The sequence below is a fragment of the Arsenicicoccus sp. UBA7492 genome (assembly GCF_002479615.1).
Lineage (GTDB): Bacteria > Actinomycetota > Actinomycetes > Actinomycetales > Dermatophilaceae > Arsenicicoccus > Arsenicicoccus bolidensis.
This window is the reverse complement of record NZ_DLOE01000062.1, coordinates 1-41,871: the sequence shown is the minus strand read 5'-3', so window position 1 is coordinate 41,871 and position 41,871 is coordinate 1. Positions and strand designations below refer to the sequence as shown.

Annotated in this window: 39 protein-coding genes and 1 pseudogene; 16 read left to right on the top strand and 24 right to left on the bottom strand. The window is 69.3% G+C overall.

Annotation, left to right across the window (positions count from 1 at the left end; translation table 11 throughout):
• Window positions 1-15 precede the first annotated feature (15 nt).
• Window positions 16-1,872, bottom strand: a complete 1,857-nt coding sequence (locus B4E97_RS18445) for a polysaccharide biosynthesis protein (protein WP_286961157.1) — start codon at window positions 1,870-1,872, stop codon at window positions 16-18.
• A gap of 181 nt (window positions 1,873-2,053) precedes the next feature.
• Between B4E97_RS18445 and B4E97_RS18440 the strand changes: the two genes are divergently transcribed.
• On the top strand, window positions 2,054-2,659 hold the full coding sequence (locus B4E97_RS18440; RefSeq protein ID WP_239264004.1) for a hypothetical protein: 606 nt from the start codon (window positions 2,054-2,056) through the stop codon (window positions 2,657-2,659).
• Here the strand turns inward: B4E97_RS18440 and B4E97_RS18435 are convergent.
• The 5 genes from B4E97_RS18435 to B4E97_RS18415 all read right to left on the bottom strand — a co-directional run bounded on the left by B4E97_RS18435 (window position 2,656) and on the right by B4E97_RS18415 (window position 8,158).
• Entirely contained in the window at window positions 2,656-4,077 is a 1,422-nt protein-coding gene (locus B4E97_RS18435) for a polysaccharide biosynthesis tyrosine autokinase (RefSeq protein ID WP_286961154.1), read from the bottom strand. The genes B4E97_RS18440 and B4E97_RS18435 overlap by 4 nt on opposite strands.
• Window positions 4,078-4,173: 96 nt before the next feature.
• Window positions 4,174-5,385, bottom strand: a complete 1,212-nt coding sequence (locus tag B4E97_RS18430; RefSeq protein ID WP_286961151.1) for an LCP family protein — start codon at window positions 5,383-5,385, stop codon at window positions 4,174-4,176.
• A gap of 205 nt (window positions 5,386-5,590) precedes the next feature.
• Window positions 5,591-6,172: a dihydrofolate reductase family protein gene (locus tag B4E97_RS18425; RefSeq protein WP_286961149.1), complete on the bottom strand. Its 582-nt coding sequence runs from the start codon at window positions 6,170-6,172 to the stop codon at window positions 5,591-5,593.
• A 69-nt stretch (window positions 6,173-6,241) separates the two neighbouring features.
• Entirely contained in the window at window positions 6,242-7,081 is an 840-nt protein-coding gene (locus tag B4E97_RS18420) for an AraC family transcriptional regulator (protein ID WP_286961148.1), read from the bottom strand.
• Window positions 7,082-7,219: 138 nt separating this feature from the next.
• Window positions 7,220-8,158, bottom strand: a complete 939-nt coding sequence (locus B4E97_RS18415) for an NAD-dependent epimerase/dehydratase family protein (RefSeq protein ID WP_286961147.1) — start codon at window positions 8,156-8,158, stop codon at window positions 7,220-7,222.
• Window positions 8,159-8,299: 141 nt separating this feature from the next.
• Between B4E97_RS18415 and B4E97_RS18410 the strand changes: the two genes are divergently transcribed.
• Together B4E97_RS18410 and B4E97_RS18405 are read left to right on the top strand one after the other, a co-directional pair.
• Entirely contained in the window at window positions 8,300-8,452 is a 153-nt protein-coding gene (locus B4E97_RS18410) for a hypothetical protein (RefSeq protein ID WP_019286257.1), read from the top strand.
• Between the two features lie 89 nt (window positions 8,453-8,541).
• Window positions 8,542-8,793 (top strand): hypothetical protein, encoded by a 252-nt coding sequence (locus B4E97_RS18405; RefSeq protein WP_029210290.1) that lies wholly within the window; start codon window positions 8,542-8,544, stop codon window positions 8,791-8,793.
• Between the two features lie 97 nt (window positions 8,794-8,890).
• Here B4E97_RS18405 and B4E97_RS18400 read toward each other — a convergent pair whose 3' ends face one another.
• From B4E97_RS18400 to B4E97_RS19215, 8 genes and pseudogenes are all read right to left on the bottom strand, one after another.
• Window positions 8,891-9,382 carry a beta-class carbonic anhydrase gene (locus tag B4E97_RS18400; RefSeq protein ID WP_286961145.1) on the bottom strand — a complete coding sequence of 164 codons (492 nt, stop codon included), beginning with the start codon at window positions 9,380-9,382 and terminating at the stop codon, window positions 8,891-8,893.
• 27 nt (window positions 9,383-9,409) lie between these two features.
• Window positions 9,410-10,093 carry an MBL fold metallo-hydrolase gene (locus B4E97_RS18395; protein WP_286961144.1) on the bottom strand — a complete coding sequence of 228 codons (684 nt, stop codon included), beginning with the start codon at window positions 10,091-10,093 and terminating at the stop codon, window positions 9,410-9,412.
• Between the two features lie 77 nt (window positions 10,094-10,170).
• Window positions 10,171-10,353: a hypothetical protein gene (locus tag B4E97_RS18390; protein WP_019286253.1), complete on the bottom strand. Its 183-nt coding sequence runs from the start codon at window positions 10,351-10,353 to the stop codon at window positions 10,171-10,173.
• Between the two features lie 26 nt (window positions 10,354-10,379).
• Window positions 10,380-10,610 (bottom strand): hypothetical protein, encoded by a 231-nt coding sequence (locus B4E97_RS18385; RefSeq protein ID WP_286957751.1) that lies wholly within the window; start codon window positions 10,608-10,610, stop codon window positions 10,380-10,382.
• An 854-nt stretch (window positions 10,611-11,464) separates the two neighbouring features.
• Complete coding sequence (rocD, locus tag B4E97_RS18380) at window positions 11,465-12,667, bottom strand: ornithine--oxo-acid transaminase (RefSeq protein WP_286961142.1); 1,203 nt, start codon at window positions 12,665-12,667, stop codon at window positions 11,465-11,467.
• Between the two features lie 68 nt (window positions 12,668-12,735).
• Window positions 12,736-14,073: an MFS transporter gene (locus B4E97_RS18375; protein ID WP_286961140.1), complete on the bottom strand. Its 1,338-nt coding sequence runs from the start codon at window positions 14,071-14,073 to the stop codon at window positions 12,736-12,738.
• Window positions 14,074-14,103: 30 nt separating this feature from the next.
• The gene (locus B4E97_RS18370) at window positions 14,104-14,439 is read right to left on the bottom strand and encodes a M20/M25/M40 family metallo-hydrolase (protein ID WP_286961137.1); all 336 of its coding nucleotides are present in this window, start codon (window positions 14,437-14,439) and stop codon (window positions 14,104-14,106) included.
• A gap of 163 nt (window positions 14,440-14,602) precedes the next feature.
• A pseudogene (locus tag B4E97_RS19215) lies at window positions 14,603-14,911 on the bottom strand (amidohydrolase); the annotation flags it as partial.
• 157 nt (window positions 14,912-15,068) lie between these two features.
• On the opposite strand from B4E97_RS19215, the gene B4E97_RS18360 reads away from it, so the two are divergent.
• The 3 genes from B4E97_RS18360 to B4E97_RS18350 all read left to right on the top strand — a co-directional run bounded on the left by B4E97_RS18360 (window position 15,069) and on the right by B4E97_RS18350 (window position 17,840).
• On the top strand, window positions 15,069-16,025 hold the full coding sequence (locus B4E97_RS18360) for a TetR/AcrR family transcriptional regulator (RefSeq protein WP_286961133.1): 957 nt from the start codon (window positions 15,069-15,071) through the stop codon (window positions 16,023-16,025).
• A 234-nt stretch (window positions 16,026-16,259) separates the two neighbouring features.
• On the top strand, window positions 16,260-16,487 hold the full coding sequence (locus tag B4E97_RS18355) for a hypothetical protein (protein WP_286961132.1): 228 nt from the start codon (window positions 16,260-16,262) through the stop codon (window positions 16,485-16,487).
• 3 nt (window positions 16,488-16,490) lie between these two features.
• On the top strand, window positions 16,491-17,840 hold the full coding sequence (locus B4E97_RS18350; protein WP_349681197.1) for an amidohydrolase: 1,350 nt from the start codon (window positions 16,491-16,493) through the stop codon (window positions 17,838-17,840).
• Window positions 17,841-18,075: 235 nt separating this feature from the next.
• On the opposite strand, the gene B4E97_RS18345 is transcribed toward B4E97_RS18350, so the two are convergent.
• Window positions 18,076-18,657 carry an endonuclease gene (locus B4E97_RS18345; protein WP_286961130.1) on the bottom strand — a complete coding sequence of 194 codons (582 nt, stop codon included), beginning with the start codon at window positions 18,655-18,657 and terminating at the stop codon, window positions 18,076-18,078.
• 229 nt (window positions 18,658-18,886) lie between these two features.
• On the opposite strand from B4E97_RS18345, the gene B4E97_RS18340 reads away from it, so the two are divergent.
• The 6 genes from B4E97_RS18340 to B4E97_RS18315 all read left to right on the top strand — a co-directional run bounded on the left by B4E97_RS18340 (window position 18,887) and on the right by B4E97_RS18315 (window position 22,275).
• Window positions 18,887-19,339 carry an SRPBCC domain-containing protein gene (locus B4E97_RS18340; RefSeq protein WP_239265415.1) on the top strand — a complete coding sequence of 151 codons (453 nt, stop codon included), beginning with the start codon at window positions 18,887-18,889 and terminating at the stop codon, window positions 19,337-19,339.
• Complete coding sequence (locus tag B4E97_RS18335; protein WP_019286243.1) at window positions 19,336-19,674, top strand: ArsR/SmtB family transcription factor; 339 nt, start codon at window positions 19,336-19,338, stop codon at window positions 19,672-19,674. Before B4E97_RS18340 ends, B4E97_RS18335 begins: the two co-directional genes overlap by 4 nt.
• Before the next feature lie 120 nt (window positions 19,675-19,794).
• The gene (locus B4E97_RS18330; protein ID WP_286961128.1) at window positions 19,795-20,421 is read left to right on the top strand and encodes an MFS transporter; all 627 of its coding nucleotides are present in this window, start codon (window positions 19,795-19,797) and stop codon (window positions 20,419-20,421) included.
• Complete coding sequence (locus B4E97_RS18325; RefSeq protein WP_286961127.1) at window positions 20,397-21,218, top strand: MFS transporter; 822 nt, start codon at window positions 20,397-20,399, stop codon at window positions 21,216-21,218. Before B4E97_RS18330 ends, B4E97_RS18325 begins: the two co-directional genes overlap by 25 nt.
• Window positions 21,215-21,652, top strand: a complete 438-nt coding sequence (locus tag B4E97_RS18320; RefSeq protein WP_286961125.1) for a hypothetical protein — start codon at window positions 21,215-21,217, stop codon at window positions 21,650-21,652. The genes B4E97_RS18325 and B4E97_RS18320 overlap by 4 nt, the downstream gene beginning before the upstream one ends.
• Window positions 21,653-21,729: 77 nt before the next feature.
• Window positions 21,730-22,275: a hypothetical protein gene (locus B4E97_RS18315; RefSeq protein WP_286957710.1), complete on the top strand. Its 546-nt coding sequence runs from the start codon at window positions 21,730-21,732 to the stop codon at window positions 22,273-22,275.
• Between the two features lie 22 nt (window positions 22,276-22,297).
• On the opposite strand, the gene B4E97_RS18310 is transcribed toward B4E97_RS18315, so the two are convergent.
• The 5 genes from B4E97_RS18310 to B4E97_RS18290 form a co-directional block, all read right to left on the bottom strand.
• Window positions 22,298-23,215: an ABC transporter permease gene (locus B4E97_RS18310; RefSeq protein ID WP_286961123.1), complete on the bottom strand. Its 918-nt coding sequence runs from the start codon at window positions 23,213-23,215 to the stop codon at window positions 22,298-22,300.
• On the bottom strand, window positions 23,212-26,352 hold the full coding sequence (locus B4E97_RS18305; RefSeq protein ID WP_286961120.1) for an alpha/beta fold hydrolase: 3,141 nt from the start codon (window positions 26,350-26,352) through the stop codon (window positions 23,212-23,214). The genes B4E97_RS18310 and B4E97_RS18305 overlap by 4 nt, the downstream gene beginning before the upstream one ends.
• Window positions 26,353-26,478: 126 nt before the next feature.
• Window positions 26,479-26,778 (bottom strand): BrnA antitoxin family protein, encoded by a 300-nt coding sequence (locus B4E97_RS18300; protein WP_239265427.1) that lies wholly within the window; start codon window positions 26,776-26,778, stop codon window positions 26,479-26,481.
• Window positions 26,768-27,076 (bottom strand): hypothetical protein, encoded by a 309-nt coding sequence (locus B4E97_RS18295; protein ID WP_037214578.1) that lies wholly within the window; start codon window positions 27,074-27,076, stop codon window positions 26,768-26,770. The genes B4E97_RS18300 and B4E97_RS18295 overlap by 11 nt, the downstream gene beginning before the upstream one ends.
• 49 nt (window positions 27,077-27,125) lie before the next feature.
• On the bottom strand, window positions 27,126-28,334 hold the full coding sequence (locus tag B4E97_RS18290) for a DNA recombination protein RmuC (protein WP_239265429.1): 1,209 nt from the start codon (window positions 28,332-28,334) through the stop codon (window positions 27,126-27,128).
• A gap of 109 nt (window positions 28,335-28,443) precedes the next feature.
• Here B4E97_RS18290 and ychF point away from each other — a divergent pair, with 109 nt between their 5' ends.
• The 4 genes from ychF to B4E97_RS18270 all read left to right on the top strand — a co-directional run bounded on the left by ychF (window position 28,444) and on the right by B4E97_RS18270 (window position 36,081).
• On the top strand, window positions 28,444-29,547 hold the full coding sequence (gene ychF, locus B4E97_RS18285) for a redox-regulated ATPase YchF (RefSeq protein ID WP_286961115.1): 1,104 nt from the start codon (window positions 28,444-28,446) through the stop codon (window positions 29,545-29,547).
• Between the two features lie 443 nt (window positions 29,548-29,990).
• On the top strand, window positions 29,991-31,541 hold the full coding sequence (locus tag B4E97_RS18280; protein ID WP_286961114.1) for a type I restriction-modification system subunit M: 1,551 nt from the start codon (window positions 29,991-29,993) through the stop codon (window positions 31,539-31,541).
• A complete protein-coding gene (locus B4E97_RS18275; RefSeq protein ID WP_286961113.1) occupies window positions 31,538-32,737 on the top strand; it encodes a restriction endonuclease subunit S in 1,200 nt (399 codons plus the stop codon). Before B4E97_RS18280 ends, B4E97_RS18275 begins: the two co-directional genes overlap by 4 nt.
• Window positions 32,737-36,081 carry a type I restriction endonuclease subunit R gene (locus tag B4E97_RS18270; protein WP_286961112.1) on the top strand — a complete coding sequence of 1,115 codons (3,345 nt, stop codon included), beginning with the start codon at window positions 32,737-32,739 and terminating at the stop codon, window positions 36,079-36,081. Before B4E97_RS18275 ends, B4E97_RS18270 begins: the two co-directional genes overlap by 1 nt.
• Before the next feature lie 45 nt (window positions 36,082-36,126).
• On the opposite strand, the gene B4E97_RS18265 is transcribed toward B4E97_RS18270, so the two are convergent.
• From B4E97_RS18265 to B4E97_RS18250, 4 genes are all read right to left on the bottom strand, one after another.
• Window positions 36,127-37,077 carry a hypothetical protein gene (locus B4E97_RS18265; protein ID WP_286961111.1) on the bottom strand — a complete coding sequence of 317 codons (951 nt, stop codon included), beginning with the start codon at window positions 37,075-37,077 and terminating at the stop codon, window positions 36,127-36,129.
• Between the two features lie 20 nt (window positions 37,078-37,097).
• Window positions 37,098-38,180, bottom strand: coding sequence for a plasmid recombination protein (locus B4E97_RS18260; RefSeq protein WP_286961110.1), 1,083 nt, complete (start codon window positions 38,178-38,180; stop codon window positions 37,098-37,100).
• A gap of 310 nt (window positions 38,181-38,490) precedes the next feature.
• A complete protein-coding gene (locus tag B4E97_RS18255; protein WP_286961109.1) occupies window positions 38,491-40,593 on the bottom strand; it encodes an RNA helicase in 2,103 nt (700 codons plus the stop codon).
• Window positions 40,594-41,095: 502 nt separating this feature from the next.
• On the bottom strand, window positions 41,096-41,871 hold a 776-nt coding region (locus B4E97_RS18250; RefSeq protein ID WP_286961107.1), incomplete at its 5' end, for a zinc ribbon domain-containing protein.

Sequence of the window (41,871 nt, the reverse complement as noted above, 5' to 3'; positions counted from 1 at the left end):
TTTAAGAGACACGCCCTAGGCGCTCGACACGGTGTCGGTCACGTCCTGGGCGGTCACGTCCTGGAGGTGCCGCAGCGGCCCCTGGCCCTCCCGGGCGCAGCCGCGCATCCACCCGGCGGCCCGCTCGTGGGTGAGCGGCATACCGTCCACCGTGGTGCCGTCCAGTCGCGGCACGTCCACGCTGGTGACCAGGGGGTGCGCCGTGACGCGGGACTCGTCCGCCGCGTTGAAGAGGTCCTCGGACATCTTCTCCCCCGGGCGTAGGCCGGTGTAGACGATCTCGACGTCCTGGCGACCCGACATCCCGATCAGGGTCTCGGCGATCTCCTTGATGCGCACCGGGGTCCCCATGTCGAGCACCATCACCTCCCCGTGATCCCCCATGGTGGCAGCCTGCATGACCAGCTGGCAGGCCTCGGGGATGAGCATGAAGTAGCGCTGCACGTCGGGGTGCGTCACGGTGACCGGACCGCCCTGCGTGATCTGTCGCGTGAAGGCCGGGATCACCGAGCCGCGGCTGCCGAGGACGTTCCCGAATCTCACGCTCATGTAGCGGCCCTCGGACTGCTGTGCCACATCAGCGGTCAACCGCTCGGCGATGCGCTTGCTGTAGCCGAGCACGCAGACGGGGTCGGCCGCCTTGTCCGTCGAGATGTTGACGAAGGTCTGGACACCGGAGGCCTGGGCTGCGCGAAGGACGTTCAGCGTGCCGAGGACATTGGACTTCCACGCCTCGAGGGGATAGCGCTCCAAGAGGGGGAGGTGCTTGAGCGCGGCCGCGTGGAAGACGACCTGGGGACGGTGCTGCCCGAAGACCCGCTGCATGGCCTCCTGGTCCCGGATGTCCGCGAGGACGATGCTGTCGTTCTGGAGCAGGCCGTGGCCGTCGAGGTCGAGCTGCACCGACTGCAGGGCGGACTCGTCGCGGTCGAGCATGACCAGCTTGGCCGGGTGGAACTTGGCGATCTGTCGGCACAGCTCGCTGCCGATGCTGCCCCCGGCGCCGGTCACGAGGACCACGCGGTTCTCGAGGGTGGTGGCGATGCTGGACTGGTCCAGCGTGATCGGACGTCGACCCAGGAGGTCCTCCAGGTTGATGTCGCGGATGTCGTGCGACGTGGGGGTGCGGCCCACCATGGCGCTCATGGTGGGGACGACCAAGGCCTTGACCCCTGCCTCCATGGCGGCCTGCCGCAGCTCGCGGATGGTGTCGGTGCCTGCGCTCGGGATGGCGATGACCATCTTGTCCGCGTCGTACCTCTCGGCGACCTTGGCGATGTCCTTGCGCCCGCCGCTCACCCGCACGCCGTCGAAGGACCTCCGTCGCTTGCCGCGGTCGTCGTCGAGCAGGGCGACCGGGATGTAGGGGGAGGTCGGGTCGTGACGCAGGTTGCGGATCAGCAGCCGACCGCCGTTGCCGGCGCCGAAGACGAGGATCCGCTCCTTGCCCTCCAGGGTCGCCCAGTGCCGCTGGCGTGCCGCCCGGATGACGAAGCGGGTCGCCATCATGGCGAGCGAGGCGATGAGCGCGGCCATGATCGGGACGGTGCGCGGGACCACGATGGGCCGGGCCGTCATGGCCCAGGCCATGAGGCCGGAGCACACGATGGCGACGGTGGCCGCCACCTCCAGGACCTCCTCGAAGGACCCCCGCACGTGCCCCTTGCGATAGGGGCCGGTGGCGAAGGACACGACGACGTGGCCCAGTGCCGCGGCTCCCGCGACGATCGCGGTGTTGCGGACGAAGGTCGGCTCCAGCTCGTAGGCATGACGAAGCCAGGTGGCGGCGTAGATCGCGACGACCCAGACCGAGGCGTCGATGAGGCACCAGGTCACTCGGACGAACCGATCTCGTCGCCGGGGGGCGAGCATGGGCCACTCCTGTGGGGGTCCCTGCTGAGTCACGCAGGGTAGCTGGACGTATGCTCAGAGTAACCGACGAATGGCGTCCCTACGGCCTTGTGGGGGATTTGGTCACGAATTGTCTTTGCCGTATCAACCAGATGTCGTCATAGAGCGCGATGTTTCGGACGCTCCGGCATACGGTTGCCTCATGAGCGAGCCTGCCCGGATCCTGACCGTCTGCACCGGCAATGTCTGCCGGTCGCCCTACATCGAGCGGCGGCTGCAGCACGAGCTGGATCGGGCCTGGGGCCCGGGGGCCGTGGAGGTCAGCAGCGCCGGGACGGGGGCCCTGGTGGATGCCGCCATGGAGCCCGACGCGCTGTCCCGGCTCGGGGTGGCAGGCGGCGCGGGCGAGGACTTCCGCGCGCGAGCCATCACCCGCGAGCTGGTGTCGGACGCCCAGCTCGTCATCGTGGCCACCCGCGACCACCGGGGAGCCGTCAGCCGCCTCTACCCGCGGGCGCTGTCGCGCATCCACGCCCTGCGCGACCTCGCTCAGCTCGCGGAGGGTGTGGCCGACGACGAGCTGCCGGGCCGCACGTCGGCCCGTGCGTGGCTGGACGAGGTGGTCTCGCTGATCGCCTCGAAGCGAGGCCTGCGTCCGCCGCTGGAGCCGAGGGAGGCCGACGTCGTCGACCCCTTCCGTCAGGGTCGAGACGTCTTCGACACCATGTCCACACAGGTCGAGGACGCGCTGCCACAGGTGCTGCGCGTCCTCGGTGCGGGAGCCGGTGCCGGCGCGGGGAGCCGCTAGACCGTCGTCGACTCCCGGTGGGCGCCGGACCCCGACGGTGTGCGCTCGACGGGCATGGCCGGCTCGGACGAGCGATAGGCGTAGCGCTCGCCGTAGTAGGAGTAGCCGTCCGCGCCCTTGGTCGGCACGCGGTTCATGACGAGCCCCAGCACGCGCGCCCCCACCGTCTCCAGGGTGTCGAGGGCCCGGCTGAGGTCCTCCTTCTTGATGACCCCGGCACCCACGACCATGACGGCGCCGTCGGCCAGACGGGACACGACCGCCGCGTCCGTGACGGGCAGCACCGGAGGGGCGTCGATGATCACGTAGTCGAACCGCTGGCGCAGCTCGTCGAGCACCGCGCGCATGGGGTCCGAGCCGAGCAGCTCGCTCGGGTTGGGCGGGATCGGTCCGGCCCCGAGGACGTGGACGTTCTGTCCGAAGGGCTGGAGCACGTCGTCCAGCTCGGCGTCGCCGATGAGCACCGTCGTCAGCCCCACGCCGCCCTCGAGGCCCATGTACTGCAGCAGCCGCGGACGACGCAGGTCACCCTCGACGACGCAGACGCGCGCGCCGCTGGCGCCCATCGTCAGCGCGAGGTTGGCCGTGCTGGTGGACTTGCCCTCGCCCGGCAGCGACGAGGTGAACACCAGCACCTTGGGGTGGTTGGCCGCGTCGACGAACTGGAGGTTGGTGCGCAGCGTGCGAAAGGCCTCGGCGCGCGTGCTCTGCGGGTCGCCCTGCACGATGAGCGGGTGGGTCTTGGCGTCGGGGTCGAAGTGGATGCCCCCGATGATCGTCTCGTCGGTGACCTCCTTGACGTCCCGCTCGCCCTTGATGGAGGTGTCCAGCAGGTCGCGGAGCAGCGCGAGACCGAGGCCGAGCAGCAGACCCAGGAGCAGGCCCATGGCCAGGTTGCGGGCAGGACGAGGCGCGACGGGTGCGGAGCCCTCGGTGGCCGGCCGCACGACGGTGGCCTTGACCGGGCTCTCCTGGCCGGCCTTGACCGACTGCAGCTCCTGGATGGTCGAGGTGAACTCCTCGGCCACGGCGTTGGCGACCCGAGCGGCCTTGGCCTTGTCGCGGTCGACGACGGAGACGTTGAGGAGCACGGTGTCGGGAGGCGTGGTGGCCGTGACGGAGCGTGCCAGGCTGGCCGAGCGGTCGACGCCCAGCGCGTCGTGGATGGGGTCGAGCACCTTGGGCGAGGTGATCACGTCGGCATAGGTCTTCATCTGCTTCTGCGTGAAGGTGCTGCCTTGGGCCAGCTCGGCGGTCGTCTCGCTGTTGGCCGTCGAGATGAAGAGCTGGGCCGTGGACTGGTAGGTCCGGGGCGTGAGGATCGTCAGGGCGGCGGCGGCCAGCACTGCGAGGCAGGTGACCGCGACGATGATGCGCCAACGCTTCCGCACGACGCGGAGGTAGTCCTGCAGGTCCACGAGGAGTCTCTCTTCTCCCGGGCGCTGACCTTACAGTCGGCGCACATCTGAATACTGAGCGTGATGCTATCGGGTAAAACGGGGGCGAGGTAGGACCTACCCGCCAAAACCCTGCTTGGGCGACACGTTGTCGACATACGTCGCCATCGAGTCGGTGCGAAGGTGCTCGGCCAGCTTGGACATCTGGCTGCGGCTCATGACGACGATCGACATGTTGTTGGGGCCCGGCTCGGCCGCGACCCACGGCGCGGTCGTCGTGTGGATGTCGCTGCCGCGCACGTTGCGCATGCTCAGCGCGACCTTCTGCATCTCGTCCACCGTGAAGCCGCTGTCCACCGTCATGTTGCGCGTGCCGGCGTCCAGGTAGCTCGAGAACTTCCGGGGGTTCAGCAGGACGTCGCGGGACAGGCCCTTGGTGAGGACCGCGCGGATGAAGGCCATCTGCCGCTTGCCCCGGCTGATGTCTCCCTGGTTGAGGCCGTAGCGCTCGCGGACCCAGGCCAGGCCCTGCGTGCCGTCGAAGTGGCGGACGCCGGACTCGGTCGGGACGTCAACGCCGCCGATGGCGTCGGTCATCGACCTGAAACCGTTGAAGTCGATCGTCGCGACGTGGTCGATCGGCACCCCGACGAGCGGCTGGATCGTCTGCACCAGCAGCGGCGCGCCACCCATCTCGTAGGCCGCGTTGATCTTGTTCTTGCCCCGCCCCGGGATGCTGACGTAGAGGTCCCGCGGGAAGTGGATCAGGTCGACGCGCTTGCGGTCGTCGGACACGTGGGCGACCACGATCACGTCGGAGCGGCCCTGGTCGGAGCCGCGAGAGTCGCTGCCCAGGACGAGGTAGTTGAGCGAGTTCTTCGACGTCGCCACCTTCTTTGGCTGCGCGACCTCCTCCGAGGCGGTGCCGAGGATGGGCTTGCCGCCGGACAGGATGGGCTTGCCCTGCTGGTCGACGATCTGGCCCTTCGCATCGACGTGCGCGGCCCCGGCGTCGACCGGCTTGCCCTGCTGGTCCGTCACGACCTTGCCGCTGCTGTCGACCAGGTTGCCCTTGTCGTCCTGCGGGACGATCCGGTGCTCGGCCGGCGCGTCGGGCAGCAGGGGCGCGCGCTGCACGTTGTCGGACACGGTCCGGCGCAGGTGCCAGGCATAGCCGCCGACCGCGGCGGCGCACAGCACGAGGACGGCGGCGAGCGTCCACGCCAGAGGCTTGAGCCACCGGCGTCGAAGTCGGGGCAGGGCGTGACCGTCAGGGCCCGCGTCGGGCGCCTCGACGTCGCGCTCGGTGGGAGAGGGAGGGACCGGCATACGACCAGAGTAGTTGCCTGGGGGACTGATGTAACACAAAGCAACCGTCAAGCACTTTGTGTGGTCGCTCTGTGTGACCGGTTGGGGCCCCTCCGCTCGTGCGGAGCTGGTGGCGACCGGTGGAGCTCATGATCGGGATGTCCGGCACGCTCGCGCTCGCACGCTGAGGCAACCACCTCTGCACCCCGAGGGCTGGGTCTGCCGGTCAGCGGCGCACCCGATAGCGCAGGTGCAGCACCCGGTTGCCGACGAGCGCCACGTCAGGATCCTCCAGGAGGTGCTGCGCGTCGATGGACCCGAAGTAGCGCCTGCCGGAGCCGAGGACGACCGGCGCCACGTCCATGCGCACCTCGTCGACGAGACCCGCCACCAGGGCCTGGCCACCGACGTCGCCCGCGGCGACCTCGACGATGCGGTCACCCGCGAGCTCCTGCGCCCTGGCCACGGCGGCCTCGACCCCGTCGACGAAGTGGAACGGTGCCGTGGGGTTCCAGCCGTCGGGCGGCGGCCTGTGGGTGACCACCACCACGTGCTCGATCCCGCTCGGAGGTGTCCCATCCCAACCGTCCGTCAGGTCGAAGACTCGGCGGCCGACGACGGTCACCCCGATGCTGTCCCAGTAGGGCCGGGTGTAGTCGTGGGACGCCTGCGACACCGTCAGGGCACCGCTCGCGTCCAGGGGGACGTCCCCGCTGACGAGCCAGTCGAACAACGGCCCGGGCTGGTCGTTCTCGTCCGCGACGAAGCCGTCGACCGAGACCGATGCATACATGACTACCGTGCCCATGGCGTGCTCCTCTGTATGTGTTGGGGGGACTCACGCTAGGGGCGGGGGAGCTGCGGCTCTTGTAAGAAATCAATCGTTCGGGAGCGACCAGCTGTCGAGCACGTGACCGGGATGCTCGCGCAGGAACCGCTGACGGACGCCGACATCCTCCGTGGGTGTGAGTCCCGTGAACTCGCGGAACTCGTGGCCGAAGTGGGCCTGGTCGAAGAAGCCCGCCCCGGCCGCGAGGTCGGCCCAGTCGATCCGTTCGGCGGGGTCGAGCGAGAGCAGGGTAGCGGCGAAGCGGTAGCTGCGGGCGAGCCGCTTGGGCGTGACTCCGATGATCTCCTTGAACCGCTGGGCCAGGTGAGTGCTGCTGACGCCGGCTGCCACGCTCAGGTCCCCGACCACGACCACCCCGCGGGTCGACGCGATCACCCGACTGGTGTGGCGGACCAGCCCGAGACCGGTCGTCGCGCGCATCCGTCCCATCAGCTCGTCCTCGAGCAGGGCGAGCATCTCCGCCGGGCCGGCTGCCGTCGCCAGCCGGTCGCGCAGCTCGTCGCTGGCCGACCGACCCCACGCCTGCTCGATCGTCACCGGCCGGTCGCACAGCTCGCCGGCCGGCATCGGCAGGAACGAGGTCGCCCCCCACGGCTTGAAGTGCACCCCCACGGACCGGGTGCTGACCGGGTAGCCGAACTCGATGGCGCGGGTGGGCGTCGTCACCACGCAGCCGTCGGAGTACTCCTCCGCCTCGGCGCCACTGCCGGAGCGGATACGGAAGGGGTCGCTGAGGTTGACGACGAGGAACGCCGCCGGCGACGGCGGCAGCCGCAACCGGGCGTATGGCGGCGCGCCCTCCAGGTAGTAGAGGTCGTCGATCAGCTCGTCCAGTGGCGGCCGCGGCACTCTGGAGACGTACTCCATGCGCCCAGCATCGCCGATCACCGCGGCGACCGGCTGGCGGCGGCGTCGGCATACGGCCGAAGTCCGGTGAGTGGCAATGGCAATCCGATGCCCGGCAACCAGCTGGTGACGGACGGCCGGGCTGTTGACCGGCCGGCTCTAGCGGCTCTCGCCGAGGACCTGGGCGATGCCGTCGCGATAGGTCGTGACGGCGAAGTCGGGGAAGCGGCGGGTGAACTCCGAGGAGTCGAAGACGTTGTCCCCCCGGTAGCGGGGCAGCAGCTCGCTCATCTCCTTGAGGGGCTGGGAGACGAGGCTGCCGAGCCGGAACGCCGCGACGGGCAGGACGGTGAACGGGATGCGCCGGCCGGTCACCTCCGACGCGACCGCGATGAGCTGGCGGTAGGTCAGGCGGTGCGGGTCGACGGGCAGGTGCCAGGTCCGCCCGTAGGCATCGGGGGTGTTGCCGATGAGCGCCATCGCGCGGCTGGCGTCAGGCGTCCAGATCAGCGACCGCACGGCGTCCGCGTTGACCGGCACGAGTGGCCGCTTGCCCGCCTTGATCCGGTCGAGCACCAGCGTGTTGGTGTAACTTCTGGTCAGGCCCGGGCCGTAGAACTCCGGCGCCCGGCAGATGACGGCGTCGATCCGGCCCGCCCCCATCTCCCGCAGCAGCAGCGAGGTCATCTCGGCGCGCACCCGCCCCTTGCGGCCGTTCGGCGCGAACGGGGTCGACTCGGTCTGCGGGGCCGTGCTGCCCGGATACATGTAGGTGTTGTCGAAGTAGACGAGCGTGGTGACGTGCTCGACGCACGCGTCGATGACGTTGCGCATCATCGTGGGGAACTGCTCCTCCCACAGCTGCGAGTCCAGCGGCAAACCCACGGTCAGATAAGCGATCTCGCTCCCCGCGACGGCGCGCGACGTGGCCTCGGCGTCCGTCAGGTCGGCGGCCACCAGCTCGTCGGTGTCGTGCACCTTCTGCGGGTGACGACTGACCAGCCGTATGTCGTGCGTGTGGCTGCGGTAGAGCTCGCGGGTCAGCTCCACGGCGATCTGGCCGTTCGCGCCGAGGACGGTCTGCATCAGGAACCCCATGTCTGTCGTGATGTCTGTCGTGCGGGTCGGGACGCACCGCTGCTGCGGCGGTCTCGGAGACGTGGGCGACAACGCAGCCCCTGCGCGCCGTCATTCCGTAGCAGACTGAAGTCTCCGATCCCGCAGGCGAAAGGACTGACCATGAGCGTTCCCACCGATGCAGCGTTCGAGATCCCCAAGGAGGGGGACAACGAGGGCGCGCGGCCCCAGGAGGGCGGCGAGCACGAGGCCTACGTGGACGAGAGCAACGTCCCTCACTCCGACCGCGAGGCGACGGACGACCCGTCCATCTGACCCCGCTGCCTGCGAGAGCCCCCGACCCGCCGCGGGCCGGGGGTTCTCGCGCGACACCGGCCCTGGGCGGGGCGGCTTAGCCTGGCCCCATGGACAAGCCCTCCTGGCCCCCGGTGGCAGGCCCCATAGGTGTCGGCACGCTCTTCGTCGTCGTGACCTTGGCGTTCCCACGAGGCGGTGACCTCGAGACGCTCGGGCTGGTGCTGAAGGTCGCCCTGGGGCTGTGGTCCCTCTACCTCTTCGTCCAGCTGTTCCGTCAGATCCTGCGTGACGACCCCGACTTCAACGGGGAGAGCGAGCGTCGGTTCCGCGAGCGGCACAACCGCCCCAAGGACTCCTGAGGGGACGCAGACAGCTGCGACACGCCGCTCGGAGGAGCACTTCTCGTCCTCTCGCGGCGAGGGGCGGGGCGGGCGGCATACGGGCTCTGCCTCTCGATCAGGCGTCGACCTCGCGCAGGCGACCGGTCGCCACGTCGAAGACGAAGCCGCGGATCGAGTCCGTTTGCGGCACATAGGGATCGGCGACGATCCGGGCGATCGAGGAGCGGACGTCGGCGTCGAGGTCGGTGAACGCTGCGGACTCCCAGCCCGGCCGCGTCCCCGTCTCCTGCTCCAGGTCGTCGCGGAAGGCCTGGTCGGTGAACGTCAGCATCCCGCAGTCCGTGTGGTGCACCAGGACGATCTCGCGCGTGCCCAGCAGGCGCTGGCTGATCGCCAGGGATCGCAGGACGTCCTCGGTGACGACGCCTCCGGCGTTGCGTATGACGTGCGCCTCGCCCTCACCGATGCCGAGGACGCGGGACACGTCGAGCCGGGCGTCCATGCACGCCACCACCGCCACGTGCTTGGACGGCGGCAGGGGGAGCGGGCCCTCGAAGCCCTGCGCGTAGGTCTCGTTGTTGGTGAGCAGCTGGTCGGTGACGGTCATGAGGGTTCCGTTCCTCGAGGCGGTGGGTCAGTGCGCGTGGTTGCGGATGCCGTCGAGCCAGCGGTCGACGCCCCGCACCGGGCGGCCGTGCGTGGAGACGATCAGCTCGGGCTCGAGCTCGGCGAGGTGGCGGCGGGACTCCACCGCTCCGGCGGGGTCGTGGTGCCAGCTGGCCGGCAGCTTCATCCACCGGGGCGAGGTGGGGTCGTTGGAGATGTTGGTCGGCCCGTCCCCGACGATGAGGACGCGGTCGGACTCGCGCCAGAAGGCCAGCAGGCCGGGGCTGTGGCCGGGCTGCGGCAGGACCGTGAAGCTGCCGACCTGGTCGCCCTCCGTGAGGCGCTGGTCGACGCGGTGCCGTTGGCGCGTCATACGGGGCACGATCAGTCGCCCGGAGAGCCCGGCGTGGTAGGCGATGCTGCCGCGCTCGAAGTCGTCGGCCTCGAGCTCGCTCATCGCCAGCGGCGCGCCGGTGTGGCTGCACAGCCAGGCGCTCGAGCCGACGTGGTCGCCGTGGGCGTGCGTGACGACGTGGCGGCCGACGTCGCGGCCCCGCAGCAGCCGCGCCAGGCGCTTGCCCGACCACGCGGGGCCGGAGTCGATGACGATGTCACCGTCGGGCCCGTCGAGGACCACGGAGTTGAACATGCTGAGCGGGGCGAGAGAGGCGAGGTGCACCCCGTCCGCCACGGGCTGCAGGGAGGTAGCCATCCATCGAGCCTAGGCGCCATCCGGCCGATCGGCAGTGGGGAGCGCTTGCGCGCCCGGTCAGCGTCCGTCAGCGCCCGTCAGCGGCCGAGCTGGGCGTGCCAGGCGTCGTGCTGGGACTCCTCGGCGGCGCCGACTCGAGCGCCGCAGCGATCGCACACCTGGTAGCGAACCGCCCAGCTGCCGGACCAGCGGTAGCCGGGGCCCGACGGCGGCATCGTGAAGCCGAGATAGGTCATCAGCTTGTGCGGGACGTTCCCCATCTCCGCAGTATGCGTCGACGGGCGCGTCAGCCCTTGCCGAACCGCGTCCCGCCGTACTTCTTGTGCACCGCCTGCCTGCTCACGCCCAGCACGCCGGCGATCTGCGCCCAGGACGCACCCTTGGTCCTCGCTCGGCGCACGACCACCGCCTCGGTGCGGTTGATCTCGCGGTGCAGCTCGGCGACGGCGGCCAGCGCACGCAGCGGGTCGTCGTCGCCGGCCTGGCTCACCAGTGCACTCATCGGCTGCTCACCCATCTCGTGTCCGTTCCTCGCGGCGACCTGGCGTCAATCTACGTTGACGTCCGTATGTCGTCAATCCTGGTTGACGTCTGGCCCGGGCCCGACGCTCGCGGTCGTCCGTCATGAGCCGGTCCTGCAGGGGCGTGGCAGGGGTGGGCCCATGAGCGACGCGTGAGGGTGTTGGTGGTCGTCGCGGGGGCCGTCCAAGCGTGGGATGCCTTGCGCGCCAAGGATTCTCGATGAAGCACTCGGCGTGACGGGCAGGGGAGGCGCCCGCTGACGGGTGGCAAGGGTGCGTGAGCGGGTGCTGGAGTTGCGGCCGGGGGGCGGCCGGGGTGCGGCAGGTCTAGAGGGCGGGACTTGCCACATACGACACGTGCTGTCTCGTGACAGGCCAGTTGTCCTATGGGGCAAGTGCGGCCGAGCAATGAGGTCACCGCCTGGAGCGTGCGGCCGTGACGGCGTCAGGAGGGTTGACGGGCGGCGTCCTGGCTCCTGACGATCAGCGAGCGCGACAGGTTTCCCTGCGGCTCCGGACGGTGAGTTCCCGCAACGCCACGTGAGCGTGGCCTCCGGGGCGAGGGTTGGCAGCGCTGGGCCGCGTCAAAGGTGCGTCGGGCCAGCACGAAGCGCACGCGCGGCCGCCGAGGTGGGCGGCGAGGGGACGCAAACGTCCGCGACACGCCGTGCTACGCGACAGCTGCGTCCCCTCGAGGTGCGCGCGGACACGCCGGGGAGCAGGTGCGCGGGGTGAGAGGGCAAGAGTGGCAGCGAAACGCCGGTCAGGAGAGCGATCTGTGCCCTCTCGACCGGCGTCCGCGTGAGCGACCAGCGACCGGCGACCGGCGGCGCCGGCCGCGCGGCGTGGGTCAGGCGCGGAGGGACTTCTCGATCGCGTCGACCATCACGTCGATGTCGTCCGTCGTCGCGACCAGCGGGGGAGCGAGGCGGATCGTCGAGTCGTGGGCGTCCTTGGCGAGGACGCCGTGACCGGCCATGCGGTGGCAGAGCTCGTAGCCCGTCATCAGGTGGGGGTCGACGTCGAGGCCGGCCCACGCGCCGCGCACCCGCACCTCGAGGACGCCGTGCTCGCGCAGGGCCTTGAGCCGTGGGGTCATGTAGTCGCCGAGGACGCGGGCGCGGTCGTTCCACTCGTCGGTGAGGAGCATCTGCACGACCTCGTGCCCCACGGCCGCGGCCAGCGGGTTGCCGCCGAAGGTCGAGCCGTGCGAGCCGGGCGTGATCACGTCCATCACGTAGTGGTCCGCCGCGATCGCCGACACGGGCAGCAGGCCGCCGCCGAGCGCCTTGCCCATGACGTAGATGTCGGGCACGACGTCCTCGTGGTCGCACGCGAACGTCCGCCCGGTGCGGGCGAGGCCGGACTGCACCTCGTCCGCGATCATCAGCACCTCGTGGCGGGTGCACAGGTCACGCACGCCCGGCAGGAACCCGGCCGGCGGGATCAGCACCCCGCCCTCGCCCTGGATCGGCTCGAGCAGGACCGCGGCCGTGTGCTCGTCGATCGCCTGGTCCAGGGCCTCGAGGTCGCCATACGGCACCACCCGGAAGCCGGGGGTGTAGGGGCCATAGCTCCGCCGCGCGATGTCGTCGGTGGAGAAGGACACCACCGTGGTCGTGCGGCCGTGGAAGTTGCCCTCCATGGTGACGATGTTGGCCTGGTCGGCCGGGATGCCCTTGACGTCGTAGCCCCAGCGCCGGGCCACCTTGACGGCGGTCTCGACGGCCTCGGCTCCGGTGTTCATCGGCAGGATCATGTCCTTGCCGGTGAGCGTGGCGAGGTCGCGGGCGAACGGCCCGAGCTGGTCGCTGTGGAACGCCCGGCTGGTCAGGGTGAGCTGGTCCAGCTGCTGGTGCGCCCGGGCCACGAGCCGCGGGTGGCGGTGGCCGAAGTTGAGCGCGGAGTAGCCCGCCAGCGCGTCCAGGTAGCGCCGGCCGTCCACGTCGGTCACCCACGCGCCCTCGCCCTCGGTGAGGACGATCTCGAGCGGGTGATAGTTGTGCGCGGCATAGGTCTCGACGAGACGGATCTGCTGGTTGGTGGTGCTCATGCTGGGGCTCCTTGCTGTATGCCGGAGGCGCTGGCGCGCCGGCCCGACCTGGGGCGGGGACGGCCGGATCAGGCCGTCTCGTCGGTGAGCACGCGTCCGCGGGTCTCGGGGAGCGTGAGGACGGTGGCTGCGCTCACGAGCAGCAGCGCGATGACGTAGTAGGAGAAGGCCTGGGGACCGTAGGCCCGGGTGAGGTAGGTCTGCAGGTAGAGGCTCGTCCCACCGAAGATAGCAATGGCCACCGACAGCGGGAGCGCGACGCCGATCGTGCGGATGCGGGTGGGGAAGATCTCGCACATGATCGCCGGCGAGATCGCGCACGGCGCGGCGACGAAGACCTGGGCGATCGTCATCGCGAGGAACAGCTTGATCGGGGTGCCGTCGATCATCGCCGACAGGGGGACGCACAGGGCGATCAGGCCGACGATGCCGATGATCATGACGGGCTTGCGGCCGATCCGGTCGGACAGGATGCCCCACAGCGGCAGCCACAGGAGGAACAGCGTGTTGGCGGCCACGCTCGCGATCAGCGTCTGCGTGGGGTCGGCCTTGAGGACCGCGATCGAGTAGCCCGCAGCGGCCACGACCCAGAGGTAGTACGAGACGGTCGGGCCGACCGTCATACCGATCACCTGGAACGCCGAGCGGCGGTGCACCCACATCTCGTGGGCCAGGCTGGGGCGGTCCTGCGCGATGGTGGGCTCGGTGCGCGTGAACTCCTCGGTCTCGCTCATCCGCGAGCGCATGTAGAGCGCGAACAGCCCGCCGAGGGCGCCGATGACGAAGGCGATGCGCCAGCCCCACGCGGTCATGTCGGCGCGGCCGAGCGTGGCGGACAGGACGGCGGCCAGGACCAGCCCGAAGTTCGCGCCGATGGTGCCGGAGAAGTAGATCAGGGTCGACCACAGGCCGCGACGCTCCGGCGGGGCGGCCTCCGCGAGGTAGGCCTGCGCGGCCGGCTGCTCGCCACCGTGCGCCAGGCCCTGCAGGACGCGGGCGACGAACAGCAGCACCGAGGCGAAGACGCCGACCATCGCGTAGGACGGGGCGATCGCGATGATCAGGCTGGCGAACGCGCCGAGGGCCATCGTCATCGCGAGGGCGCGCTTGCGGCCCAGCCGGTCCGAGACCCGGCCGAACAGGAGCCCGCCGAGGGGGCGCGCGACGAAGCCGACGGCGAACACCGCGAGGGTCGACAGGAACGCCGAGATCGGGTCGGTCGACACGAAGAAGCTGGCGGCGAAGAACGGCGCGAAGCTGGAGTAGATGCTCCAGTCGAACCACTCGATCGCATTGCCGATGCCCGTGCCGACGAGGGTGCGGCGGGTCGAGGTCGGCTTGGCGGGCGCTGCGCTCGCGGGGCGGCGCGAGGGGGAGGCGCCGAGGGGCAGGGAGGTGGCGGACATGGGATTCCTCGATGGGTGAGGTGGAGAGGCTCAGGAGGGGAGCGTGGCCAGCCGGCGGATGGCCAGCTCGGTGTGTATGGCGGCGCCCAGCGGCAGGACGTCGTCGTCGTACGCGGCGTGGGCGCTGTGGTTGAACGGCGCGCTCGCGGGGTTCAGGCCGGCAGGGGTGGCGCCGAGTCCCAGGAAGGTGCCCGGGACGGACTGCAGGGCCCGGGAGAAGTCCTCGGAGGCCGAGAACGGTTGTGGGAGAAGGGAGAACGTGTCCTCGCCGAGCACGTCCGCGACGACGGTGCCGGCGAAGTCGGTCTCGTCGGCGGACGTGTGGGTGACCGGGTAGCCGTCGAGGTAGGACACGTGGGCGGTCATGCCGTGGGCCTGCGCGATGCCCCGGGCGAGCTGCCCGGCGAGCTCGCGGAAGCGGGCGCGGGCTCGGTGGACCAGGAGCGGACGCTGGCGACCAGGCGGGCGTCCTCGGGGATGACGTTGGGGCGTCGCCGGCCCGGAGGCTGCCGACGGTCACGACGACGGGGTCGAAGACGTCGAAGCGGCGCGTGGTCATCGTCTGCAGGGCCATGACGATCTCGCAGGCCACGGGCACGGGGTCGAGCGCGTGCTGCGGCGCGGAGCCGTGACCGCCTCGCCCCTCCACGACGACCTCGAAGCCGTCGGCGGCGGCCAGCATGGCGCCGCGCCGGCTCACGACGTGGCCGCCGGGCACGGTCGCCGCGAAGGCGTGGATCGCGTAGGCCGCGTCGGCGCGACGACCGGCGGCGTCCAGGACGCCCTCGGCGATCATGAGGGCGGCGCCGTCGCGCATCTCCTCGCCGGGCTGGAACATGAGGACCACGTCGCCGCGCAGCTCGTGGCGGCGGTCGGCGAGCAGGCGGGCGGCGCCGGCACCTCGACCGCCTCGTCGCGTCGGGAGCCCTGGCCTTCCGCTGCGACCTGGCGCACGACGCCGCCGACTGGCCGGTGACCTCCGCGTGTTCGTGCGCGTGCCGCCGTCCGACCTCGCCCGCACCGTCACGCTGCTGTCGACGCTCACCCAGCTGCGGCTCATGCTCGGCGTGATGGGGGAGGTCAACCTGGTGTTCTCGGTGTTCGGGCGCTCGGTGGCGGGGGTCGCGGCGTTCGAGGAGACGCTGGGGCGGCGGCTGCCGTGGCTCGAGCACGTCGAGTCGCTGCTCCTGCTGCGCTCCGTCAAGCGCATGGGCTGGGTCCTCGACGAGCAGGGCCGCCGCACCGACCGCCTCGTCGTGCCCGCCGTCGGCAGGGCGCGCCGCACGGCCATCGCGCCCGCCGAGGTTATACGATGCCGCACATGGCGGGTCCGGCCCGACGTGCCCGCACGCACAGCTGACCGAGGAGCGTCATACGAGATGGGTGCCCTGCGAACCCCGCGAGAGAAGTGGATCGACGAAGGGCTGCGCGTCCTGGCCGACGGAGGCGTGGACGCGGTGCGCGTGGAGGTCCTGGCCAAGCGGCTCGGGGTCACCAAGGGCGGCTTCTACGGCTACTTCCAGGACCGGCAGGCGCTGCTGACCGAGATGCTGGACACGTGGGAGCGCGAGGCGGTCGACGAGGTGATCGATCGCGTGCAGGCCGAGGGTGGCGACCTGCTCGACCAGGTGCGGACCGCGGGCCGGCTGACCTTCTCCAACGACCGGCTGCTGCCCGTCGACCTGGCCATCCGCACCTGGGCGCGCCGGGACCCGGAGGTCGCCGAGCGCCTGCGTCGGGTCGACAACCGGCGCATCCAGCTGTCGCGCGACGCCATCTCGACGTTCTGCGACGACCCCGACGAGGTCGAGGCGCGCGCGCTGCTGGCCTACTGCGTCGCCATCGGCAGCCACTTCCTCGCCGCGGACCACCCCCGGCGCACGCGACTGGAGGTCATCAACCACGCGGCCGACCTCATCCTCGACCAGGGGGACCGCGGCCACCTGAGGTGACGCAGGTCGCACCCCCGCCAGTCGTGCACCCGCGGCCGCCGGGCGAGCGACTCCCCGTCTGACGGCCGGCACAGAGTGGTCACACGTCCGACGTCAGGGTGACCTTGATGTCGGATGTGCGACCACTCTGGATCGGGCAGGGCCGCTCCCACGACTGGGGCGACCGCTCCACGGAACGTTAGATTGCAGAGGCGGATCGTCCCGCCGCAACGCCGCGCCCTGGAGGTGGACCTCGTGTCGTCCCTGCTCGTCCGCAACGTACGCCTCGTCCCGGTGACCCCGCCCGAGCTGGGCGGGCGTCATACGGCCTCTGCCGCAGGCGAGCTCGACTCAGGCCAGACCGTTGCCGCGCACGCGGGGTCCGAACCCGTCGACGTGCGTGTCGTCGACGGCGTCGTCACGCAGGTCGGGCCGGGGCTCGCGGACGACGGGTCCCCGGTGCTCGAGGGTGAGGGCCGCTAGGCGATCCCCGGGCTGTGGGACCAGCACGTCCACTCGGCGCAGGCCGGGCTGATGGCCCGCCGGCTCGACGTGTCGGGGACGGCCGGGCCCGAGGAGGTCACGGCCCGCGTGGCCGAGCACGTGCGGTCGCTGGACGAGCGGCCCGACGCCGACCGCACCTCCGTGGTGTCGGCGTGGGGGCACCGCAGCGCGACCTGGTCCCGGCCCGCCACCGTCGCCGAGCTCGACGCCGTCAGCGGCGACCACCCCGTCGTCGTCGTCAGCGGTGACGGGCACAACGGCTGGCTGAACTCCCTTGCGCTGCAACGACTCGGCGCCCCCGCGACCCGGCACGCGCTGGACGAGGACGACTGGTTCCCGGTGTTCGGGAGGTTGTCGGAGCTGACCGGGGATGACGACGTCGAGGGGGCGGTCGCCGACCTCGTCGCCGACGCGAACGCCCGCGGCGTCGTGGGGATCGTGGACTTCGAGTTCGGCGCAGGCTATGCGCGCTGGCCGGAGCGGATCGCGGCCGGGCTGGACACGCTGCGGGTGCGGCCCGCCGTCTATCCCGAGCTGCTGGACGCGGTCGTCGAGGCGGGGCTGCAAACGGGGCAGGACCTCGCGGCCAGCCTGATCACGATGGGCCCGCTCAAGATCATCTCGGACGGCTCGCTCAACACACGCACGGCCTACTGCTGCGAGCCGTACGTCGACGCCGGGTCGCTCGAGTTCCCGCGCGGCAAGGTCAACTTCCCGCTCGACCGGCTCACCTCGCTGCTGTCGACCGCCCACGGCGCCGGGCTCGAGATCGCGCTGCACGCCATCGGCGACGCGGCCGTGGAGCAGGCGCTCGCGGCCTTCGAGGCGACGGGGGCGCACGGCGCCATCGAGCACGCCCAGCTCGTGACCTGGTCGGACGTGCCTCGTATGGCGCGCCTCGGGGTGCGCGCCAGCGTGCAGCCGGCCCACCTGCTCGACGACCGCGACGTCACCGACGTGTGCTGGGGCGACCGGTCCGAGCGGTGCTTCGTGCTGCGGTCGTTCATCGACGCGGGGGTGGTGCTGCGGATGGGGTCGGACGCGCCGGTCTCGCCGCTGGACCCCTGGCTGGCGATGGCGGCGGCGGTCCACCGCAGCGCCGACGAACGCTCCGCCTGGCACCCCGAGCAGGCCATCACCCCGGCCGAAGCGTTGGGCGCGAGCACCGACGGGCAGGGCACGATCGGCGTCGGGTCGCGCGGGGACGTCGTGCTGCTCGACGCCGACCCGCTGGTGTCCGGTGGTGGTGGCGTCCAGGCGGCCGCACGGCTGCGGGACATGCGCGTCGCGGCCACCGTGGTCGCGGGCCGCGTGGTCCACGACGCCCGCTGACGCCGCCGCATGAGCAGTCGGCGTGGGCAGCCGGCATGGGGGCATGACCAATGGCTTGGCTTGCCACATACGACGCCTGGTGTCCCATGGCCCCGTTCGTGTCCTATGGGGCAAGTGTGACGACCCGGCTGTCATCCAGGCTCCACCGACTGGTCAGTTCCCGACGGCCTCGTGCGTCGGGAACTGACCGGTCGGCGGGGGTGGGGTGTCGGGAACTGACCGGTCGGCGTGGGGGTCAGGCGTCGTTGTCGTTGCCGTCGTCGTTGTGGTGGTCGAGGAGGGCGGGGTCGCGGGCGACGCGGACCAGGGCGGCGGCGAGGTGGGCGAGGTCGTCGCCGTCGACCAGGCTCGAGAGCTGCTCGGGGTCGTCGGGCAGCCCCGCCGCGCGGGCGCCCTCGAGGGCCAGCCTGTCGAGGGAGGGGCGCACCTGGGGCCACACCGCCTGCACCTCGCGCAGGAAGATGGATGCGCCCGCCGGGCCGATCCCGTCGAAGGTCTGCAGGGACTTCGCGATGCGGCGCGGGTCGCCGTCGGCCTCGTCGCGCAGCCGGCGCAGGTCACCACCCCACCGGTCGAGCAGCAGCGCGGCGGCGTCGTCGAGCCGGGTGGCGGTGCTCTCGTCATACCGGCGATAGCCCCCGCGTCCGAGGACGTTCACGCGGTGCTGCCAGGTGCTCTCGCGCAGGTGCTCCGCGGTCCGCCACCCCTCGGCGAACAGCTCGCGCGCCGTGGCGACCGCGATGTCGGAGCGGATGCGCGTCGACAGCAGGAGGCTCAGAACAAGCAGCTGCCACAGGGGAGCGGGCTTGTCCTGCAAGGAGATTCCCGCGTCCGAGGCAAGGTGGTCCCGTGCCGCTCGAGCAGCCGACGTGCGGTCTTCGCCTGCGTGCTTCTGCCCTTGGTCATGCGGGTCGCCTACCCCGGGCGGGTTTCGTCCATGCAGGGCCGAGGTGCGGGCGGTTGCGCCATACGCAACTTGGGGGTTGCGCATCGATGAGGCAAGTGCAATGCTGGAGTTGCACATCATTCACCGACACGAAAGAGTGATGACCATCACCACTGACCGCATCGAGCGCGAGACCCTCATCGCCGCACCGCAGGACCGTGTCTGGGCCATGGTCGCCCAGCCCGGCTGGTGGGTCGCCGACGAGGGCTCGCTGACCGACGAGGTCGCCGAGGAGGGACGTTCCGTCCTCGCCAAGAACAGCGCGTACGGCGAGTTCCCCGTGCGCGTCGAGAAGGTCGACCCCACGTCCTACCTCGCCTATCGCTGGGCCAGCGCCTTCCCGGGCGTGGAGCTCCGCGACGACAACAGCACCCTCGTGGAGTTCACGCTGACCCCCGAGGGGGACGGGACCCGGCTGCGCGTCGTCGAGAGCGGCTTCGGCTCGCTCGCCGGCGCCACCGAGCAGATCGACCAGGCCCAGCAGCAGAATGCCGACGGCTGGATCGAGGTCCTGGACGGCTTCCGTTCGCGCGTCGAGAAGGCCGCCGCGTGACCGAGCAGGCACCGCTCGACGACGGTGGGGCGGACAGCGTGCTCGTCGCGCTGGCCGACCCCACCCGCCGCCGACTGCTCGACCTGGTGGGCTCGCTCGGCGAAGCCACCGCGACCACCCTCGCCGCGCAGGTCTCCGTGACCCGCCAGGCCGTGGTCAAGCACCTCACCGTCCTCGACCAGGCCGGCCTGGTGACCGGTCGGCGCGTCGGCCGAGAGGTGCGCTACTCCGTGCGCCCCGAGACGCTCGACGCCACCGCCAGCCGGCTCGCGGCCCTCGCCTCCGACTGGGACACGCGCCTGGCCAGGCTCAAGGAGCAGGCCGAGGCCCGCTAGGCCCTCTGCACCCTTCCGCACCCGGCGATCCCTCATGGGTCGTCCGGCGCCTTCGCCGACCCTCGGGCCGGACCCGTCCACCACTCGCGTGGGCCACCCACTCCTGCCCTAGGACGCCCCATGTCTGCCCCAGCACGCCCTCATGCCTTCACCCGCCGCCAGTCGCTCGTCCTGCTCGTCCTGCTGGGCGCGGGATTCCTGCTCGCGCTCGACTTCTCCATCCTCAACGTGGCCCTGCCCGAGATCGGCGCCGGCGTCGGTCTGAGCAACGCCGACCTGCCCTGGATCGCCGCCGCCTACGCACTTCCGGCCGCCGGCTTCACCCTGCTCTTCGGCCGGCTCGCAGACCTGCTCGGCCGACGCCGGGTGTTCCTCGGCGGCATGGTCCTGCTGATCTGCGCCTCCGCCCTCGGTGGCCTCGCGACCACCCCGGAGGTCCTGCTCACGGCCCGCGTGCTCCAGGGGCGCGCCGCCGCCATGTCCACCCCCGCAGCGTTGTCGCTGCTCACCACCGAGTTCGACGAGGGCGCGGCCCGCGACCGCGTGCTCGGCTTCAACGGCGCCATCCTCTCCGGCGGCTTCACCGTCGGCGCCCTGGTCGGGGGTGCGCTGGTGAGCCTGATCAGCTGGCGCGCGGCGTTCCTCATCAACCTGCCCGTGGCACTCGCCATCCTCGTCCCCACGCCCGGTCTCGTGGCCCCGTCGCGGGTGCCGCACCGCCCGTGCTGGACGTGCCCGGAGCGCTGACCGTCACCGGCGGGCTGCTCGCCGGCGTCTACGCGATCATCGAGCAGGACTGGCGCTGGGGCCTGGCCGGCATCCTGCTGCTCGCGGCGTTCGTCGTCGTCGAGCTGCGCGCCACCGCCCCGCTCGTGCCGCTGCGGATCCTGCGCCGGCCCACCGTGCGGTGGGGCAACGGCGCCGGTCTGGTCATCTTCTCCATGGAGACGGCCGCGATCTTCCTCATGACGATCTACGTCCAGCAGTCGATCGGGCTGTCCCCGGTCATCACGGGCCTGGTCTTCGGCATACCGGGCCTGGCCGCGGTGAGCGCCGGCATCCTCGCCGGCCGCTTGCTCGGCGCGTTCGGCACCCGTCGCGTCCCCGTCACCGGGATGGTCGTGCAGGGGGTCGCCACCCTGCCCCTGGCCTTCGTCGGAACCGACCGCACGGCCCTCCTCGTCATCGTCCCCGCGCTCCTCGTGGGCTTCTTCGGGCACGTGACGGCGATCGTCGCCTACACCGTCGCCGGCACCTCCGGGCTTCCCGACGACCAGCAGGGTCTGGCCACCGGCCTCACCTCCATGACCCAGCAGGTGGCGATCACGGTGGGCATCCCGATCCTCGGCTCCCTCGCCGCCACCCAGGCGACCTCGCAGTCGGCCCTGCGGCTGGCGCTCGTCATCGACGCCGCCGTCGTCGTGGTCGGCGCCGGCCTGGTCTGGCACGGGCTGCGACCCCGCACGCTCACCACGAACGGCCCGTCTGCCCCGGCCCGGCCCGCCGACCCCTACGTGCACGTCTCGACCGAAGGACAGTCATGAACAACATCAGCCTGTGGATCATCACCTCGTTCCTCGCGACCGGTCTGGTCGTCGACGGTCACCGGCGGCTCGGCAGCTCGCCCGTCGCCTACGCAGCGCTGGCCCGTGCGTCGGGCGGTGCTGCGGGTGCTGCCTCGGGCGGTGCCGCGGGTGCTGCCTCGGGCAGCCTGGGCGCTCGGTCTCTCTCCCACGGTGCCTACCGCAACGTCGGTGCCCTCCAGCTGGTCGCCGCCGTCGGCCTGATGGTCCCCGGCCTGCTCCGCACCGCCACCCTGCTCGTGCCCCTGTCCGCCTGCGGCGTCATCGCGCTGCTCCTGTGGTCCACCGACGTCCGCGACCTCGGCGGCGATCACCGCCGGGGCGTCAGCGTCGTGGTCGCGATCGCCGCGGCGGCCTTCGTGGCCTACGGACGGTTCGGGACCTGGGCCCTGTGAGGCGTCGTCGACGGGCAGGTCCTCGCCAGGTCCTCGGGCCCGGTGGCGGGCGAGGGGGTCGTGACTACAGTTGAGGGATGGGCGAGTTCACGTGGGGTGACCTCTTCGGCAGCCTGGCCCTCCTCGGGTCGCTGCTCGGGTGGCTGCTGAGCCGCCGCTCGGCCAAGGCGGCGTCCCTCGCCGCCGCCCGAGCGGAGGAGCGCGCCGAGCGGTCGGCCGACTCCGCCGAGCGATCCGCCCTCGCGCAGGAGCGGCTGTCGCGCCTCTTCGAGACCTACCTGAACCATCAGGACCGCCTCGGGGTCGGGGCCGCGCAGCCAGGGCCCAGGCGCCGGGCGATCCTCGGGGGAGCACCGCGACCTCGAGGCGCCCGCTGGACGCTGGACCGCGACCCCGGGGGTCGGGCGACGCTCACCAACCTCGGTGACACCGCCCGCCACGTGCGCCTGCGCGGCGAGGCGACGTCGACCTTCGAGGCGCCGGAGCCCCTGGACGTGCTCGGCCAGGGCGAGAGCGCGACCGTCGTCGCGGTCGGGGACTGGCAGGCCGGGACGCCCACCCTCGTGGTCACCTGGGAGGACGAGGACGGGGATCAGCAGGTATGGCGCCGCGTCCTGCCATGACGCCGGCTGCGGCATACGGCGCTCAGCTGAGGATGTCCTTGCGCCGGAACCACCAGTAGGACAGCGCGATCGTGACCACGCCGTAGATCAGCGACCACAACGCGCTGAGCTGGATGTCGGTCCAGCCGATGTCGGGGGACAGGGCGCGGACCCAGGCGCGGGAGTAGTGCATCGGCAGGGCGTGGCGCAGGTCGCCGAGCTGCTCGATGGTGTCCAGGATCGACGCGACGATCGTCACGAGCACCGCGCCGCCGACGGCGCCGAGCGGTGCGTCGTTGAGGGTGCCGATGAGCAGGGCGATGCCGATGACCTGGACCAGGTTGATCGCCACGACGGCGGCAGCCAGCGCGAGGCGTGGCAGGAACTCCGCCCACTCCAGGCTCGTGCCGACGGGGCTCGAGTAGGACGTCCACCCGTAGGCGACCCCGCCGACCAGCAGCGCCCACACGGGCAGCAGGAACGCCGCCAGGACGGTCGACCCCAGGGCGACGACGAGCTTGCTGGTCAGCAGCCGCGCACGACTGACCGGCGCGACGAGCAGGTAGCGCAGGGAGGACCAGGACGCCTCGGACGGCACGGCGTCCCCGGCGAACAGCGCCGCGAGGATGACGAGCAGGAAGTCGCTGGACGCGAACAGGCAGAAGACCGCGAAGTTGGCGCCGCCCTCACGCGCCAGGTCGACGAATCGGCCGCCGCCCGAGCCGTCGTCGCCGAGGGAGAAGGCGCCGACCAGGATGAGCGGGAGCGCCAGCAGCAGGCCGAACCCCCACGCAGTGCGGCGCCGCCCGATCTGCCGGCCCAGCTCGACGCGCCACCGCAGCGGCTTGGCGCGACGGGCGCCGTCGGACCTCCGCTGCTCGCCCCCGCGCTCGGTGCCGTCGGTGCCGTCGGTGCCGTCGGTGCGATCGGTGCGCGGCGTGCGCGCGGTGCTGGGGGTCATCGGGCACGCACCTGGCGCAGGCTGTCCATCCGAGTCCTTCCGTCAGGATCATCGAGATCGTCGGCGCGGTCGGGACCGTCGTCGCCGCCGCCGGTGGCGGGACCGTCGCCACCGATCACGCCGAGGAAGACCTCCTCGAGCCGGCGCCGCGGCACGACGGAGTCGACGTCGCCGCCCGCCTGGACGACGGCAGAGACGATGGCCCCCCGGCTCGCGTCGCTGACGAGGGTGAGCGTGCGCGCGTGGCGGTCGAGGCTCAGCTCGTGCAGCGACGGGCCGAGCGGCCCGGTGCGCAGGGCGTGCTCCACCGCGGCGGGGTCGCAGTCCGGGCCGAGGGTGACCACGGTCGTGCCGTCCCCGCTGGTCAGGTCGGCGACCGAGCCGGAGGTGATGACGCGGCCGCGGTTCATGACGACGACGTGCGTGCAGGTCTGCTCGACCTCCGAGAGCAGGTGGCTCGACACGACGACGGTGCGACCCGTGCTCGCGTAGTCCCGCAGGATCGGCCGCATCGCGGCGATCTGGGGCGGGTCCAGGCCGTTGGTCGGCTCGTCGAGGAGCAGCACCTCGGGGCGGCCGAGCATGGCCTGCGCGATGCCGAGCCGCTGGCGCATGCCCTGGCTGTAGGTGCGGACGGGTCGGTCCACCGCACCCCCGAGCGCGGCGACCTCCAGCGCCTCGTCGACGTGGGCGTCGGCGGGGTCACGGCCGGTCGCCCGCCAGTAGGCGTCGAGGTTCTGCCGACCCGTCAGGTGCGGCAGGAACCCGGGCCCCTCGATGAGCGCCCCGACCCGGCCCAGCACGGGGGAGCCCGCGTGCACGGGCTGCCCGAGCACGTGCACCGCCCCCGAGTCAGCCCGGATGAGACCGACGAGCATGCGCATCGTGGTCGTCTTGCCCGCGCCGTTGGGCCCGAGCAGCCCGACGACCTGACCGGCCTCGGCCCGCCAGGACACGTCGTCGACGGCCCGGTGCCCGTCCTTGTAGGTCTTGACCAGGTGCTCCACGACCAGCGGCACCTCGGCGTCCTCGGCCCGCGTGTCCCGGCGGTCCCCACGTCGGCGGCGCCAGACGGCGATGCCGGCCAGGGCCGAGATGGCGAGCAGGAGAGCGGCGAGTCCGGCTGCGGCCCAGACGACCTCGCGGTCCACCGACCGTATGCCGTCCCCGCCGGCCTGCGGATCGGTGACGGCCTGGGCCGGGACCGAGGGCAGGACGAGGCTGCTGTCGGCGAGGCTCACCGCGTAGGCGCGGGCGTCCGTGGGCACCGCGAACCCGGCGTCGGTGGCGGACACGAGCACCCGCCACCGCGAGCCCTGAGCCATCGCATAGGTCCCGGCCGGCAGCGGGACGTCGACGTCGACCGGGGTGCCGGGCGTCGTGGTGATGCGGACGGGGACGACCTGGCTCCGGGGCGACACGGGACCGGACGGGGTGACGCGCCACAGCGAGACGAACAGCGTTGCGTCCCGCGCGGTGGAGGTCACGCGCAGGCGGACGCGCGGCGCGCCGACGACATCGACCCGGTCCTCGAGCGGGACGGTGTCGAAGGCCGCGTGCTGTCCCGGCAGGGCGGCGATCGAATACCCCGCGGCCGCAGCGAGATCCAGCCCACCGTTACCGCTCGAGCCGCCGGAACCCCCGGATCCACCGGACCCGTTCGAGCCGCCGCTGCCTGAGCCGCCGCTGCTGCCCGAACCGCCAGTCGTCCCACCGCTGCCCGAGCTCGCGTTGCCGTCCGAGCCCCCTGAGCCGCCATCGCTCTCGGCGCCCCCTGAGGCGCTGCCGCCGGACGTGCCGGCCCCGAGCGCCCCGCCGAGAGCGCCGAGGTTGCTCATGGCGGCGGGGTCGCCTCCGGGTGGTGAGAGCAGGCGCACCGGGCGCGCGGGGGAGCTGTTCGACCCGGTCCCGTTGCCCGGGGCCTGTCCGGTGGCCGGCGCCAGCGTCACGCGGGTCGCGTCGGCCGGAGCCTGGTCGAGGCGCGGCGGCCTCGTGAGCGTGACCTCGCGCTCGCCGCCCTGGGCGGCCAGGGGAGCGCTGAAGGCGGGGAGCGGCATACCGGCCCGAGGGTCTGCTCCGGCCTGCTGGCGTCCCTGGTCGGTGAGGTAGCGCTGGAACCACGGCAGCAGGGTCGTGGCGTCGCTCGGCTCGGCGCCGCCGTCGTGGCCCCCGTCGAACCAGCGGACCGCGACGGGGGTGCCGTTCGCGGCGAGCTGCTGCGCGGTCTCGTCCGCCTCGCCGAGCCCCACGAACGAGTCGCGCATCCCCTGCACCAGCAGCGTCGGGGCGGTGACCTTGCCGGACACGGCGACCGGGCCGTGGCGACGCAGGACCTGCTCGAGAGCGGGCGAGGGCCGGCCTGTCGTGGCTGCGTCCAGGAACAGGCGGCAGATGGTCGGGTCGAAGCGACCGCACAAGGCGGCGTCCGGTCCGAGCGGGGCGTTCGTGGCGCCCGTCGGCCGGGCCTGCCCGATCGCGGACGAGAAGAAGATCGAGGCCCAGCGACGCTTGAGCACGCCTGGCGCCGAGCCCACCCCGCCCGGGACGAAGGTCTCGGACAGGTCGTTCCAGGTGATGCCGGCGACGACGGCGTCGACGCGCCGGTCGGTGCCGGCGAGCATGACGCCGAGCGCGCCGCCGTAGGATCCGCCGGCCACGCCCACGCGGGGGTCCTTGGCGGCGTCGAGCTGCACGTCGGCCCGGCCCGCGAGGGTGTCGAGCAGCCGTGACGCGTCGGCGATCTCGTAGTCGGGGTCGTCCAGGTGGATGCGGCCGCCCGAGGCGCCGAAGCCCCGTGCGGTGTAGGCGAGGGCGACGTAGCCCTGGCCGGCCAGCTCACGGGCTCGCTCCATGAGGTCGGCCTTGCTGCCACCGAAACCGTGCGCGAGCACCACCGCCGGGTGTCGTCCGGTCGAGGTCGGCGCGACGACCGCGGCGTCGAGGGTCACCGTGGATCCGTCCGGCTCCGCCTTGACGGGGACGTGCAGCGCCTCCTCACGGACCTCGGCGGAGACGCGCTGCACCGGCACCGACAGCGACGCCGACACCGGCACCGACGCAGAGGCCGGCACCGAGATCGCAGGGGTCATCGCCAGGGCAGTGGTGAGCACCGCCATCGCGGCCAGCCTGCGTCTCATCGTCACCTTTCGAGAGGCGGAGCAGGGTCGGTGGTGCAGGTCGTCGGGCTCGTCGCTCGGGACGTCCCGCGCGTCACGAGACACCCAGTGTCCTACGCGGCACGTCCACGAACCCGCCTTGTCCGCTCAGGCCACCGTCGACGCCAAGGCCTCGAGGTCTGCCCGTATCCGTGCGATCACGGCGATGGGGTCCGCGGACTCCGACCGCACCTCTTTCATGAGCAGATCGCGCGCGAGGGTCGAGGCGGGCACTCCACGTGCCGCGGCCATGGTGAGGAGGGCCTCCAGCTCGTCTGCGTTGAGGCGCACCTGCAGCGTCCTGGATCGACCGTGGCCGCGCCGCGTCGTGGTGCCAGGACCCAGCTCGGCATCTGGGTGCGCCTCCGACGCCTCGGCTTCGGCGGTGATGAGGTCGTCAATCTTCATCGACCTCCTCCTCTCGGTATCGACGCTGGTCCGTCCCGTTCGATGGCCACGCGTTCACGCCCCAGGTGACCTCACCGTCTGGCAGCAGGATGACGGTGATCAGCATCTCGCGGTTGGAAGACCATCCAACTATGCGGATCGTCCGGCCTGATTGGGACGAGGGGTCGGGGTCGAGGACAAGGCGGTTGGGGTCGTTGACCGCCTCGTTGGCGAGCGCGGGCGTCAAGCCGTGCTTGGCGATGTAGCTGCCGCGATGGCGCCAGTCAGGCGGGCCGTCCGTAGCCCCATTGTAGTGCACGCGCAGTACACTCGGCCACCCCTGTCAGACGATGCCGGACGCATCACGATCAGGCGGTCTCGTCGCGGCGGGGGAGCGTCGCGCGGCGGGGTGGTGCCAGGTCGAGCTCGGGCCGTTGGACGTCCTCGTCGAGCGCGTCGAGCAGCTCGGCCGACGTCAGAGGCCGGGCCGCCGTCTCGACGACGTCGACGGTGGGTGGGGCCGCCGACACCAGCTCCAGCTCGTGCATGCGCCTTGCCGTCACGAGGACGCGTGACTCGAGCGTGCCCACCATCGCGTTGTAGGCCTCGACCGAGCGCGACAGCTGGGCCCCGAGCCGGGTGGTGTGGCCGGCCAGGGTGCCGATGCGGGAGTACAGCTCCTTGCCGAGCGCGAGCAGTTGGGCGGCGTTGGTCGCGAGGGCGTCCTGCTGCCAGGTGAACGCGACCGTGCGGAGGAGCGCGAGCAGCGTCGCCGGCGAGGCGAGCACGACGTGCCGGGCGAGGGCGTCGTCATACAGCGTCGGGTCGTGCGCGAGACCGGCCGCCAGCACGGCGTCGGACGGCACGAAGCACACGACCATCTCGGGCGTGGTGGGGAAGGCGGTCCAGTAGGCCTTGGCGGCGAGCGTGTCGACGTGCCCCCGCAGGGCCCCGGCGTGGGCCCGCAGGTGAGCGGCGCGCTGGGTCTCGTCGAGGCCCTCGGCCTGCGCGGCGAGGAACCGCGTCAGGGGCGCCTTGGCGTCGATGACCAGCACCTTGCCGCCGGGGAGCCGGACGACCGCGTCGGGACGCACGGCCGCGTCGTGCTCGCTCACCGCGCTCACCTGCTCGTCGAAGTCGCAGCGCGCCAGCAGGCCGGCGTGCTCGAGCAGGCGCCGCAGCTGCGCCTCGCCCCATGCTCCGCGCACGCTGCTGGACTGCAGCGAACCCGCGAGGGACGCCGTCTGGTCGCGCAGGGCCGCGGTCGTCGCGGTGACCTCCTCCAGACGGCTGCCGAGGGCGCCATACTGCTGCTGCCTGTCGCGCTCGAGGGTCCCGACCGTCCGCTCCATGCGGGAGAGGGCCTCGCGCATCGGCCCCAGCGTCGCCGAGGTCTGCGAGTCCTCCGCGACCGTCGTCTCCAGGTCGAGGCAGCGCTCGCGCAGCAGGTCGCGCTCCGCCGTCACGCCGGCGAGCACGGTGCGATCAGCCACGCCGGACCCCCGCAGCGCCAGCCAGGTGACCAGCGTGCCGAGGGCGATCCCGACGAGGAGCCCGATGACCAGGTTCACGTCCATGGCTGCAGCCAAGCACCCACCACCGACATACCCCTGCCGCCCCGCCGCCGCCACTGCCCGAAGCCGCGGCGACCAGGAGTGACGGCGCGAGCCACTAGACTCGCCTCCCGTGGCTCTTACTATCGGGATCGTCGGTCTGCCCAACGTCGGCAAGTCGACCATGTTCAACGCCCTGACCAAGAACAACGTGCTCGCCGCGAACTACCCCTTCGCGACCATCGAGCCCAACGTGGGCGTGGTCCCGCTGCCGGACCCCCGGCTCAAGGTGCTCGCGGGGGTGTTCGGCTCGGAGCGGATCCTGCCGGCCACCGTGTCCTTCGTCGACATCGCCGGCATCGTGCGCGGCGCGTCCGAGGGTGAGGGTCTGGGCAACAAGTTCCTCGCCAACATCCGCGAGTCCGACGCGATCTGCCAGGTCATCCGCGCGTTCAACGACGACGACGTCGTGCACGTCGACGGCAAGGTCTCGCCCGCCAGCGACATCGAGACCATCAACACCGAGCTGATCCTGGCCGACCTGCAGACTCTGGAGCGGGCGATCCCGCGCCTGGAGAAGGAAGTCAAGGGCAAGAAAACGGACAAGGCGATCCTCGACAACGCCCTGGCCGCGCAGAAGGTCCTCGAGGCAGGCGACACCCTCTTCGCCCGCGGCGAGGCCGCCGGCGTCGACTTGGCCGCGATCAAGGAGCTGTTCCTGCTCACGACCAAGCCCTTCCTCTACGTCTTCAACGTCGACGAGGACCAGCTGACCGACACCGAGCTGCAGTCGTCGCTGCAGGAGCTCGTGGCCCCCGCCGACGCGATCTTCCTCAACGCCAAGCTCGAGATGGATCTCGCCGAGCTCGACGAGGAGGAGGCGGCCGAGCTGCTGGAGTCCGTCGGTGTCACGGAGGCGGGCCTGGAGCAGCTGGCGCACAAGGGATTTCACACGCTCGGGCTGCAGACCTACCTCACGGCCGGGCCCAAGGAGTCGCGGGCCTGGACGATCCGCACGGGCTGGACCGCCCCGCAGGCCGCCGGCGTCATCCATACGGACTTCGAGCGCGGCTTCATCAAGGCCGAGGTCGTGTCGTATGACGACCTGGTCGCCACGGGGTCGATGCAGAAGGCCAAGGAAGCCGGCAAGGTGCGCATCGAGGGCAAGGACTACGTCATGAACGACGGCGACGTCGTGGAGTTCCGTAGCGGACTAACCTCTGGTGGGAAGAAATGACTGCCGAGCTAGTAGCTGCCCTTGCAGGTGCCGTCGTTGGTGCCATCTTGACGGGTACGCTCAGTTACTTGCAGAGTCGCTGGTCGCGTGTGTCGCAAACTCGGGCCGAGCGCGATCGCCAGCGGGTAACTCTCGTGCGCGAGATCATGCGGTATCGACTTGACCAGGAGCGCCTGATGGGCCCTCTGAACGAGATTCCGTTGGTGTTCGGCGACGATGAACATGCACTTCGAATGTATCGAGAGATGCTCAACTCGACCAGCAGCGAGGACCGGACGCGCTCGCTCTCGGATCTCATAAATCGCCTTGCGTCGCTTGTAGATTTGCCGTCAAGCGTCCAAACCTCTGACATACAGCGAGGATTCCAATATGGCGGTTGACGCGTTGACATTGGTCTGTCGCTTGGTGGAGTTTCGAAGCGGGATAACTGTGGGGAGTAGGAAGTGAAGGCAGTCGATCTCGCCAAAGTGCGCGCTACGCTCTGGGCTGCTGCGGACGAGCTGCGCGCCAACTCCAAGCTCACCCCCGTCCAGTACCGCGACCCCGTCCTGGGGCTTGTCTTCCTCGCGTACGCGGAGAACCGCTTCGAGGCCGTGCGTGGGGTGGTCGAGTCGAAGGCCAGTGCTCGGAACCCGGCGACGGCCGCCGACTACAAGGCCAGATCGGTGCTCTACGTCCCCGACGAGTCACGGCTGTCCAGCCTGGTCGATCTTCCCGAGGGTGATGACGTCGGTAAAGCCGCCGACGATGCGATCAATGCCATCGAGGCAGCCAACCCGGAGCTGAAGGACATCCTGCCGCGCGGGTACCGGAAGCTCGAGCGCTCGACCTTGATCGAGCTGCTTCGACTCTTCGCGCCGTTGCCCACCCAGCTCTCGGGTGACGCCTTCGGATTCATCTACGAGGACTTCCTGTCCAACTTCGCCGCGCAGGAAGGGAAGGGCGGCGGCGAGTACTTCACCCCGTACTCCATCGTCCGGCTCATCGTCGAGATCCTCGAGCCCTTCCAGGGGCGCGTGTTCGACCCTGCCTGCGGGTCGGGCGGCATGTTTGTCCAGTGTGCGAAGTTCGTCGAGCGCCACAACGAGTCGGCCAGCCGTCAACTCTCGATTCTCGGTGTTGAAAAGACCGACGACACCGTCCCGCTGGCCAAGATGAACCTGGCATTGCACGGGTTGTCCGGGGACATCCGGCAGGCCAACAGCTACTACGAGGACCCGCACAGCGCCGTGGGTGCTTTCGACTACGTGATGGCCAACCCGCCCTTCAACGTAGACAAGATCAAGAAGGACCAGCTCGCCGGTGACAGGCGGTTCCCGTTCGGCCTGCCCAGGGCCGATAACGGCAACTTCCTGTGGATCCAGCAGTTCTACGCCGCGCTGTCCCCGACCGGCCGTGCCGGCTTCGTCATGGCGAACTCCGCAGGCGACGCGGGCCACTCTGAGAAGGAGATCCGCAAGCAACTGATCGAGTCCGGCACCGTGGACGTGATGGTCGCGATTAGTTCCAACTTCTTCTATACCGTTACCCTGCCGGTGACATTGTGGTTCCTTGACAAGGCCAAGGTCGGCACCCCGCGCGAGGACACCGTATTGTTCCTCGACGCTCGCCACATCTTCCGGCAGATCGACCGCGCTCACCGTGACTTCACAGCCGATCAGATCGAGTTCCTAGCCAATGTGGTGCGGCTCTACCGTGGCGAGGACGTCGAGACCAAGGAGGGTAGCGACTCCCTGCTCGCGGAGAACTTCCCCGACGACACGTACGTCGACGTCGCCGGCCTTTGCAAGGTCGCCACCCGGGCGGAGATCGAAGCACAAGGCTGGAGCCTGAACCCCGGCCGCTACACCGGCACCGCTGCAGTCGACGAGCGTGAAGTCGACTTCATAGGCGACCTTGCGGCGCTGTACGAGGAGTTCACGATGCTGAGCGACGAGGCCGACGTGCTCCGCGCGAAGGTTGATGCCGCGGTTCAAGGGATTCTTGGCGCATGAGCGAATGGAGAGAAGCAAGGCTGGGGGAAGTGTGTTCGCGCCTGCGTAGCGGAACCAATATCACGGCCAAGGACATCCATGAAGTCGGTGAAGTGCCGGTGTTTGGGGGTAACGGGATCCGGGGTTATACGTCGGAGCCCAACTTCTCAGGCGAGTGCGCGATTATCGGTCGTCAGGGTGCATATTGCGGGAACGTTAGGTACTTCAACGGCGCCGCGCGAATGTCGGAGCACGCCGTGGTAGCGGTCGCGGACGCTGGCAATAACACACGCTTTCTCGCATATCTGCTCTCGACCATGAACCTGGGCCGACTGTCTGGTCAAGCCGCCCAACCAGGGCTCTCTGTGAAAATCCTCGCTCAAGAGCCAGTACTAATGCCACCACTAGACCTGCAGGCGCGAGTCGCCTCGTTCGTTGGCTCGATTGATGACCTGATTGAGAACAAGCGGCGGCGGGTGGAGGTGCTGGAGGAGATGGCGCGGGCCATCTACCGTGAGTGGTTCGTGAAGTTCCGCTACCCTGGCCACGGAGACGTGCCCCTCGTTGACTCCGCCCTCGGCCCGATTCCTGAGGGTTGGGTCGCCGGGAAGGTCGGACAACTTTGCTTACGCGTTCAAGCCGGTGCGACCCCTCGACGATCAACACCCGAGTACTGGGCTGAGCCCTCGGTCGATTGGTACAAGACGGGCGACCTAACCGATGGTGTCTTGATTGGATCTTCCGAAAAGCTGTCGAATGCCGGGCTCAAAGCGGGCAGGACCTTCGAGCCCGAGACAATACTCATGGCGATCTATGGATCACCAACAGTAGGCCGCCTTGGCCTTCTGACCTCGCTGGCGAGCGCGAATCAGGCGGCGTTGGGCCTAGTTGCTAACCCTGAAGTGAGCACGACCGAGCATCTGTGGTTCACGCTTGAGATTCTACGCGAGCACCTTAATCAAATCGCTCAGGGAGCCGCCCAGCAGAATGTCAGCAAGGAGAAGGTCATTGGCTGCGACGCTATTATTCCTCCGCGCGAAGTTCTGGAAGACTTCACCCGGCGGGCCGCGCCTAGCTGGAGACTCTCACATGAACTCGCACGCCAGGCGGTTGTGCTCGAGTCTCTCCGCGATCACCTGCTGCCAAAGCTAGTGACCGGAGAGATCGACGTGTCAGCGCTGAATCTGGACGCGCTGCTCGCGGAGCAGGTGGCGTAATGACACCCACGGGTCCGGAGTACTGGTACGTCGAGAAGCCGAGCATCGAGCTGTTGACTCAGCTGGGCTGGACCGCGGTGGATGCCTTCCAGGAGATCCTGGGCCCCGAGGGCAGCCTCGGTCGTGATTCGCAACGCGATGTTGTGCTCACGCACCGTCTCCGGTCCGCGATGCGCAAGCTCAACGCCGAGCACGTACCCGACACGTCGATCAACGAGGCCGTCGAGGTGCTCACCAAGGACCGATCGGCCATGGACCGCGTCCGCGCCAACCATGAGGTACACGACCTGCTCCGTGACGGCTACCGGGCCGAGTGGGCCGATGACCGTGGTGAAAAGCAGATCGAGACCCTGCGCTATCTCGACCTGAGGGACTCGACCAACAACGATCTGCTGGCCGTGCAGCAGCTCTGGGTCAAGGGCAACCTACACAGCCGGCGGCTGGACCTGGCGCTGTTTATCAACGGGATCCCGTTGGTGCTGATGGAGTTCAAGGAGCCAAACGAGTCGGTCAAGACTGCTTACGACAACAACCTGACGGACTACCGCGACACCATCCCTCAGCTGTTCATCCCGAACTGCTTCGTGTTGCTCTCCAACGGGTCCGAGGCCAAGGTCGGCTCCACGTACTCGTCCTTCGAATTCTTCAACGACTGGAAGGTCATTGACGCCCACGGCACCCGCGGTGCGGTCGCACTGGAGACCGCGCTGCGCGGCACCTGCCACCCGGCGGTGCTGCTGGACCTGCTGGAAAACTTCGTTGCTTACATGGAGCGTCCCGGTGGCCTGATCAAGGTGATCGCTCGGTCCCACCAGTACCTCGGAGTCAACGCGGCGATCGAGAACCTGCACCGGGCGCGTGCTGAGCAGGACAAGCGCCTGGGAGTCTTCTGGCATACCCAGGGCTCGGGCAAGTCGCTGTCGATGCTGTGGTTCAGCCAGAAGGTGCTGCGACGTGTGCCGGGCAGGTGGACGTTTGTCATGGTCACCGACCGCACCGAGCTCGACACTCAGCTCCACGGGGAGTTCGCCGACGCCGGGGCGATCTCGCCCGAGGCCAGGGTGCACGCAGACTCCGTGGCGCACCTGCGTGAGCTGCTGGCGGCTGACCACCGGTACGTGTTCACGTTGATCCACAAGTTCCAGCCGTCGAAGGCGTTGGGGGAGCGGCAGATGCCGGTTCTCTCAACCCGTTCGGATGTCATCGTCATCACCGACGAGGCGCACCGAAGCCAGTACGACACACTCGCCCTGAACATGCGCACTGCGCTACCGAACGCCTCGATGATGGGCTTCACCGGCACACCGCTGATCGCCGGTGAGGAGCAGGCCACGCGCGAGCAGTTCGGTGACTACGTCAGCGTCTACAACTTCCGCGACGCGATCGAGGACGGCGCGACGGTCCCGTTGTACTACGAGAACCGCATTCCCGAGCTGCAGCTGGTCAACGAGAATTTCTCCGAGGAACTCAACGAACTCCTCGAGGAGGCCGAGCTCGACGAAGACGCCGAGGGCCAGCTCGCTCGGGCGTTCGGTACGCAATACACGCTGCTGACACGTCCTGAGCGCCTGAAGACGATCGCCAAGGACCTCGTGACCCACTTCGTCGGCCGGGGCTTCACCGGCAAGGCGATGTACGTCGGGCTCGACAAGGCCGCAGCCGTGCGGATGCATAACCTCGTCCGAGAAGCCTGGACCGAGCATCTGGCTGACCTGAAGGCGGAGCATGACGCGTTGCCAGAGCTCGAGCGTCCGTGGCTGGCATCGCGGATCGAGCTCATGGAGACCACCGACATGGCGGTCGTGGTCTCGCAGAGCCAGAACGAGCTGAAGATGCTTGACGAACAGGGCCTCGACATCCGACCGCATCGCGAGCGGATGATTCGCGAGGACCTGGCCGAGAAGTTTAAGGACGCCCAGGACCCGCTGCGGCTCGTGTTCGTCTGCGCGATGTGGATGACCGGCTTCGACGCGCCCAGTGTCTCGACGGTCTACCTCGACCGGCCGATGCGTAATCATACGTTGATGCAGACGATCGCCAGGGCCAACCGGGTCTTCCCGGAGAAGGACAACGGGTTGATCGTCGACTACGTCGGTGTCTTCCGGAACCTGGAGAAGGCGTTGGCGATCTACGGGGCCGCGAACGCCGGCGACTCACCGATCGAAATCATCGACGCCCTCGCCGCCGAGCTGGACGCTGCCGTGGCCGACCTGTTCGCCTTCTGCACCGGCGTCGGAGTCGACCTTGCTGCGATGCGCGACGCCGAAGGATTCGACCACGTCGCCAAGCGCGACGCAGCTGTCGAGGCGCTACTCGTCGACGAGGGCACACGCACCGACTTCCAGCAGAAGGCACGCCAGGTGCGGAAGCTCTTCAAGGCCCTCCTGCCCGACCCCAAGGCTGCTGCGCAGCAACGCAACGTCGCAGCGATCAGGGTGCTCGCCGAGCGCATCGCGGAGGTCACACGGCCGGCCGAGGCGGACCTCGGTTCGGTCACGGATGCGGTGGACGCACTGCTCGACCGCTCCGTAGGTGCCGAGGAATATGTCATCCGAGCCGCTGCCGAGGGGACCAAACCCGATCCGCTCATTGACCTGTCACAGATCGACTTCGAAGGTCTGTCGGCCAAGCTCGCCGGACGGGAACGAGCCGAGACCGACCGACTGGCGCAGCTGTTGCGCCAGCAGGCCATCGCATCGGCGACGCGGAACCCGACCCGATACGAACTTGTGGAGCGGATCGAACAGCTCATCAATGATTACAACGCGGGCAGTGTGAACATCGACGAGTACCTCCGCCGCCTCATCGAGCTGTCGAAGACTCTGACCCATGAGGAGGAGCGATCCGCTCGCGAGGATCTGACAGAGGAGGAGCTGGCGATCTTCGACCTGCTCACCCAACCCAATCCCGTCCTGACTGACGAGGAGCGTGAGACCGTCAAGGCCAGCGCCCAGAAGCTTCTCGTGCACCTCCACGAGAAGCTCGTCCAGGACTGGCGTCGCAAGGTCGACGTCATGAACGACGTCAACAGCACCATCCGCCAGGTCCTCGACCAGGGCTTGCCCGAGAAGCCCTACACGCTGGATATTTTTACCTCGAAGATGCGGCTGGTTTTTGATCACGTCCTTACCGCCTACGGTGACGACGGGCAGAGCGCCTACACGCCCAGAATCGACTTTCACTGGCCGGCACCATCCGTGGAATACGTTGGCCCCCTTGATGTGGACAAAATTGCTGATGACGTCGTCGCCCGCATTCATGATGACCCCGCCTTCGCTGCTCACGTCGCAGCGCAGTTGGGTGCCACCGACCCGAACCACTCATTGGGGTACCCGGGCACCTGAACGGTAGGTGTGCTGAAGTCGTGGACTCTGTCTCACAGACCTTTGTTATCCGAGACCATCGTGACCGTCAGCGCCCGGCTGTTCGAGTTCCTCGACTCTCGCGGCCAGTTCCGCCAAGATCTTTTCGCGGGTCCTGGTGTTCTTGGCCGGCTGCGCGGCGCGCTTCTGGGCCCGTAACGCCTCTACACGCTGGCGACTGGCCTTTCGCTCTGCCTCTGCCACCTCGGCCTCCTCTCGGTCTCGCCGGGCCTGTGCCTCCTTGGCGGCCTCGGCCTTGGCTTTCTTCTTCGCGTCGATGGCACGACGGAATCCGGGAACCGGCTCGGCCTCCACATCGGAGCCGCCGTCCTCATCATCGACAATCGACTCCCACGCCCAGGCCGCAATGGTCTCCCGACGGCACAGCAAGTCCTCCGCCTCCGCAGCCGCCAGCTTCTCCGAGCTATCCTCGACACTAATCGCGCCGACCTTGCCCGACCGCCCGACCTCCTCGGAGACGTAGAAGCCGTCAATAAGGCGTCGGACGCCGGCCAAGTGCAGTACCTCCCTCCGGAGCCAGCGGAATGTCTCGTCGGACACCGGCAGCCCTCCTAGCACCTCCAGAGCCGCGGCAAGGTGTCCGCGCCAAAGACGACGCAGCAACATTCCCGGCGTTACCGACCGAGCCTGCCGGAGCCTCTTCGTCTTCGCCAACAGTCGCTCGATGGCCTCGCCCTGACCCTGCGTGATGGCCCCTACGTCGATGCCGAGGTCCGCGAGGCGGATCGCCGAGAGCTCAGCGACGGCAGCCCTGATGCCCGACTCCGGGGCCGGCAGGTCGAGCCCGACTGTCGTGACACTGACGATGCCCGGGTTCGAGAGGTCGAGGCCAAGCGCGAGTTCCAAGTCCCGCCGGTCCTCTTCGGCGATTGGCGCCCGTGCCAGCATCGGGACGACGAGCCGCACGTACTCGAGGGCGTGATCCCTTGCCTGCTCTGCGGCAAAATCCCTATTCATGATTCATCCTTTCATCGTGGTCAGCCGCCGAATGACCGCTGATGCTCCTTGTTTCGGTCGAGGTGCCGCTGTCGCGCGGGGGTGAGTTTCCTGGACGACGCAGGCGGTCGAGGCCGTGGGACCGCGGCGAGCTGCGACAGCACCTCGTCCTCGTACTCGTCGATGGCCTCGGGGTGATTCTGCTCGATCCAAGATCCGAAGTCGGTGGCGATCATCCTCTCGCGGACACCCGCGACTAGGACCCGGGCTTTCTCCTCGGCGGACGCGAGGAACCGCTTCCCTCGCGTTTCGAGATCTCGCTTACGATCGGCGAGGTTGCGCTTCTCCGCGCTGAGATCAACAGCCCATCGGTCGAGTGAATCCTCATAATCGGCATTCTGCAGCTCGTGATCGCGTACCCTGTCGGCTGCCGCCGCGTACTCCGTGCTGCTCAAATGCTCCTTCGAGCGCCTAGAGACCTTGAACTCGACCTCATACCCGACGTCGGCCAATGCCTCTCGGTGCTCCTTGTGCTGGCGCTGGAGATCACCCGGGCCCTTGAAGAAGTCCTTCTGGCTCAGGCGTCCGTCCTTCGTCACCGGCGTGAACAGTAGTTGGAGCTGAGGGTTCGTCTCGTCCAAATGCACCGAGTAGCCCGGAAGGTTCTCGTGCCCGAACTCGCCGGCGGCCCATTCGAGCTGCGCGGCGACGTACCCCTCCGCCTCCGCATTCAGACCACTCTCGCGCCAGTCCGGGTTCCGCGCGGCGAACCACTTCGGATCGAGCTGCAAGATCATGGGGCGCATGACGACTGCATCATTCCGGAGCTTCCGCGTCACCGTCGCCAGCCTCGCGTCGAGGTAGTCACCGAGCTCGGCAGACGGCGGCCGGTCCTTCCCGTCGGCGTCCTGCGTGACGACCGGCTGACGCCAGCCTCCGTTGCAGTCGTTGACCATGGTGATGTTCATCGACGTTCGAGCCGGATCGATGTTCGGGTTCCGCTGCGCGAAGGAGAACCCGGCGGCCTGGTCTGCATCGCGGGCGATGTGCCGCTCGAAGTTCCTCGCGTGAGCACCTGCGCGCTTGACCTTATGGCTCGCGTCGAAGGTGGCAGTGTAGTTCATCGCGACCACCTTCGGTGATCGAATCGCAGACCGCATCGCCGGTCGACGATGCGCTCCGCGGTGCCTCCGGCGGCGCTCCCGCGGGGCCTTTCGTTCCGCAGGTCATCGCCCCTCCACACATGGGACCCTGCGCCCATCTGTGGAGCCTCTGCGACAACCTCCGGAACGAAAGGTGTAGCCCCATACACCTTTCCGCTCCGCTCCAAGGTTCCCTGGGCCCTCCGGGAGCCGCTGCGCGGGCAGGCAGCTCGATCCGACAGCGCCCCACTGGCACCCTGACGGATCGGCTGCGGCTGGCCGCCGAAGGTGCTCATGCCCCTCCTCCTTGCACAGCGCGACTCCGGACCGAGAGTGCCTCGATCACGTCATGGCGCTGTGCATGAGGGAGGTGGTAGAACCCAGCCTCACGGAGTGCCGCGATACTCCGACCCGTTGCCTCCATCTCGCGCTGCTGACGCTCCCGAAAGTGTTGACGGCGGACCTCCCCACCGTCGATCAGCTCGCCGATCGATTCTGCCTCGGCTGCGGCGTCGCGGCGGGCGATCTCGTCGCCGTTGATCACCTCGAACCCGGCGAGCAGTTCGCCGACGACATCCGCTCCAGCGCGGTCGGCGACCGGCTGGAGAGCGCGATGCTGGTCGATAATGGGGCGCAGGAGAACCTCACCTACCTGGAACGTTGCGGCCTCGCGCTCCTCGTCGCTCTCAATGGCATCGAGACCGCTACAAACGGCCTTCATACTGGCCCGCATCCGCGCGACCTTCTGGAAAGCAAGGAAGTCGTCGGTGTCGTCCACGAAGCCGCGGTTCACCAGCATTTCGATGCTGCTCGGCGTCACCTCGAACACCACCGGGAACCGGCCCCACGACTGATTGCGGTCCTCGGCCTTGTGCACGTTGCCGCTGGCATCGGTGTACTCTCCGGCGAGGCCGTCGAGGTACTCGGCGTACGGTGTCGTCTTGGCGATGATGTTGACTGCATGCACGAGTCGTACGGAACCGTACTTGATGTTCGCGTCGCTCGCGCTCGGGTGATCGTCGAATACTTGCCAGACTCCCTCACGGCTGCCGAGCGCCGCCAGCAGACCGGGCACGCTGTAGTCGTCCCAGATGATGACTGGCTGCCCCTTGTAGTTCTGGAGCGGGACGCGGGCATCCGTCGCTACGTGGTAACACTCATCGGCTTCGAGATCGGGGTAGAGCATCCGCGCAAAGAGCTTCGCGAGTTGCGTCTTGCCCGTGCGCCCCTTGCGTACGGCAGCAGCGGGCGAGCCAATGTAGTAGTTCGTCCGGTGCCGCGGCGCGGGCTGATGCAGCATGAAGTCCTGACGGAGCTTCTGGAGGTGCGCCAGATTGCCCTTCGCGAAGTAGATTGCCGGCTCCTGATCGCGGACCTGCTTCAACGTCAGCGTCCCCTGCCCCACGGCCTGGAAGAGCTTGCTCAGCTTTGCCCCACCACCGCCTTCGGCGGCGTTGTGCCGAGTTGCCATGTGGGCGTCCAGCGAAGCACTGAAGTCGAAGTTCGCCACGATCCGCCCGCGGCCGTACTGGAACTTGCCGGGCTTGCCCGGCTGCGACGTGTCCACGAGGTAGTGACGATCTGGATGGTGGATGCCGGCGAGGCCCGAGCTCCCTCGAGTCTCATGACACAGGTACTCGCACAGGTCGTAGAACGCCTTCTCCGCCGCACCGCGACCTGCGTTCTTCTCGATCTCGTCGACCTCGTTCGGCACGCGTACCCGCGGAGACGGCACCGACAGTGCATCGGAGACCATGCGGACCGTGGGGCGAGGCCCATCGGTGTCCTTGAACCACAGCACGATGTGCACGTGCAGCCCCTTGAGTCCGCAGCAGACCATCTCCGTCGTGCCCTCGTCGACCTCGACAAGACGATCGCTGTCATGCCAGATGTAGGCCCACCTGTAGAGACGATCGGTGAGCGCCGTAAGGCCTTCGTCCAGCTGTACCTGGGTGAAGATCACCTCGCCCGTGTCCGGGTGCCGGTGGTACTGCATCACGCTGAGCACCCGCGAGACCTTGCGAGCACGCTTCTTCTGACCAGGGCTCTCCGCGGCCTTTGCCCTGGTGAAGAACTCACGCGCCGCCGCGATTTCCTCCGGCGTCGAGACGACCACGCAGGGAGTCACGTCGTCGCTCTCATCGGCACCGGGGATCGACAGCTCCGACGCATCGGAAGGATACGGCGCCTCTGCATCCGTTTCTGAAACGGATGCGCGCGAACCCAAGGAGTCGCGCGCCTGCGATGCCTGTGTTTCCGCGGGCGTCGAGGGACGTGCGGCAGTCTGTGCATCCGTGCATCCATTCCCCCGACGATCGTCATCAGCCGGATGTGACGGCTTCGACGTCGACAGATCCTGGTCGTCCGCGACGGGGTGTGCTTCGTCGATGCTCACGCCGCAACACCACCCAGCAGAACAGCGAGCTTCTCACGGCGAGACTCGGTCAGCGGGGGAGCGGCAGCGACGATCCTGTCGATTGCCGCGACGGCTGCGCGGTCGAGACTGTGGCTTGGGCGAGCGTGGAGATTGTCAGTGCCATCAGGCTGAACGGAGGTGCCGTGAATGGCATGTTCGGCAGCTGTCGACGGCGAAATGGTAGCGGTGGTAGCAGGCAAGGCCCGCTCCTCTCGTGAGGAGTGAGCACCTGTACTTCTCGCAGGGCGCTACCACGCTTTGCTCCTGCCAGGGTCGATTCTGGCCGACCCAACCTCACCAGACGTGACCGTTGGGCTCATCATGCGCTGGTGATCGCACTCGCCTACGGCTTGGGAACCTCGTTCGACGGCGGGATCCCAACCCCGTAACCCCGTCGGGTGCATCCGACCTGACGGTCGAACGCATCCAATTCTACTGCCTTCGAAGGCTCAGCGCCACGATCTGGTGGGGTAGGTGCTGGTTAACGCCAGGCCACCTTCACCGACTCGGGATCGAATTTCTTCACCCCGCGGGGATGCGGCTGCAGTCTCACTTCGCACAAGACGTCGATGACGCTACGGCGCAAGCCGAGATCGGCGCGATCGAACGCCGCGCGAGGATCTTCGGCACCAAGCACTTGGCCGAGAGCTGATCCGCTGGACAGTGTGAGGCGCTCCGCATCGAGAGCGGCGATCTTCGCCTCGCGATCGGTTGTGATCTTGTTGAGCATCCGGGCGGTGATCCGCTCGTCTTCGTTATCGCTGTCGTAGTCGCGCTCGGCTCGGGCGATACGGGCCCGGTGGGTGCTGATCTCCTGCTTGATCTCCTGCAGTCGGTCGTCGTCCTCACTCGGCAGTAGGTCGCGAAGATCCGGAAGCGCGAGCCGACGCCGGACGATCTCGACGACGAAGGCATCGATCTGCTCGCGCGAGCGCATGACGTGCCCAGCACAGCGGTACCGCGTCGAATGCCCGCGGACCTTGTGCCCGCACACACCGCACAGGTAGAGGCCCGAACCGAGGTGCTTCCGATCTGTGCCCTTCTTGTTCGTCACGCGCGCCACGTCGTCGAGGCGGTCCTGCACGCTCTCCCATATGTCAGGGAGGACGATGGGGGTCCACTTACCACGGACCGGCTCGCCATCGTCATTATGGAGGATTTGGGCGCGCCAGGATCGACGCCGGTTGCCGTCTTTCAGCGTCTCTTTCGGTGTGTAGGTCGAGTAGCCCGCGTAACGGGCTCTTCCGACTTGAGCGT

Coding starts and splice junctions, on each gene's coding strand:
- B4E97_RS18305 (WP_286961120.1), bottom strand. CDS start 26,352: ATGAGACGCAGGCTGGCCGCGATGGCGGTGCTCACCACTGCCCTGGCG.
- B4E97_RS18275 (WP_286961113.1), top strand. CDS start 31,538: ATGAGCGAATGGAGAGAAGCAAGGCTGGGGGAAGTGTGTTCGCGCCTG.
- B4E97_RS18265 (WP_286961111.1), bottom strand. CDS start 37,077: ATGAATAGGGATTTTGCCGCAGAGCAGGCAAGGGATCACGCCCTCGAG.
- B4E97_RS18395 (WP_286961144.1), bottom strand. CDS start 10,093: ATGGCTACCTCCCTGCAGCCCGTGGCGGACGGGGTGCACCTCGCCTCT.
- B4E97_RS18430 (WP_286961151.1), bottom strand. CDS start 5,385: ATGCCGGTCCCTCCCTCTCCCACCGAGCGCGACGTCGAGGCGCCCGAC.
- B4E97_RS18300 (WP_239265427.1), bottom strand. CDS start 26,778: ATGAAGATTGACGACCTCATCACCGCCGAAGCCGAGGCGTCGGAGGCG.
- B4E97_RS18370 (WP_286961137.1), bottom strand. CDS start 14,439: ATGACCGCCCACGTGTCCTACCTCGACGGCTACCCGGTCACCCACACG.
- B4E97_RS18260 (WP_286961110.1), bottom strand. CDS start 38,180: ATGAACTACACTGCCACCTTCGACGCGAGCCATAAGGTCAAGCGCGCA.
- B4E97_RS18420 (WP_286961148.1), bottom strand. CDS start 7,081: ATGGAGTACGTCTCCAGAGTGCCGCGGCCGCCACTGGACGAGCTGATC.
- B4E97_RS18270 (WP_286961112.1), top strand. CDS start 32,737: ATGACACCCACGGGTCCGGAGTACTGGTACGTCGAGAAGCCGAGCATC.
- B4E97_RS18410 (WP_019286257.1), top strand. CDS start 8,300: ATGAGCGTTCCCACCGATGCAGCGTTCGAGATCCCCAAGGAGGGGGAC.
- B4E97_RS18340 (WP_239265415.1), top strand. CDS start 18,887: ATGACCATCACCACTGACCGCATCGAGCGCGAGACCCTCATCGCCGCA.
- B4E97_RS18320 (WP_286961125.1), top strand. CDS start 21,215: ATGAACAACATCAGCCTGTGGATCATCACCTCGTTCCTCGCGACCGGT.
- B4E97_RS18445 (WP_286961157.1), bottom strand. CDS start 1,872: ATGCTCGCCCCCCGGCGACGAGATCGGTTCGTCCGAGTGACCTGGTGC.
- B4E97_RS18405 (WP_029210290.1), top strand. CDS start 8,542: ATGGACAAGCCCTCCTGGCCCCCGGTGGCAGGCCCCATAGGTGTCGGC.
- B4E97_RS18290 (WP_239265429.1), bottom strand. CDS start 28,334: ATGGACGTGAACCTGGTCATCGGGCTCCTCGTCGGGATCGCCCTCGGC.
- B4E97_RS18440 (WP_239264004.1), top strand. CDS start 2,054: ATGAGCGAGCCTGCCCGGATCCTGACCGTCTGCACCGGCAATGTCTGC.
- B4E97_RS18330 (WP_286961128.1), top strand. CDS start 19,795: ATGTCTGCCCCAGCACGCCCTCATGCCTTCACCCGCCGCCAGTCGCTC.
- B4E97_RS18425 (WP_286961149.1), bottom strand. CDS start 6,172: ATGGGCACGGTAGTCATGTATGCATCGGTCTCGGTCGACGGCTTCGTC.
- B4E97_RS18385 (WP_286957751.1), bottom strand. CDS start 10,610: ATGGGTGAGCAGCCGATGAGTGCACTGGTGAGCCAGGCCGGCGACGAC.
- B4E97_RS18390 (WP_019286253.1), bottom strand. CDS start 10,353: ATGGGGAACGTCCCGCACAAGCTGATGACCTATCTCGGCTTCACGATG.
- B4E97_RS18400 (WP_286961145.1), bottom strand. CDS start 9,382: ATGACCGTCACCGACCAGCTGCTCACCAACAACGAGACCTACGCGCAG.
- B4E97_RS18315 (WP_286957710.1), top strand. CDS start 21,730: ATGGGCGAGTTCACGTGGGGTGACCTCTTCGGCAGCCTGGCCCTCCTC.
- B4E97_RS18310 (WP_286961123.1), bottom strand. CDS start 23,215: ATGACCCCCAGCACCGCGCGCACGCCGCGCACCGATCGCACCGACGGC.
- B4E97_RS18415 (WP_286961147.1), bottom strand. CDS start 8,158: ATGGGGTTCCTGATGCAGACCGTCCTCGGCGCGAACGGCCAGATCGCC.
- B4E97_RS18375 (WP_286961140.1), bottom strand. CDS start 14,073: ATGTCCGCCACCTCCCTGCCCCTCGGCGCCTCCCCCTCGCGCCGCCCC.
- rocD (WP_286961142.1), bottom strand. CDS start 12,667: ATGAGCACCACCAACCAGCAGATCCGTCTCGTCGAGACCTATGCCGCG.